Source organism: Sphingomonas sp. BE123, from assembly GCF_031456015.1.
In the GTDB taxonomy this organism is placed as follows: Bacteria; Pseudomonadota; Alphaproteobacteria; order Sphingomonadales; family Sphingomonadaceae; genus Sphingomonas.
Map to the genome: position 1 here is coordinate 728340 of NZ_JAVDTW010000001.1, position 53803 is coordinate 782142.

Here is a 53803-nt window from a genome sequence, read left to right on the forward strand (position 1 = left end):
GGCGCGGTGAGCGTTGCGGCGATCCTGATGTTCGTCGGCACCGGCAGCTCGGTACTGTCCAAGACGTTGCGCCATTACCTCGAAGGCGCCGCCCCGGCCGACCGGACGCTGGTGGTCGCACTGCTGCTCAATGTTGCGCTGATCCTGTTCGGCTGGCGCCGCCACCGTGGCCTGACCAACGAAGTGCGAATCCGCGCCGCCGCCGAGGAGCGCGCCCAGGTGCTGGCGAGCCGCGACCCGCTGACCGGCTTTCTCAATCGCCGCAGCCTTGCCGAAGAGGGCGCCGCGATGTTCGCGCGCGGCCACAAGCGCAACAAGGCGATGGCGATGCTGATCATCGACCTCGACCATTTCAAGACCGTCAACGACATGCATGGCCATGCCGTCGGCGACGCATTGCTGCGCGCCGCCGCCAGCGAGATTGCCGCCGCAATGCCGCCGATCGCACTCACCGCGCGACTGGGCGGCGACGAGTTTGCCTGCGCCTTCCTGTTCGATCCGGCCCAGCCGGACATGGTCGAGCGCATCGCGGAGAAGCTGGTCGCACAGATGGCGCAGCCGTTCGAGGCCGAGGGGCTGCGGCTGCATGTCAGCTGCTCGGTCGGCATCGCACGGTCGGACTTCGACTGCGTCTCGATCGACGCGCTGATGCGGTCGGCCGACATCGCGATGTATGTGGCGAAAAAGGGCGGACGCAATCGCTATGCCTGGTTCGACCATTCGATGGAACGCGAGCTGCAGACTCGCAACGAGCTGGAAAACGGGCTGCGCACTGCCATTCCGCGCGGCGAGATCATCCCCTATTTCGAACAGCAGATCGACCTGCAGACCGGCAATCTGATCGGGTTCGAGGTGCTGGCGCGCTGGGAACATCCGACACGCGGCCTGATCAGCCCGGAGCTGTTCATCCCGATTGCCGAGGAAACCGGCATGATCGCGGACATGTCGCTGGCGCTGATGCAACAGGCGTTCACCGCCGCGCGCGACTGGGACAGTTCGATCACCCTGTCGGTCAACATCTCTCCGTTCCAGCTGCGCGACGCATGGCTGGCACAGAAGATCATCAAGGTGCTGACCGAAACGCGCTTCCCGGCCAGCCGGCTCGAGATCGAGATCACCGAAAGCTCGCTGTTCGACAATCTCTCGCTGGCGCAGTCGATTGTCGGCAGCCTCAAGAACCAGGGCGTCCGCCTAGCGCTCGACGATTTCGGCACCGGCTATTCGTCGCTGGCACACCTGCGCGCGCTGCCGTTCGACCGGATCAAGATCGACAAGAGCTTTGTCATGTCGCTGAACGAGAGCACGGATTCGGCCGCGATCGTCAATGCGATCGTCTCGCTTGGCGAAAGCCTCAACCTGCCGATCACCGCCGAGGGGGTGGAGGATGCGGCAATTGCCGCCCGGCTCAAGGCGCTGGGGTGCGCCAAGGCGCAGGGCTGGCACTATGGCCGCCCGCTGTCGGTATCGGGCGCGCGCCGCCTGCTGGCCGAACGGCGTCTGCTGGTCCAGCCGCCGCCCGCCGCGACGTTCGACAGCGAGATGCCGACCGATCGCCCCGACCGCATGGCGGGGTAAGCGAAGCGCATATTACGCCGTCGCCCCCGCGAAAGCGGGGCCCCAGCTCGCGTAACGTCCGCTTACCGCACCGGCGCAATATGCCGAAATGTCCGGAGATGGGCCCCCGCTTTCGCGGGGGTGACGAGGACGGTGCGTCTATCCCGCAACGGTCTACCAACCCGCGTCGGGGCGCTCCAGATATTCCAGTTCCTCCGCCGTCGACTCCCGGCCCAGCGCGGCGTTGCGCGACGGGTAGCGGCCGAACTGCTCGATCACGACGGCATGCGCCATCGCGAACCGCAGATTGTCGGCGCGACCGAGCGCGGTGAATTTTTCAAGGCTCATCCGCTGCGCCTCGGCAGTTTCGGCGTGCATCAGCGGCATGTAGAGGAACGTCGCCCGTTCCGGCGCCATGTCGCGGTCCCAACCCTTGCCGATCGCCTCCAGCGTCAGCGCGAGTGCGAGCGGGTCTGCGGCGAACGCGTCAGGGGTCCCGCGATGGATATTGCGGCTGAACTGGTCGAGCAGGATCACCGCGGCCAGCAGCGAGTCCGGATCGTCGCGCCAGCCCGCCGCACCGCGCGCCAGTACGACATCGCGGGCATGGCCGAAGCGGCGCGCAATCTCGGCATCGACCGCATCGTCCTTGGCGAATTGCTGTTCCGGCTTCAGTTCATCGAACCAATAGTCCAGCACCGCCCTTGCGCACGCATGGACTTCGACCCCGTGCGTCTCTAGATCGCCTGCCATGTCGTCCTCCATTGTCGCACCTGAGGTAATCAGCCTTGGCTGTCGGCTCAACCTTGCCGAAAGCGAAACCATCCGCGCGCTGTTAGGGTCCAGCGACGTGGTGGTGGTCAACAGCTGCGCGGTGACCAACGAAGCGGTGCGGCAGACGCGGCAGGCGATCCGCCGCGCGCGCCGGGCGCGACCTTCGGCGCGGCTGGTGGTGACGGGCTGCGCGGCACAGATCGATCCGGCTGCGTTTGGCGCAATGCCGGAGGTAGACCGGGTGATCGGCAATGCCGAAAAGCTGATCCCGGCATCCTGGCAGCGCGACGACGCCGCGCTGGTGCAGGACATCATGGCGGTGCGCCAGACCGCGCCGCATCTGGCCGCCAGCTTTTCCGCGCATGTCCGCGCCTTTGTCGAGGTGCAGAATGGCTGCGACCATCGCTGCACCTTTTGCGCGATCCCGTTTGGGCGGGGCAACAGCCGTTCGGTGCCCGCGGGCGCGGTGATCGATCGGGTGCAGGCGCTGGTCGAAGCGGGACATCGCGAGATCGTGCTGACCGGGGTGGACCTGACCAGCTATGGTCCGGACCTGCCGGGGGCGCCGTCGCTGGGGCAGCTGGTCGAACGGGTGCTGGCGCATTCGGGCGTCGAGCGGCTGCGGCTGTCGTCGCTCGACGGGATCGAGATCGACGCGCGGCTGTTCGCGCTGCTGACGCAGGAGCGCCGGGTGCTGCCGCATGTGCATTTGTCGTTGCAGGCGGGCGACGACATGATCCTCAAGCGGATGAAGCGGCGGCATTCGCGTGACGACTCGGTGGCGCTGGTCGCGCGGCTCAAGGCGGCGCGGCCCGACATCGCCATCGGCGCGGACCTGATCGCCGGGTTTCCGACTGAGGATGAGGCGATGGCCGCGAACACGCTGGCGCTGATCGACGATTGCGACATCGTGCACGCGCACATCTTTCCCTATAGCCCACGCGAAGGCACGCCGGCGGCGCGGATGCCGCAGGTTGCACCGGGCGTGGCCAAGGCACGCGCGGCGGCACTGCGCGAGCGGGCGGCGGCGCGGCGGGCGGGCTGGCTGCGCGCGATGGTCGGGACCGAGCAGCGCGTGCTGGTCGAACGACCGGGCGACCGCGGCCATGCGGAGAATTTCGCGGAGGTCATGCTTCCGCAGAGTGAGATTGGATCGGTTCAACAGGTGAAGATCACGAACGTGCAGGACGGCAAATTGATCGGGGCGCCCCAATGAGCGGCCCCAGCTGGCGCGAGCGGCTGCTCGGCGGGTTCAAGAAGACATCGGACCGGCTGGTCGGCAATCTGGCGGGGCTTGGCACCGGGCGGCTGGATGACGCGACGCTCGACGAGATCGAGGAGGCGCTGATCGCGTCCGACCTTGGCCCGGCAACGGCGGCGCGGATTCGCGAGCGGCTCGCGAACGAGCAGGTCGAACGCGGGATGGAAGAGCTGGGCATCCGGCTGGTCGTCGCGGAAGAGATCGAGAAGGTGCTGAGCAAGGTCGCCCAGCCACTGATCACCGACAAGGCGCGGCCACAGGTGATGCTGGTGATCGGCGTCAATGGATCGGGCAAGACCACGACCATCGCCAAGCTCGCCGCGATCCTCAAGGATCAGGGGCTGAAGGTGATGGTCGCGGCCGGCGACACGTTCCGCGCGGCCGCGATCGGGCAGTTGCGCACCTGGGCCGACCGCATCGGCGTGCCGATCGTCGCGGGGGCCGAGGGCGGCGATGCGGCGGGCCTTGCGCATGAGGCGCTGCGCCGCGCGACCGCCGAGGGGATCGACCTGCTGATCGTCGACACCGCCGGGCGCCTGCAGAACAAGCGCGAGCTGATGGACGAGCTGGCCAAGATCCGCCGTGTCCTTGGCAAGCTTGATCCCGATGCGCCGCACGACGTGCTGCTGGTGCTCGATGCGACGACGGGGCAGAATGCGCTGAACCAGATCGAGGTATTCAAGGAAGTCGCCGGCGTCACCGGCATGGTGATGACCAAGCTGGACGGCACCGCGCGCGGCGGCGTGCTGGTGGCGGCGGCGGAGAAATACGGCCTGCCGATCCATGCGATCGGCGTCGGCGAAAAGGTCGACGACCTACGCGGTTTCGACCCGCGCGAAGTGTCGCGGATCATCGCCGGGGTGGAGGCGTTGACCAGGGGGTGAGCCCCTTCGCGCGCCGCTTTTCTTCGACAAGACCCACGCCTTTTGTAGAGTGATCGCATGACCGAATCTGCTTCGACCAAAGCTGCCCCCTCCCCCGGCCTGCGCATGCTGATCGATTTCGGCCCGCTGGCGGTATTCTTTGCCGTGAACAGCTTCATGGGCGGACCGCAGCTGACCCGGATGCTCGCGGCGACCGCGGCGTTCATGGTCGCGATCTTCCTCGCCATGGGGCTGTCGCTGTGGAAGACGCGGCATATCTCGCCGATGCTGTGGATTTCGGGCCTGTTGGTGCTGGTGTTCGGCGGCCTCACGCTGTGGTTCCACGACGAGACCTTCATCAAGGTCAAGCCGACGCTGGTCTATGCGATGTTCGCGATCGTGCTGACCTATGGCCTGCTGACCAACAAGCCGTTGCTCCAGATGCTGCTTGAAAGCGCCTATCCGGGCCTCACCGCGCGTGGATGGCGATTGCTGACGATCAACTGGGCGGTGTTTTTTGTCGTGATGGCGGGCCTGAACGAGATCGTGTGGCGCACACAGAGCTGGGATTTCTGGGTCGCGTTCAAGCTGTGGGGCGTGGTGCCGCTGACGCTGCTGTTCGCGATCGGCAACGTCCCGCTGCTGCTGCGCCATGGGCTGAAGACCGATGGCGAGATCGTCGACAAGGCGTTGCCGCCGGAGCAATGAGCCTCTCGTCGCCCCGGACTTGATCCGGGGCCGGCCTGCCTTGCTCCAATGCAGCAGAAGAAGAAGCCCTGTCCCGGGTCGAGCCCGGGACGACAATAATGGATATGCCGGAATCAAAACGGGCCGGAGTTTCCCCGGCCCGCTTCGGTCGTCGCTGATCGCGTGGATCAGCCGGCCTGATCGGCGCGGCTGACGCCTTCGCCGTCGAGATTGGCGGCGACGAAGTCCCAGTCGATGATCTTGGTGATCGCTTCCAGATAGCCCGGACGCGCGTTGCGGTAATCGATGTAATAGGCGTGTTCCCACACATCGATCGTCAGCAGCGGCTTGTAATCATAGACCACCGGCGTGTCGGCGTCGTGGAGCGAGGTCACCTTGATCTCGTCGCCATCGAGCACCAGCCAGCCCCAGCCGTTCGAAAAATGGCCGGTGGCTTCGGCGATGAGCTGCTTGACCAGCTCTTCCTTCGATCCGAACTTGGCTTCGATCATCTCGGCGAGCTTGCCGGTCGGCTCCTTGGCTTCGGGCGTCAGGCCGAACCAGTAGAAGCTGTGGTTCCAGATCTGTGCGCTGTTGTTGAACAGCCCCTTGTCGCCGGTTTCCTTGGCGTGGCGGATCACTTCGACCAGCGACTTGCCTTCAAGCCCCTTGTCCGCGACGAAGCCGTTGGTCTTGTCGACATAGGCCTTGTGATGCTTGCCATAGTGGAATTCGAGCGTTTCGGCCGAGATCGTCGGCGCAAGCGCGTCCTTGGCATAGGGGAGCGTGGGAAGTTCGAACGCCATGGGATGTCCCTCCGTTTTTTGGTTCGCGACCGCCTAACGCATCACCGGCCCGATTGCCGCACAAATTTTTCTGCAGATGGGATCGAGTGGGGCGATCAGCCGCCCGCGTTGAGCAGGTCGTGGCGCTTGAGCGCGTGGCGCAGCTGATCGTAACTGAGGCCCAGCGCCTCTGCGGTCGCGCGCTGATTGTAGCGGTTTTCGGCTAGCGCGCGGCTGAGCAATTCGCGTTCGAAGCGGTTGACGCGGCTCTTGAAGTCGCCGGACAGATCATCCTCGCGGCGCGGCAGCGGCCCCGGCTCTTCGGTCGTCAGCTGAACCGGCGCGGCATTGCCGGGAATGCCGTGCGGCATCGGTTTCGGGCGATAAGGCGAATCGAACGGGTCGATCTGGATCGCGTCGACCGGCCCCTCGCGGTCCCAGCGATACACCGCGCGCTCCACCACGTTGCGGAGCTCGCGGACATTGCCCGGCCAGTGATGCGCGGTCAGCGCGTCGAGCGCGGTCGGGCCGAAGCCCTGCCAGTCCAGCCCCAGCTCCGCCGCCATCCGTCGCCCGAAAAACTCGGCCAGGACCAGCACGTCCCCGGCACGCGCGCGCAGCGGCGGGAGGGTGACCACCTCAAAGCTCAGCCGGTCGAGCAGGTCGGCGCGAAACGTGCCCTGCTCCACCCGGGCGGGCAGATGTTCGTTGGTCGCCGCGACGATCCGGACGTCGACGCGCATCGGCCGCGACGCGCCGATCCGGGTAATCTCGCCATATTCGACCGCGCGCAGCAGCCGATCCTGCGCCGCCATGCTGAGCGTGCCGAGTTCGTCGAGGAACAGCGTGCCGCCATCGGCCTCCTCGAACCGGCCGGGACGCCCCTTGGTGGCGCCGGTAAAGGCCCCCGCCTCATGCCCGAACAATTCCGCTTCGATCAGTGTTTCGGGTAACGCCGCGCAGTTCATCACCACCAGCGGCTGGTCCCAGCGCGGGCTGAGGCGGTGAAGGCGTTCGGCGACCAGTTCCTTGCCGGTCCCGCGCTCGCCGATCACCAGTACCGGGCGGTCGAGCGCCGCGGCGCGCGATGCGAGTTCGAGCGCGTCGAGAAAGGCTCCCGACTGGCCGACGACATGGGTGGTCCGCTCCATGAGCGAACTCTTGGGATATTTTCCCAAGTTTTGGCAAGGGTGAAGTTTGTCACCACCGGGGCACGTTCAAAAACGCAAGGATTTCCGCCAAAAAATGGAATTGGCACGCCCCGTGCAAAGCTGTTGGCAAGTCGCAATTGGCGGCGAATGCAACGAAGATATCGAGGGACGGAACCAATGTACAAGGGCCACAACAGCTTTCGCACCACGCTGGCGGCGCTGCTCTGCACCCTGGTCGTGAGCACCACCAGCCTGGCAACCGTGGTCGGCCCCGCCGTCACGGCGACCGACGGCGCCACGGTTTCCGCCCCAGCCATCGCGTGAGCGATCCCGCCGGGCGGGTACCCCCTAGCCCGCCCGGCGGCACGAGTTTCAAGGAGCATGTTTCAGATGGGCATTTTCTCTCGCACCCGCGACATCATCGCCGCCAACTTCACCGACCTGCTCGACAAGGCGGAAGACCCGGCCAAGATGATCCGCATGATCATCCTCGAAATGGAGGAGACCCTGGTCGAAGTCCGCGCCAGCGCGGCGCGCACCATCGCCGACCAGAAGGAAATGCGGCGCCACATCGCCAAGCTGGAAAACCTGCAGCTGAGCTGGACCGAAAAGGCCGAGCTGGCGCTGAGCAAGGATCGCGAGGACCTGGCCAAGGCGGCACTGGTCGAGCGCCAGAAGGCGTATGACATGTGCGATCAGCTGAATGCGGAAATCGCGGTGCTCGACGACGCGCTGCGTGCGTCGGAAGAGGATATCGCCAAGCTGCAGACCAAGCTGCGCGATGCCCGGGCCCGCCAGAACGCCATTCAGACCCGGCTGGAAAGCGCCAACAACCGCGTCCGGCTGCGCGAGATGACCCATGGGTCGAAGGTCAATGACGCGTTCAGCCGCTTCGACCTGCTCGAGCGTCGCGTCGATTTCGCCGAGGGCCGCGCCGATGCGCTGGCACTGGGCGCGCCGAAGAAGACGCTGGAAGAGGAAATCGCCGAGCTCCAGTCGGCCGAAAAGGTCGATGCCGAGCTGGCCGCGCTCAAGGCGCGCCTGAACAAGGGGAATTAAGCCATGGAAGACATTCTGGTCCCGATCGGGGTCGTCGGAATGCTCTTTGTCGGGCTGCCCTGGCTGATCCTCCACTATGTCACCAAGTGGAAACAGGCCAAGACGCTGACCGGCGAGGACGAGAGCCTGCTGGACGAGCTGCACTATACCGCCCGCCGGCTTGAGGATCGCCTGCACACCATCGAGCGGATCATCGCCGCCGACAATCCCGAGTTCCGCCTGCGTGGCACCGATACGCCGCCAGCCCGCGAACTCCCCGACTATGAACGCGCACGGAGGAACTGAGATGTCTGTCAGCCGCACGCAACTGTACCGCGACAAGGTCAACGGCAAATGGCTCGGCGTCTGTGAAGGGCTGGGCGAATATACCGGGGTCGACCCGCTGTGGATCCGCCTGGGCTTCCTTGCCCTGCTGGTCGCGACCTTTCCGCTGATGTTCTTCGTTTATATCGGCCTTGCCATGGTCGTCTCGCAGAAGCCGATGGGCCTCTACCAGAGCCAGGAAGACGTGAAATTCTGGCAGGGCGTGCGGGCCAATCCGCGCCGCTCGACCCAGGAAGTCCGCTCCAAGCTGCGCGACATCGATCGCCGCATGGCCGACATCGAAACATTCTACACGAGCCGCAACACGCAGCTCGCCGACGAGATCGAGCGCCTCCGCTAAGCCGGGCGCTCAACAGGAGGGAATATCATGAGCTGGGGTGGACCGGGTTTCGTTCTTGCCATCATCGCAATGAGCATGGGCGCATGGGTCATCACCACCTGGCTGCGCGTCAAGCACGGCTATCCGGTGGAGAATGAATGGGGTGGCGTGGTGCAGCCGAAGAGCAGCCCCGACGAGGCGCGCAAGATCGAGCTGCTGACCAGCGAGAATGCACGGCTGACCGGGCAGATCAGCCGGCTGGAAGAGCGGATCGCGGTGCTGGAACGCATCGCCACCGACCCGGCCGAGCGGACCGCCCGCGCCATCGACGCGCTGCGCTGAGGCGCCGAAGCGAGGAACTGAGACATGGAAAAGGTACAGCTGCTGGGCGTGCTCGCCCCGACCATCGCGATCCTCGGCGTTGCCGGCATGATCGCCTGGATGTTCACCACCTGGCTGCGGATCAAGAACGGGTACCCGCTGGAATCGAGCTGGGGCAAGGCGATCTATCCGCAGAAGAATGAGGAACTGGTCGAGCGCATCAAGCTGATGAGCCAGGAAAACGCCCAGCTCCGTGCCGAGCTTGGCTCGGTCAAGGACCGGCTGGCGAATGTCGAGCGGATCGTGACCGACAGCAGCCACGCGCTGGATCGCGAGATCGAAGCGCTGCGGCTGAGCAAGAACTGAAGGATTGAACGATGGAAAAAGCACCGTTCGTCATCGCCTTCTTCTTCATCGTCGTGGGCATCCCGGTGATCCTCGGCGTCGGCGGCGAGATGTTCAAACGCTGGCTGAAGCACAAAGAAAAGATGGCCGAAGTGCTCACCGCCCAGACCGCCGAACGCGCTGCGCAATATGCGGCACATACCGAGCGGCTGGAGCAGCGGGTGCGGGTGCTGGAGCGGATCGTCACCGACAAGGGCCTGGACCTGTCGGACCAGATCGAACGGCTGCGCGACGAGCGGCCAATCAATTGAACCAACGCGTTTTGTGAGGGAGTATCTATCATGTTGATAGGAGTTTTCGCGGTACTGACCATCATCGGCGCGATCGGCGTCGCGATGGCCGAGATGCGCGACCGCCCCGCCCGCCGCGCCGCCCGCGCCGCGGCAGCCCAGCCCGCCGAATAAGCGCGGCCCGGCCAACCGGATCAGACGAACAGGAGGCAGGCAATGGATTGGGCATTCATGGTGGTGATGATCGTGGCGATCGTGACCATCGGCAATATCGTCCGCGCCCGGATGGGGATCCAGAAGGACGCACGCGGCAACGACTATGTCGCCCACGACCCGGCCGCGAGCGCCGAGGCCCGCCGCCTGCAGGACGAGGTGCGCGCGCTGAAAGACCGCATCGCGGTGCTGGAGCGGGTGATCACCGACAATCATTCGAGCGTGAGCCTCGAGCGCGAGATCGAGAAGCTGCGCGACGGCACGAGCGAACGCTGACGCAACTGGAGTCCGGCCCGAGCCGGAGGAGGATGTGATGACGGATCCCAATTATTACATGGTCATGGCGATGGCGACTCTGGCGGGGTTGGGCATGGTGACCGGCGCGGGCCTGGCCGGATGGCGCGGCTGGCTTGCACTCAAGCGGCAGGAACTGGCCATGCTGCAGCATGGCGACCACCCGCAGGCGGATTCCGGCAATGCCGGTGCGCGGATCGAGATCGCCGATCTCAAGGAACGGATCCGCAAGCTCGAGGCGATTGCCGCCGGCGTCGATCTGTGACCCCCTTGCGGTGGCGCGGCCGGTCGGCCGCCCACCCGCGGGGCGGCAGCTGCCCCGCATCGTGGCGGATGACGCGGCAAAGCGATCACGCTAAGGGCCGGGATCATGACCAGCCTGTCCGACCTGACCGACGAATATGAATTCCTCGACTCCGATGACCGCTACCGGTTGCTGATCGATCTGGGCAAGGCGCTGGAGCCGATGCCCGATCCGCTCAAGACCGATGCCACCCTGGTGCGCGGCTGTTCGGCGGCGGTGTGGGTTTATCCCACGGTACGCGACGACGGGACGCTGCACTTTCTGGCCGACAGCAATGCCGCGATCACCAAGGGGATCATCGCGCTGGTGCTGCTGACGGTCCAGGATCGCGCACCGGGCGACATATTGGCGACCGATATCGAAGGCGCGCTGGCCCCGTTCGACCTGCGCAACCAGCTCAGTTCCAACCGGACACAGGGCATCCCCAACATGATCGCACTGATCCGAGCGACGGCCGAGCGGTACGCTGCGTGAGGCAGGAGGCTGGTCGGCTGTACCGGACGATCTGGCGCTGGCATTTCTATGCCGGGCTGTTCGTCGTGCCGTTCATTCTGCTGCTGGCGCTGACCGGCGCGATCTATCTGTTCAAGCCGCAGCTCGACGCGTGGCAGGAGCGCGACTGGCGCGGCCTGCCGGTCGCGGGGGCGGTGACTCCCGACGCGCAGCTCAAGGCGGCGCTGGCGGCAGTGCCCGGAGCGACCTTCCACAATTTTCGCCTGCCAGCCGCCCCGGGCGACGCCGCCGTGATCCATGTCGGGCTGGCCGAGGGCGGGATGCGCGACATCGCCGTGTCGCCGCAGGGTAAGGTGATCGCGATTGACGATCCCGAAGCCCGGATCGCCGCCACCGTCTCACGCATTCACGGCTCGCTGCTGCTCGGTCGCTGGGGCGGGTTTCTGGTCGAAATCGCCGCGAGCTGGGCGATCCTGCTGATCCTGTCGGGCCTGTATCTGTGGTGGCCGCGCGGGCGCGGGCTGGCCGGCGTGCTGTGGCCGCGGCTGAACGCGCGCGGGCGCATCCTGTGGCGCGATCTGCATGCCGTGACCGGGTTCTGGGTGTCCGGCCTTGCGCTGGTGCTGCTCGTGTCCGGCCTGCCATGGACCGATGGCTGGGCGACGGCATTCCGCGCGGTGCGCGCCGAGCTGGGGCTGGTCCAGGGGCCGCAGCAGTGGAAGGGCGGTGTCGACCTGCATGCCGAACATGACCATGCGGCGATGCTGGGCGCCGCCGCCGCCGCGCCACCCGTCACCGGCCAGACGCTGACGCAAATGGTCGCCCGCGCCCAGGCCGAGGGCGTCCCGGCGCCCGCGATCCTGTCGCCGCCCGGCGCCCCGGCGCGGTTCGGACCGCCGAACGGCAATGTGTGGAAAGTGTCGAGCGAGACGCAGAACCGCCCGATTGCGCGCAGCGTCAGCTTTGACCCGGTCACGGGCGACGTCGTTTCGCGCAGCGGCTTTGCGGACAAGCACCCGATCGACCGCGCGATCGGCTATGGCATTGCCTGGCATGAAGGGCAGCTGTTCGGCTGGATCAACCAGCTGGTCGGCGTGGCGACTGCGGCCGCGCTGATCCTGCTGGGAGTCAGCGGGACCGTGATGTGGTGGCGCCGTCGTCCGGGCGGCTCGCTGGGTGCGCCGCCGCATCCGGGCGCGGCCAGGCTACGCGGCGTCGCTGCCATCACGCTCATTGCCGCTGCACTGCTGCCGATGCTGGCGCTGTCGCTGATCGCGGTGCTGCTGTTCGACCGGCTGATCCTGCGGCACTGGCCGCGTGCCACGCAATGGCTCAACCGTACCCGCCCGGCCTGAAACTCAACGCGGCCGGGCGGGCGGTTGTCCCGCCGGTGGTCAAAAGGGAGCAACACACCGGCGGGTGCAGCGCGGGAGCCGGGTAAATCCCGCGCCACGGGGGTTCGATCAGGGCAGCAGGACCGAGTCCACGACGTGGATCACGCCATTCTTCTGCCCGACATCGGCGATGGTGATGTTCGAGGTGCCACCCTTGGCATCGGTGACGATCCAGCCGCTACCGCGCTTCGAGAGGGTGATCTTCGCGCCCTGAACCGTGGTCAGCTCAAGCTTGCCGCCATTCGCCGCAGCCTTGGCGGCAATGTCGCCGGCCATCATCTTGCCGGGGACGACATGGTAGGTCAGCACTGCGGTCAGCGTGCCCTTGTTCTCGGGCTTCAGCAGCGTTTCGACGGTCCCGGCGGGAAGCTTGGCAAACGCGGCATTGGTCGGCGCGAAGACGGTGAACGGCCCGGGCGACTTGAGCGTGTCCACCAGCCCGGCGGCCTGGACCGCGGCGACCAATGTCGTGTGATCCTTCGAATTGACGGCGTTGTCGACGATATCCTTGCTGGGCAGCATCGCTGCACCACCCACCATCGGATACTGGCCGGCGATCGCGACCGACCCGGTGGCCAGCGCGGCACCGGCAAGCGCCAGCGCGAAATGCGGAGTCTTGAACTTCATACACATCCTCCTGCTTATCGTTGCGTTTCGCGGCCCGTCGGGACCGGATTGCGCAGGAGATACGGACGCGGATGCGCCGCGGATGTCAGATGCCGAAAATTTTTCCTGCCGCCACGCGCGGACCGGTCGGCGCGTCGTGCGGCGCGGTCGCGCGCGGCTCCATGGTGATCGCCAGTGTCGCGCCGTCGTGCAGCATCGCGCGATGCCCCTCGGCGACCTGCAGCTGTGTGTCGCCGGCCGCGGCGATCACGCCCAGCGACCGGGGGATCCCATCAGCGGGGATGATCCACAATTCCGGGACGCTCTCGCTCGCATCCATGTCCTGCGCCACCAGCCGCAGCTGCGCGGTCTGCGGGTCATAACGCGCTGCGACCAGCGGCCCCTCCCCCTCCCCGCGCAGCTGCGCGACGATGGCGGGTTGCGCCGCGACCGGGATCGGCGCCGGAGGAATGATCGATGGTTCGGGGCGCGGGGTCAGAACGACCAGCGCCAGTGCCGCCGCAACCATGCCGGTCGCAGCGGTTCCCGCCTGCCACCAGCGCAGCTGGCGCCGGGAGACGAGGTCGCCGGGCGCTGCCGGCGCGGTCTGCGCAATTGCTGCGTCGATGCGATCCCACATCTGCGCAGGCGGCACCGCATCCGGCGCATCGAGCGCAATGCCGGCCAATCGCTCACGCCACGCCTCCACCGCCTCGGCAAAGGCGGGATCGGCGAGGGTCCGGCGCATCGCGGCAGCGCGCGCATCCCCTTCAAGCACGCCAAGCGCCAGCTCGGCGGCAAGCAGGTCGCGATCCTCGGGCACGTCGTCCTGCTCAACCATCGCCGAGACACGTCCTCAGCTGAAGCAGTCCGCGGCGGATCCACGTCTTCATCGTACCCAGCGGAACGCGATCGCGCTCGGCCAGTTCGGCATAGGTCAGCCCGCCAAAGAATGCGGCGCGGATTGCCCCCGATGCGCGCGCCTCAAGCCCCTCAAGGCAGAGCCGCATGCGCACCCGCTGTTGCGATTCGTCGATCAGTGCGTCGGCGGTCGGCGCCGGGTCGGCCACCGCAGCCGCCGCCTCGATCGGCGCGGTCGCCCGTGCCGGGCGGGCGCGCAGCCGGTCGATGGCGCTGTTGCGTGCGATCGCCGCGAGCCAGGTGATCGGGCTGGCACGATCGGGATCGAAGCGTCCCGCCCGCTGCCACACCTTCACATATACCTCCTGCACCACGTCCTCAGCTTCCTCCCGGTCTCCACAGATACGCAAGCAGATGCCGAAAAGCTTCGCACTGGTCAGCGCGTAGACCTCGGCCAGTGCGGAACGGTCGCCACGCCCGGTCGCAATCAGCGCGTCGGTGAGCCGCTTGCGCGCGAGCGAGTCGGAGGGAAGTGCGGATGACACAGCGCCGACCCTAGCGCAGTTCGACGCAGGCGCAAGCGCGCTGCCGACGCGGCGTCATCGCGTCGCGTCCCCATCGGCCGGATCGCGCAGGTCGAGTGCGGCGACCAGTTCATCGAGATCGGCCCCGGCGGGCACCAGCAGCCATTCGCGGCTCGCCGCGCCGTTGACGACCGTCACCGCGCCGCGCGGGCAGACCCCGAGACATTTGACGTCAACGACCCCCGCCGCCGCCTTCCGCCCCTTTTTGAGGTCGAGATGCTTGCGCAGCGCCTTTCCCAGGGGCTGCCGCCCCTTTGGCCCGAACCCGCCATCCAGCTTTTTCGAGCATTTCGTGCAGACCAGAACCGCGTTCGACCAGTTGGAGCGGACCCGCGTCTTCAATCGGGCCGCCACTGGCGGCGCTCTTCAGCCGCGCGCAGCACTTCATAGGCAGTCTGGACCGCCTGGAACCGCTTGGCCGCCTCGGCATCGTTCGGGCGGATATCGGGATGATGCTCCTTCGCCAGGCGACGCCAGGCGGCACGCACCGCCTCGAAGGACGCATCCGGATCGAGCTCGAGCACCTCGAGCGCGCGCATCTCGTCGCGGGACCGGCTGCCATCTCCGGGACCGGCCCAGCCATTGTGCCGGCTTTCGGTATAGCCATTCGCGGTACGCCGCTCATCGGCTTCGCGCTTGGCGGCTTCCTCGGCCGTCAGCCCTTCAAAATAATTCCAGTTGCGATTATATTCTGCGGCGTGTTCCTCGCAGAAATACCAGCGTTCGGGGCTGTTGGGCGATTTGGGCGCAGGGCGGTCGCCGGGCCGGTCACAGCCCTCGCGATCGCACAGCCGCACCTTTACCGCCTCGCGCTCGGCGCCATAGGCTCGCCAGCGGGGAAAGCCCCAGTCCATCGATCGTGAAGAACGCGCCATTTCTGGCCAGATAGGGCGCGAATGTGACGAACGCCACCCCGCACAGTGTTTTCACCCCTGCGGGTTGACGCCCCGTCCGCCCGCCGATAAAGGCCCCGCTTCCGCGCACACGGCCCCTTCGTCTAGCGGTCTAGGACGTCGCCCTCTCACGGCGAAAACACGGGTTCGAGTCCCGTAGGGGTCACCATTCCCGCCACAGACGGCGGATTTCGCGGTCCTATTCATCAGAATGCGTTGAAGGGACGAAGCGCTGTTCGCGCGTGCTTTGTGCGCCGGGGTCGCAGCAACAGCCCCGTTCGCGCATCGGTGCACCCCTGCCGTGGTTGCAAGCGAACAACCACCTTGCAATCCGGACGGGCAGCGCTGAACTGACGCATCGCTTGCTCGGGATTGCATTGCCGTGACGGAACACACAGCGGATTCGCGCGTTTCGGCGGCGCTTGAACGGGGGCAGATCATCCTGTTCGACGCAGAATGCGTGCTGTGCTCCAAAAATGCGCAGATCGTGCTGACCCACGACAAAGCGCGGCGCTTCTACCTTGCGCCTATGCAGGGTGCGGTCGGCGCTGACCTGTCGCGCCGGCATGGGCTGGATCCCGAGAACCCGACCAGCATCGCGGTCGTCGGCAAGTCCAGCGTCCACACGGACAGCGACGCGATCATTGCCATCTATGCAGCACTAGGGTGGCCGTGGCGCCTCGTCGCGCTGTTACGGATCGTGCCGGCACCCGTGCGTGACCCGGTCTACCGGTTGATCGCACGGAACCGCTATCGGCTGTTCGGCAAGCGGGCCGAGTGCTGGCTGCCCACCGCAGAGCACCGCGCACGGATGCTGTAACGGCACCGCGCGGACCGGAATGCCGGGGCGATCTCGAACCAAGGCCTTCGCGGGATTTGCAAAAGGATCGCGGTCACCGTAGCGCTTGCGGCCAGTGCGAACACTGTGTCAGCCAGGTCTTGCCGAGCGCTGCGGGGCCAGCCGACACGGATTCCGTGGGAGACGCAATGGCTGTCGCCATCTCGATCACGCCTGAACGCGGCACCGCGCTCAACTCGCGGCAGGAATGCGATTTGCTGCGCGAAGCGGTGCGTCGCAATCCCGCGTCAGCGACCTTGCGGCCGCGCCTTGCCAAGCTGCTCAACCGTGTCGATGCGTTCGAGGAGTGTATCGCGCTGCTCACCGACAGTCCGGCCGGTCCGCTGGTCTTTTTCGAGCGCGCCTTGCTGTGCGAAGCACTGCTGGCGCGCAACGGACCCGGCGATAGCGCGCGCGCGGCGATCGAGGCCGACGCCGCGCTGGAACAGGCGATCAACGACCGGCAGCGTGCGGCGACACTGGTGCTGAAGGCGCGGTTGGCACGGCGCGAGCACGCCGACGCAGCGGCAAACGACTTGCTGAACGGCGCATTGGCGCTGCAGCCGGATCATCAGGGCGCGTACCGGATGCTGGCCCTGCACCATCTGCGCTGCGGGCAGCCCAAGGCGGTACTGGCGCTCGCGGACCGGATGGCGGCGCTGGGCGTGTCGCACAGCTGGCTGCATGCCTCGCGCACGCTGTCGCTGGTCGCGCTGGGAGAAGTGTCGGCGGCGCGTTCGGGCGAACTGGCGCACCGGCTGCGGGCCGAGATCATGATGGAACCGCCCCCGGGATGGGACGATATCGGGGCGTTCAATACCGCGCTGGCTGACGAAATCCTGCGCAACAGCGCGATCCGTCGCGATCGGTACGGAACAGCGTCGCAAGAGACCGAGATTCTCGATTCGCTCGCAAATGGCCATGCGCCGCTCGCGGCGGCGTTGGTGGAGCAGATTGCGCGCACGGCCGAACGTCACGCGGCAACGCTCGACGATGTGGATCACCCCTGGGTCGCCGCACGTCCGGCATCGGGCACGCTGACCAGCTGGGGTGCGATCACGCAGGAACGCGGGTTCGAACATTGGCATATCCATCCCGAAGGGTGGATGAGCGGCGTCTATTACGTCGCCGTACCGCGCGCGGTTCAGGACGGAGCGGACGAAGGCGGTTGCATTGCCTTTGGCATCAGCGACCTGCTCATGGGGGAAGCCGCGGCCCAGGCCTTTGGCCGGCATGTGCTGCGCCCCAAACCCGGCCTGCTTGCGCTGTTTCCGTCACAAACCTATCACCGCACCTATCCGCACGGCCAATCGGAGCGACGGATCTGCGTCGCCTTCGACATCTGGCCAAGCTAGCGACCCAGCCACGACAGCAGATATTCGGCGGCGACCGTGGTCAATTGGACGTCATTGCCCTGAGCGTAGCTGGCCAGCCCATCGGCCTCCACGTCCATCAGCGCACTTTCGAGCCAGTCGAGATCGATCCAGTCATCGATCCCCGCCTGACGAAATGCCGCGATCCGCGCGCGCGCAGCGGGGGCCTGCCAGCGCAACCGATCGAGATGGTCGGGCGAGGCGGGCAACCCGCTGGTGCGCAACCGAACGCTATCGGGCAGATGCCCCTGCAGCATATGGCGCGCGACGGAGCGGGTCATGCCGCCATGCGTCAGAAACGTCGCCGGAAACCCGGCGAACAGACGCAGCAAGCGCAGGTCGCGGTAGGGGAAATCCTCGCGCACCGCACCCGGATAGGGCTCGGTGGTGATGCGCAGCGATTTGGCGGCACCGGGCAGATAGCCGCACAGGCCATTTCTGGCCGGATAGTCCTCCACCGGCATCGGCGCGGCCAGCGCGTCGGTCACCGCGTCGGGCATCGCGGCCAGTCGGTGCCGCGCCAGCCGGATGTTGAATGCGCCGGTCGGGCTGGGGGCGGCGGTACGGCTGCGCAAGCCGCGCCGCACCGCCCCCGCGACCCGGCGCAGGCGGCGACGCAGCGTGTCGACCGGCATCTTGGCGGTGAGCGTCATCTCGCCATAATTGCCGTTGAACATCAGCGCGGCGCCATGCTCGGCGGCGAAGCGCTGAAAGGGCTCGGTCATGCCGTGGCGGGTCGTCATCGGCGGGCCGTTGGCGCCGTACAGGATGGCGTCGGCGGGGCGATAAAGGCTGACCGACATGTCCGGGAACAGGAGATTGGTGGACAGCCCGAGCGTCGATGCCACCACGCCCGCAATATGTCGCTCATCATCCCGGGGGCAGTCGGGCGGTGCCACGGACGTGATCAGCCACAAGGGCGCATCGGCGGGACGCTGTTCCGCCGCCAGCCACGCCAGCGTCGATGAATCGAGGCCGCCGCTCAGCATGGCGATGCAGGGCCCGGCACGGCGCATCCGCTCGCCAACGATGATGCGCAGCAGGCGCTCGGTTTCCGTCACCGCATCGGCAAAGTCGCCTTGCCAGCGCGGCACCACGGTCAGCGCATTCGCACGCGCGGTTCTGACCCCGCTCCCGTCGATCGTGACGCTCTCGCCTGCCTCGAGCCGGCGCACGCGGCGCAGCATCGTCCGCCCGTCGTTCCGGGCGCGCAGCTGTGCCCTGCCGACCGCGAACAGCAGGCCCGTCGCATCGATCTCACGCCCCACCCATGGCAAGCGGCTCAACGCCTCCAGATCGGGGGCGACGGCGATGGTCGGACCGTTGACGGCATAGAAGATGCGATCACGCAGCGCCGCCGACTGCATCAGGGTCACGCGGCCGGCGCGATCGACGTGCAGCAGCGACCATTCCCCAATCATGTGGATTGGCAGGTCGCCCGCATAGCGCGAAAGCGCAGCGCGCGCCAAGGCAACGGGCGGGGTCGCGGGCGACCGGGCAAGCCGGGCGGCCAGCACGGCACTGTCGTCGACATGGCCGACCAGCACGGTGCACGCGCCATCGGCGTCGAGGCGATGCAGCGCACCGGGCATGCGGTCATCGACCGGCAGCAGCTGAATCGCTGCGCCCTGCGGGTCCGGCAGCCCCAGCAGCGCGGCATCGCGAGAGTCCAGCGGGCCGCCGTCGCGCCGGATCATTCCGTAAATGCCGCTCATCCGGACCATAGCGCCCGATGCCATAACCGGCGCGACCGCGCCAGACCGGGGGGTTGCGCTGGTGTGCCAGCGGATTAGGGCTGGGGCGATGCCAAGCACCACGCCCGCCCTGCCCGACCTGTCCCAGTTGCGCGCGGCGCTGGCAATGCACCGTTACGCGCGCGATGCGGTGCACGTGGCCCATGCCGATCTGCGCGGTTACGACTGGCTGGTAGCGTCGTCAAAGGGGGTGTTCGCGGTCAATGACGATGGCTTCGCGACCGTGCTGTTCGGGTGGTATTTCGGCATTTGTCGGCACGGCGACTGGCTGTATCTGTTCGAGAATTGCGGACATCGGCTGCGCGAGCGCCCCCGCGGGCGGCTGGTGCGGCTGACGCTGCGCGACGGACGCTTGTCCGACCCGGTCGTCATCGCCCGCGGTCTCGACTGTCACTGTCATCAGATCGCCGTGATCGACGGGCTCCTGCACGTCGTCGACACCGCCAATCAGGCGATCCTGCGCTACGATCTGGATGGACGGCCAGTCGACGTGCTGCACCCGTTCGACGCCGCACCTTATCACCACATCAACGCGATCGCGCAGATCGATGGGCGGATCGGCGTAATGCTGCACAATGGTCGGCACGAACCGCCGATGACCAGCCAGATCGTCTGGTTCGACCCCGACTGGCGACCGATCGAACGACAGACGCTGCCGGATACCGGCTGCCACGACATCGTCGCCGACGACCATGGGCGGCTGTGGTACGCAGCATCGATGTCCGGCGAACTTGTCGCCAGCGACGGTCAGCGTATTCCGATCAGCAGCGAGCTGATGACGCGCGGCATCGCCTTCGGCCCGCAGCGAATCATTGTCGGACTATCGATCTTCGGACCGCGCGAACGGCGCGACGCACTGCGCGGCATGGTCGCGCTGTGCGACCGCCAGTTTCAACGCATCGCGAATATCGAATTGCCCGGCGCGCCTGCCGTGATCATCAGCCTGCGCTGAGCCCGCAGCCCGCGCAGGAATGACCGCGCGCGCGCGGTTCAGCTGCGCTGACTGTCGGCGGCAGGGTTACCGCGCGCATCGGCGCCCAGATTGGGGAATGCGGCAGTTTCGCTGATGTCCAGCGAATGGATTGCCGGCTCGACCCATGCCTTGCGTGCGGCGGCGTCAACGGCGCTGGACTTCACGTTTTCCATTTGATTCCCCGGGCGGTTATACTTGCGCCGGATAAGTACCACTTTTCACGGCATTGGCAAACATTGCCGATAGGCACCTGGCATCTTGCCCGAGACGCGCGGTAACGGCCGTCAGGTCACCGGAACGCTGATCGGACCGGGCGGCAGCCCTTCGCAGCGCCGGCAGTGCATGGCGCGATAGGCGGCTTCGAGATTGCGGGTATAGCGCGCGGTGTCGAACAGCGGCGCGGACAGCCGCCGCTCGCTCAGCCGGCGCCGGATCGCCGCCAGGGCGCCGGGATCGTGGGCAAGTTCGATTGCGCGTCGCTCATAGGCGGCGCCGTCGCTGGCGATCAGTTCGGGAAGGTCGAGTGCGCGCAGCACGCTTGCCGCCACCCGCCCCGGCCACGTCTGCCCGATTTCGGTCAGTACCGGCAGCCCGGCCCAGAGCGCATCAGTCGTGGTGGTATGCCCGTTATAGGGCAAGGTATCGAGCATGAGATCGGCACAGCGATGGCGGCTCAGATGATCCTCCGGAGCCATGCGCGGTGCGAACACCAGACGATCCGCGGCAATGCCATGCCGCTGGGCCTGAGCACGCAGATTGGCGGTAGCGAGGCGATTGGAGTCGAGCAGCCAGAGCACACTCCCCTCCACCCCATGCAGGATGCGCATCCAGCGCGCAAAGCTGTCGGGCAGCAGCTTGTGGCAATGGTTGAAGCAGGCAAAGACGAAGCGGTCTTCAGGCAGGCCGCATTCGGCGCGCGTGAAGTGTCGGGTGCCGATCGCCCGCTGGCGATCGGTGGGGTAATAGCTGTCGGGCAGATGGACGATCGCTTCGCTGTGCCATTGTCGGTCGGCGTCGGGAACGACGACGGCATCGGCGATGGCATAGTCGAAATGGTCGGCGCCGCTGGTTGCGGGGCAACCGAGATAGCTCACCTGCACCGGCGCCGGGCGCAAGCGCAGCGCATCGCTGCGGCTGTTCCCGAAATAGCCGTTGAGGTCGACCATGATGTCGATGCCGGCAGCACGGATCGCGGCCGCCAGCTCGGCATCGCCGAGCGCGCGGACGTCGATGACCCGATCGAAGGAGTCGACGATCCGCTGGCGCAGCGGCGACCCGTCGTCGATGCTGTTGTCGAAGGCGACGATCTCGAATGCCGCACGATCGTGATGGTCGAACACGCCGGCCATCACCAGCCCGTTGGGTGAAAGATTGAGCTCACCGGAAAGATAGCCGATGCGAATGCGTCCATCGGCGCGAAGCGGTTGCACCTCCGCGGCTGCCGGCAAGGCATCGGGCGCTCGCGGCGCGGCGGCGCGCTGCCAGTTGCGCGCAGCCTGCAACAGGCTTGCCGGCGAGGTCGCGAAGGCATGCCAGTAAAAGGGATGTACCGCATCCTCCCCCGATGCGAGCCGGGCGGCAACCGCTGCCGCCAGCGCGTCGAGATCGTCCCACGCACAGCACAGCATTTGCGCCTGCATCAGCAGGCCCGGCAGGCGGGGATGGTCGGGCGCGAGCCGCTGCGCGCGGCGCCAGGCCTTCAACGACAGGTCATATTGCCGCAGGCCGCTGAAGGTCGAGCCGAGCGCGATCCATGCCTCGGCCGAATCGGGATCGACCCGAGTCGCCGCCAACGCGCTGGCCAGCGCTTCGGACTTTCGGCCGAGCGCGAGCAGCGCGCGGGCACGGAAGCTGTGGTTGCTGGCACGATCGGGCTCTGCGGCGATTGCGCGGTCATAGGCGGTCACCGCCGCGGCAAAGCGTCGCGCCGCAAAATGAGCGTGACCGGCGTCGTGGTGCCGGGCGGACGACGGCATGGGTAGCACACTCCTAATCGGAGGCGGGTTATGGACCATCGCGCCCGCATCGCACAACGCGAATGCAAGGGGCTTTGCGACGTCCCGCACTTGCCATAAGTCATTCTGGCCAATCAGACGATCGGCATGAGCAGGGAGCGGACAGTGCCGCCGGTTGAAATCCCATCCGACGAGCGGCGCACCCTGTCCGCATTCGTCATCGACCGGTTCGACACGCAGGTCGATTGCGCGGTGAACGATGCCCGCGCCGTTTTCGAGCGCGACCGTGCGCTGCTGGTGCGATCGGGTTTGTCGGAAGCGATGCTGGACGCGCTCGACAGGATCGGGCGCCACTCGGTTTTTGTCGATCAGCCGGTTCCGCATATCGGGCATCGCCGCGTAGATTCGCGGGAGCTGGTCGCGACCGCGCTGAAGATCGCAATCTGTCGCCCCGCATTTCTACGCTGGGTCGAGGCGGTGACCGGCTGTGGACCGGTTCGGGATATGGCAGCATGGGTCGCCGAAACCCGGCCGGGCGGCGCGGAGCATCTTGGCTGGCATCGCGACACCGGCGCCGACTATGCGCTGGGCGTCACGGTTCACCTTGGACGCGAGCGATATGACGGCGGCGCCTTCGAGCTGCGCGAGACAGCGACCGGGACGGTGCGGTTTCGCCATGACCGGGCACAGCGCGGCGACGTGCTGTTGTTCGACATCGATCAGAAGCTTGAGCATCGCGTGACGCCCATCGCGTCCGGAGCCGCGCGGCGCGTGTTCACCGGCTGGCTGCTCAAGGCACCGTCGGATCGCGCCGCCCCGGTGTCAGACTAGGTCATGGCGTCAGACCAGGTCATGACGATGCAGGTCGATCCGGACGAACGTCGTCACGGTGGGTCACGCACATGACTTTGGGTGAACTTGCGGTCGCGCTTGCAGCTGCCTGGCTCGGCCTGACCATCGTGGTTCAGTTCCGACCGCTCAGCCGCAAATTGCCAATGCTTGACCGGCTCGGGTTGCTGCCGCGCTGGCTGTTCTTCACTCAGGGCGTCGGCGGTTATTCCTTTACGCTCGAAGTGCGCGTGCGCGACGGAAGCGATGGGATTGGCGCGTGGACGTCAGTGCCACTCGCGCCACCCTGGCGCTGGTGGCATGCATTCTTCTACCCCGGCCACGCACAGGTTGGAGCGCTATGGCTTGCAGTCCATGCGCTGGCCAGCCGTGCCGAACGGGGCGATAGCGACGCGACGCTTGCCGGGACCCTGGCCTTCGCCGCGCTGCGGACGCATGTGCGGCAAGCGATGCCGAGTGGCGACCTGCAATTGGCGCTGTTGCGCAGCGACGCTGCGGACGCGCAGCCGCGCCGCGTGTTCCTGTCGGAGTTTGGCAGCGCGTGACCGCCGATCTGCTCAGCACGGCGCAGCCCTATCTCGCCGCCGCGCGTGTCGCGCTGGCGCTGTGGCTGATGCTTGCCAGCGCGCACTGGATCGTCGGTGCGCGCGTTTTCGGGGCGGCGGGGCTGCTGCCGTTCGCGCGGATGGCGGGCAGAAGGCTGCACCACCGGCTCCGTCGGCGCCTGACGATGCGGCTGTTGCAGCTCTGGATGGCGGCGCAGGTCGCGATTGCGGTCTGGCTGCTCTTTGCCGCGTCGCCATGGCTTGCCGTCGCCGGCCTGATCGCAGCGCTCGTCAGCCATGGCAGCTTCATCTGGCTGAATGGGGAGTATGTCGCGACCGGCGCCGACAAGATGGGGCTGATCGTGCTGGCAGGCACGGCGATCGCAACATCGGCGATCGCCATCGGCGACACCGCTTTGTTGTTGGCGGGATGCCTGGTCAGCGGCGGACAGCTGCTGATCTGTTACATGGTCGCCGGTTGGTCGAAACTCCGCCAGCCCGCATGGCGCAGTGGCGCGGAGCTGGCGGGCGTGATGGCGCATGCTTTGTGGGGCGCGCCATGGGCCGCAAGACTCGTCCGGTGGCGCGGCGTGGCGCTTGGCGCCAGTTGGGCGCTGATGCTGGGCGAAGCGCTGTTTCCGCTCGCACTGTTCGGCGGGGAGCCATGGTTGATCGCCGCGTTGGCGGCCATGTTCGGCTTCCATATCGCAACGGCGATCGTCATGCGCCTGACCCAGTTCCCCTGGGCCTTTGTGGCCGCATACCCCTCCGTGCTGCTGCTGGGGCATTTGGTCAGGGGCGCGCTCAGCTGATAGGAGATTTGCGCCTTTCCGCGCAGACGGTGTTCGCGACACCGCGCTTGCCCGGTCAGGCGGACCATGTCACGCAGCATCCGCTATGTCCCGGTCCATGACGCTATCGCCGCAGGGCGAGCCTGTGCTGGGCTGGGGCTTGGGGATTGTCAGCGCGCTCCCCATCCCCGGCGCTGTCGCGTGGCCGGGCCCCGATGCGGCAACGGACATCACGGTCATCGACGGCGGAGTCTGTGCGCCGACGCCGTGGCCTGCGATTTATCGTCGGGCAGACCCATGGCTGGAGTTCGCGCCCGCCGGAGTTGGGCGATTCCGGATCCGACGCGACACGGTTGTGGTCGAGCGCCATCCCCAAGCTGCCCCCGGCCTGGTCAGCGAACTGCTGATCGCCACCGCAATCCCGGCCCTGTTATGGTCGCGCGGGCTGTTCATGCTGCACGCTGCCGGGCTCGCGCTGATGCGGCACGAACGCTGCATCGCCATTGCCGGCCCCTCGGGCGCAGGCAAATCGACGCTGGCGCACTGGTTTCTGCAGCACGGCGCCCAGCTGGTCGGGGACGATACGCTGGCAGTTGAGACCATCGCCGACACGGCGCTGTGTCGCGGGCTACCCGGGGGCGTGTTCCTGGGTTCGCACGACGCCCGGCGCTTCGAGCCGCTTGGCGATGACCAGATCGCGACGGCCCGGGCAACACCGCTCGCCGCCATCGTCGTGCTTGCGCCGGGCGCGTCGCTGGCCATGCGCCGCCTCGCCCGGATCGAAGCCTTTGCCGCCGTCATGCGCAATCGCCACAGGCCGCGAGTCCCGGAATTGCTGGGCCTGCAGCAAGCGATGTTGGACGCGGCGAGCGCATTATGCCGGACTGCGCCGGTCTATGAGTTGCAGTTTGACAGCAATAGCCACGCGCCCCAAGAAGTTGCCGCGTTGATCTGCAGCACTTTTGATCGAGAAATGGGACGCGATGACCCGATATCAGCGGAACGATAACTGGATTGGATCGGAAGTAGATGACAGCATCGTCATGCTGAATATCGATTCCGGTGATTATGTCGTGCTCAATGAAACGGCACAGGCAATCTGGAACAGTCTCGCCACGCCCCGGACCGGATCGGAAGTGGTCGAGGCTCTGCTTGAGGAATATGCGGTCGAACGAACGGCTTGCGAAGCAAGCGTGAGCCGCACGCTGGACGAAATGTCGCGGATGCGGCTTGTCGATCCTGCGTGATCGCGCCGGCGGAGCATGGCGGTCGATGCTTCGGCACCGATTGGCGCTCCGACCTTGATCTAACCCTGTTCGACCGCGCAACACCGGTTATCGACCGTGGCGCAATCCGCGTCCGGCTGACCCCGACCGTGCAGGATCGCACGCTCCAGCGAATCAGTCCGCGGGTGGAACGCGCTGCGGACGGCTTTCGCCTGCGCTGGCAGGACGAGGCCATATTTGACGCCTATGCCGATGGACGGATCGAGGTCGTGCCGGGCGAACAGTGGCGCGGCACATTGCCGATCGCGTTTTACAGCACCGTCGCAGCGTTGCTGCTTGCCTCGCAAGGGCTACTCCCGATGCATATGTCCAGCGTGGTCATCGACGGCCATGCCTGGCTGATCGGAGGCGCCGGCGGCGCCGGAAAGTCCAGCCTGGCTGCCGAACTCGTTGCCGGTGGCGCGCAGTTTCTGGCCGACGATCTCACCGTCCTGCATCCGCAGCCGGAGCAGTTGCTGGCAGCGCGGGGCAGGCCTGCGATGCGTCTTTATCCCGCCATGGCGGAGCGCATCGACCATGACCTGGATCCGGCGATCGCGGACGATGATCGCGGCAAACGACTGATCCGTCCGCGCCATCGCGCTGCCGACGACCGCTATCCGATCGGCGGTATCGTGATCCTGAACGATGACGCGCCGACGCCGTCCAGCGGACCGGATAAGCTGCGCCTGCTGTCACAGAATATATTCCGCCCCCGCATCGTCCGCCAGATGCCGGCAATCGCAACGATTCATCGGCACTTGCTCAGCCTTGCACAGGTCCAAAATGTTGCGGTTCTGCCCCAGCCCGCGGGGCAGGGTCTGACGGACGCCGCCGTTCGCATGCGGCAGCTGTTCGCGATTGGCGAAGGCTGAACCAAGCGCCACCGCTTGGCTTCCGCGCACCGTCACTTGCCAAGCCGCCGGTGGTGCCCGACAAGCCCGACGTCTTTATTGGAGCGTATAATGACCCTGACCGACATGCTTGTGCCCAGCTACACCCAGATGCTGCGCGCGCTGGACAACTGGCTGGCCAAGGCGGCGGAGCACGGCAGCGGGGACGCGGTGATGGCGGCACGGCTTGCCCCTGACATGTTCCCGCTTGCGACCCAGATCCGCTTTGCCTGTGTCCAGGTGCAGGAGGGACTGTACCGCCTGCGCGGGGAAGCGTTCCCGCCATCGGTTGCCGCACTGCTCGACGAAGGGCGCCTCGGCGGCGAGCGACCCGGCACGATCACCGATGCGCGCGCGCGGATTGCCGAATCGCTGGCGCTGGTCGAGCGGATCGGAAGCGACATGCCTGCGATCGAGGCCGATGCACCGATCGCCCATGCGCTCCCGCAAGGCCTGGTCTTCGACCTGAGCGCGCAGCAATTCGTTCGCGACTGGGCACTCCCGCAATTCTATTTTCACGTGATGACCGCCTACGCCATTCTGCGTGCACACGGGGTTGCGCTCGGCAAGGTCGATTATGTGGCGCACATGTTCGCCTATCTCCGCCCAGGCACCGCACCAGGGGCCTGAGCCCAATCCCCACGTGATATAAAGAAATCCTTATATCGGACTTGCGGACCAACCGATCCGCGCATAGAGGCGGTCCGAGGCACGGATCGTCCGTGCTTCATGATCGCGCCGGTGCCCCGGAAGGGGCTTAAAACGGGAATGCGGTGCGGGCGAGACAATCGCCCAACTCCGCGGCTGTCCCTGCAACTGTAAGCGGCGAGCGCGATGCACCGGCTCCTTTCGGGGGAGCAGCCACTGGACATTTGTCTGGGAAGGCCGTGCATCAAGCCCTGACCCGCGAGCCAGGAGACCTGCCGACGCGTGGTCGCTCTTGCCTTGGTCCAGGGAATGGCCACGGCACGGTCCTCCGTCTGAGCGACGAACCAAGCGGCGGGGGCCGCGTCGGTGTCGTGCGTCAGGCGTTCATGCGCCCGGCTGGCGCGCGGCTGCCGGCCGTTCGGACTGGACGGCAGGCCCCTGCCCTCGTTGCACGGCGCCGGGGGTCAGTTTTCCCATGTTGAAGCTATTGTCCGTTTCCACGCTCGCCATCGCCGCGGCATCGCCCGCGTTCGCGCGAGACTCCGTCGTCACCGAAGACGCCAGCGAGACGGTGGTGGTCACCACATCGCGCTCGGGCGAAGCGGTTCCGGTCGATCAGGTCGGCGCGTCCGTCACCGTGATCGATGCACAGGCGCTCGAGCAGCGTCAGACGCGCACGCTTTCGGACGTGCTGCGCGATGTGCCCGGTGTTGCCGTCAATCGTACGATTGGCGGCCTGACCCAGATCCGCATCCGCGGGACCGAGGGCAACCACGTCCTTACGCTGATCGACGGCATCGAAGTGTCCGACGCCTTTCAGGGCGAGTATGATTTCAGCGGCCTGCTCGCCGACAGCGCGGGGCGGGTCGAGGTGCTGCGCGGCCAGCAAAGCTCGCTCTATGGCTCTGACGCGATCGGCGGCGTGATCCATTACCTCACGCTTTCGGGCCGCGAGGCACCGGGCTTCAGCGCGCGGATCGAGGGCGGTTCGTTCGGCACCGTCAGTGCCGCAGCACGCGCGGCGGGCGTGTCGGGCGACTTCGATTATGCACTCTCGGCGACCGGCTACCTCACCGACGGCACCCCCACCGCACGCGGCGGCACCCGCAATGTCGGATCGGAAAGCGGTGCACTGAGCGGCAAGTTCAACTGGACCCCGTCCGACAGCCTGATGCTGACGGGCGTGCTGCGCTATAGCGTCAGCGACTCCGATGCGAACGCCAGCGACGGCAACCCGGCCAGCCCGACCTTTGGCTACACGGTCGACACGCCCGGCATGCATCAGCGCAATCGCGGCCTTTACGGCCTGCTCAGCGCGCAGTTCAGTGCGCTCGACGGTCGCTGGACCACCAGCCTGTCCGGCCAGTTCGCCGACAGCGAGCGGACGATGTACCGCAACGAAGACGCCGTCGATTTCGGTAATATCGGCACGCGCTACAAGGGCTCGCTGGTTTCCAGCCTGCGCTTTGGCAGCGACGCGGTTACCCACCGCGTGACCGGCGCGGTCGATGTCGAGCGGGAAGAGTTCCGCAACACGACGCCCAGCACCGGATCGCCGTTCGACGCCTTTACCGGCAAGCGCAGCACCGACAATCTCGGCCTTGTCGCGCAATATGAACTCACCGCAGACGGCTTCGCGGCGGGTGCATCGGTGCGGCATGACGACAATAACCGGTTCGATGACGTCACGACCTGGCGCGTGCAGGGCAGCTACCGCCTGCCCACCGGTACCCGCGTGCGCGGTGCCTATGGCACGGGGGTCAAGAACCCGGGTTATTATGAGCTCTATGGCTATTCGGACGGGCGCTATATCGGCAACCCGAATTTGAAACCGGAAGAGTCCGAAGGCTGGGAAGCCGGGATCGAACAGAGCTTCGCGGGCGAGTCCATCACGTTCGGCGCGACCTACTTCGACTCCACGCTGAAGGGCGAGATTTACACCAGCTACCCCGCCCCGACCTTTGTCGCGACGCCGGCGAACCGCACGACCCTGTCCAAGCAGCATGGCGTCGAGCTGTTCGCGAGCGCGCGTCCGATTCCGCAGCTGCGGTTCGATGCGAGCTACACGCATCTGAATGCCAAGGAGAATGGGGTCGAGGAAGTGCGGCGTCCGGGCGACATCGCCAGCTTCAACGCGACCTATATCTCCAGCGACGAGCGGCTTTCGACCACGCTGACGGTGCGGCATAACGGGCGGATGACCGACGTTGCCTTTACCGACCCCAGCTATGTCCCGGTGCGGGTGTCGCTGAAGCCGTACACGCTGGTGAACTTCAATATCGCGTTCGACGTGGTGGAGAAGGTGCAACTGTTCGGCCGCGTCGAGAATCTGTTCGACGTCGACTATGAAGAGGTGTTCAGCTTCGCGACGCCCGGCATCGGCGCGTTCGCCGGCGTGCGCGTCAAGCTGTGATGCGCCGCGCCGGCATCGCGCTGGCGATCGCGGCACTGGCGCTGCCGGTTTCGGCCGGCAGCGCTCCGCCGCCCGCGCCCGCAAAGCTGCCGATGCGGGTGATGTCGATCAACCAGTGCACCGACCAGCTGGTGCTGATGCTGCTCCCGCCCGAGCGGATCGCGTCGGTGACCTGGCTGTCGCGCGATCCGCTGCTGTCGCTGATGGCTGCGCGGGCGCGCGGCGTCGCGGTCAATCGCGGCGAGATCGAGGATGTGGTGCGGCAGCAGCCGGACCTGATCGTCGCCGACAGCTTTGGCTCGGCGGCGACCCGTGCGGCACTGCGCCGCTTCGGCTTTCCGATGATCGAGGTGGCACAGCCGCAGAGCTTTGACGAGATCCGCGCGACGGTGCGCACACTCGCCGCGCGGCTCGGCGCGGTCGAGCGGGGCGAGGCGCTGATCGCGGGAATGGACGCGCGGCTTGCCGAGCTGGCGCGCCGCCCTGCCCTCGATCTGCGCGTTGCGTCATGGAGTGGCGACGGGCTCTCGCGCGGCGAAGGCGCGCTGTATGATGCGGTGCTCGACGCGGCGGGCGCGCGCAATGCGGCGAAGGAAGGCGTGGCGGGGACCGATGTCGAGGCGCTGCTGGCGCTGAACCCCGATATCCTGGTCGCGCCCGTCGGCGGCGTCGTCGGCCAGAGCTTGCGCGATCGGGTTGCGCGGCATCCGCTGGTGCGCAAGCGCTGGGCCGGGCGGCAGGTCAGCGTCAGCCCGCGCGCCTATATCTGCGGCACGCCGCTGATCGCCGAGGCAGCGGCCGATCTGCGTGCCCAGCTTGAGGCGGCGCGATGAGCGAGCGGTGGCTGATTCCCGTCCTGGTGCTCCTCACGCTGGTGCTGGGGCTGATCTCGCTCGGCATCGGGACGCTGGGGCTCGATTACGCCGGATGGCTGGGCGGCGAGACCAGTGGCGCGGCGCGGTTGACCGGCGTGGTCATCACCGAAATCCGCCTGCCACGGATGCTGCTCGGCGTGCTGACCGGGGCGATCCTTGGCCTGTCGGGCGCGGTATTGCAGGGGTTGCTGCGCAATCCGCTGGCCGAGCCGGGGCTGCTCGGCATTTCGGGCGGAGCATCGCTGGGTGCGGTGATCGCGATCTATTACGGGCTGGCCGCAGTGGCCCCGCTCGCCGCGCCGCTGGCTGGGTTGGCCGGAGCGATCGCGGCAGGGTTTGCGGCACTGCTGCTCGCGCGCGGTGGCGGCACGCTGGCGCTGATCCTTGCTGGAGCGGCGATCTCCAGCCTGGCGGGCGCGGGCATCAGCCTCGCGCTCAATCTCGCGCCCAATCCCTATGCGGCCTATGAGATCATGACCTGGCTGATGGGCTCGCTCGCCAATCGTGGGTGGGAGGAAATCCTGCTCGCCGCGCCGCTGATCGTGGTCGGCGGGGTCGCGCTGCTCGCCACCGCGCGGTCGCTCGATGCGCTGGCGCTGGGCGAGGTGCAGGCGGAAAGCCTTGGCGTCGATGTGCGGCGCACGCGGCTGCTGGCGTTGGCGGGCACCGGGCTGGGCGTTGGCGCGGCGACGGCAGTGGTCGGGACGATCGGCTTTATCGGGCTGGTCGCGCCGCATCTGGTGCGGCCCTTTGTAGGGCATCGGCCTGCCGCGACGTTGGTGCCGGCAGCGCTGGCAGGCGCGACGCTGCTGACTGCGGCGGACATCGCGACGCGGCTGATCCGGCTCGACAGCCCGATCCATCTCGGCGTGTTCACCGCTCTGGTCGGCGCGCCCTTCTTCCTGTGGCTGGTGCTGCGGATGCGGAGTCGGACGCCATGACCGCACTTAGCCTTCAAACGATCACGTTGAAGCGCGGCAGGCGGCTGGTGCTCGATGGCGTCGATGTTGCGTTTGCGGCGGGGCGGCTGACTGCCGTGATCGGCCCCAATGGTGCGGGCAAGTCGAGCATGCTCGAGGTCGCGGCGGGGCTGCTCAAGCCCGAGAGCGGCGAGGTGCGGCTGGGCGACACCCCCCTCTCCGCGCTGCGGCGGCAAGAGCTGGCGCGCCGGCGCGCCTATCTGCCCCAGCGCGTCGGGGTCGATTGGCCGATCAGCGTCGAGCGGGTGGTTGCGCTGGGCCTGCTGCCCCAGCTTCCGGCGTTCGGCGGACTGCCCGCGGCGTTGCTTCCCGCGATCGACCGCGCGCTGGTCGAATGCGACCTGCTCGCACTGCGCGACCGGCCTGCCACTGATTTGTCGGGAGGCGAGCTGGCCCGCGTGCTGCTCGCGCGCGCCATCGTCGGTGATCCCGAATTGCTGATCGTCGACGAGCCGACCGCCGATCTCGACCCGCGCCATGCGATCGACGCGATGCGGCGGTTGCGTGCGCGGGCCGATGCCGGGCGGACGGTGGTGATGGCGATCCATGATATCGACCTAGCCTTTCGCTTTGCCGATGACGTGGTCGCGGTATGCGAGGGGCGCATTCTCGCCGCCGGTCCTGCGCCCGAGGTGATGCGCGAGCCGACGCTGTCCGCGCTGTACGATGTGCAGGTGCGGATCGTCCGCGACGAATATGGGCCGACGATCCGGTTTCTGGATTAGCCAGTTCAAATCCTCCCCCGCTAGGGGGAGGTGGCACGCGCAGCGTGACGGAGGGGGAGGAAGCGATGCGCAAGAGGGTTGAGGACACAGCCGTCCTCCCCCTCCGTCGCCTTCGGCGCCACCTCCCCCTTGCGGGGGAGGATTAAAGGCTCCGCGCTGGATTAACCCCGCAGCGTCTGGACCAGCACCCAGATGCCGATCGCGAGGAACAGCAGCGCGGCGACGATCCGGACGGTGCGCATCGGCACGCGCTTGACCAGTTCGTTGCCGAGATAGACCGCAGGGACGTTGGCCAGCATCATGCCGAGCGTGGTGCCCGCCGTGACCCAGCCGACCTCGGCAAAGCGTGCGCCGAGCGCAACGGTGGCGATCTGGGTCTTGTCGCCCATTTCGACCAGGAAGAAGGCGATGGTGGTGGTCAGGAACGGCCCGAAGCGCGCGGGCTTGTCGTCCAGATCGTCGATCTTGTCGGGGACCAGGGTCCATGCCGCCATCGCGATGAAGGATGCGGCGATCACATAGCGGAACCAGTCGCCCTGCAGCAGCGCCGCGGCCTGTTGTCCCACCAGCGCCGCGAGGAAATGGTTGGCGAGCGTGGCGACAAGGATGCCCGCGACGATCGGCAAGGGCCGCTTGAACCGCGTCGCCAGCAGGATTGCGAGCAACTGCGTCTTGTCGCCGATTTCGGCGAGCGCGACCACGGCGGTGGAGGTGAAAAAGGCTTCCAAATCAACGTCTCCGGGCCGGGCGGATGCGAATTCCAACGACACCACACCCCTCCGCCCAGCCCGGACGGAAAGCATGGCGCCATTGGTCTCGCCCGAACGCCGCGTGATGCGGCAGCTCCCTTCGCGCCATGGTCTCTCGACCAAGTATGTTGACGCGGAGGCCCGTCGCTAGACGGCTGGCTACTCCCCAGATGACTGAGGCGGCCTCTAGCCGCTTCGCGCGCGGCTGGCAAGTTGCCCTGCCCCCGCCGCTCATGGCATACATACCGCAAGCACGAAAAATGGAGAGGATCATGGCCACCGCCGCTGTCGCACCCCGCACGATGTCCGATGCCGAGTGGGAGGCGCGCCAGCAGCTTGCCGCCGCCTATCGCGTGTTCGACCATCTCGGCTGGTCCGAGATGATCTACAACCACATCACGCTGAAGGTGCCGGGCGAGGATCACGCGTTTCTGATCAACCCGTTCGGGCTGCATTTCAGCGAGGTGAAGGCGTCGAACCTGGTCAAGATCGACATTGACGGCAACAAGCTCGACGACAGCCCCTATCCGGTCAACCGCGCGGGGTTCGTCCAGCATGCGGTGTTCCACCGGCATCTGCCCGACGTGCATTGCATCATGCACACGCATACGACTGCGGGGATGGCGGTGAGCAGCCTGGAGGGCGGGTTGCAGCCGATCAATTTCTACGCATGCAACTTTGCCGGGCAGATCGCCTATCATGATTTCGAGGGCGTGACGGTACGCGACGAGGAAGGCGCGCGGCTGGTCGCGAACCTTGGCGACAAGCGGATGTTGCTGCTGCGCAACCATGGCATTGTCGCGATGGGGCGGACGCTGCCCGAGGCGTTCATCAAGCACTGGTCGCTGCAGCGCGCATGCGAGATCCAGCTGGCGACGCTGTCGATGGGCAAGCCGCTGACGGTGCCGCCGGAGGTGGTCGCAGTGCATCAGCGCGACCTGCACATGGCGCAGGTGCCGGGCGGGCCTGGCGCGGCGGATTTTGCGGCGATGGTGCGGTTGGTGGATCGGGTGGACCGGACTTGGCGGGAATGAGGGGTGGCTGTGTACATTCTTCATTTCCGGTTGGTTTGTGAGAATGCAGTTTAGCCAAATAGGTTCTTGCAGGAAATGGGGCGAGCTGTGGCCCGCGGTTTTCTGCGGGTGGCGATTGGGCGCGAGGTGTTCGGGTCGCTTGGTCAGCGCGGCGGGGTGAGGCGGCGCGGGGTGGCTGGATCTGCGATGCGAACATGTCGCGGATGAACGCGCCGTCGGTGTCGGGCGGGGTGTGGCGTTTGCCGGGGGGAATGTCCTGCACGTGAAATCGAGCAGTTGATCAATCCTCCCCGGAACGGGGAGGTGGCAGCGCGGAGCGCTGACGGAGGGGGCCCAAGGGAACGGAGTCCCTTGCCTCGGACCCCCTCTACCATGCTGCGCATGGTCCCCCTCCCCGTTCCGGGGAGGATTTTTTCAGGCCTTCACCACCTTCACCAGCAGCGCGTCGACCTGAACCTGCGCGCCCGGCGTGGCGGACAGGGTTTCCACCGTGCCGTCGAACGGGGCGAGCAGGGCTTGTTCCATCTTCATCGCTTCGAGCACCAGCAGCTTTTGCCCGGCGGTGACCGCCTGCCCCTCAGCGACCTCGACCGAGACGATGCGGCCGGGCATCGGGGCGAGGATGGCACCGTCGCCGGCCGCGCCCCCTGCCCCGCCCTCGGCGCGCCACGCGCGGAACCACGCAGCCTCGCCATCGGCGAAGATCGTCATCTGGCGCGGGTCGGCGGAGAAGATGTTGTTGTAGAAATAGCGCCAGGACGGGGCGGCATAGTCGAGCAGGTCGACCTCGAACCGCTGGCCATGCTCGTCCATCACCGCGCCGCGGGCACGGGGTGCGGCGTTGAGGCGGAAGGCGGGTGCGATGGTGCGGGCGTCGCGCATCCGGCTGACGATATCGCCGAACACCCCCGCCCCGGCGTCACGCGCCATGTCGGCGCGGATGTCGGGGCCGGTCAGCAGCGCGGCTTCGTTGCGGGCGATGAAGCCGGTGTCGAGCTGCGCGCTGACGAACTCGGGATGGTCGAGGCAGCGCATGAGGAAGCCGGCATTGGTGCGCGTCGGCGCGATCGTCACCCCGCCGCACAGGGTCGCGAGCGCCTCCGCCGCTTCCTCGCGTGTGTTGCGATGGACGATCAGCTTGGCGATCATCGGGTCGTAGAAGGGCGTGACCACGCTGGTGCGATCGACCCCGGTGTCGATGCGGACGTCATCGACGAGGTGGTCGGGGTTGAGATCGAAGGTGGTGAAGGCGCCGGTCGAGGGCAGGAAGCCCTTGGCCGGATCCTCGGCATAGAGCCGTGCTTCCATCGCCCAGCCATGGATCGACAGCTGATCCTGCGTTTTCGGCACCGGCTCACCCGATGCGACGCGCAGCTGCCATTCGACCAGATCGACGCCGGTAATCGCCTCGGTCACCGGGTGTTCGACCTGAAGCCGGGTGTTCATTTCCATGAACCAGATGCGGTCGGCGCGCAGGCCTTCGGAGGCGTCGGCGATGAATTCGATCGTGCCGGCGCCGACATAATCGACCGCGCGGGCGGCCTTGACTGCGGCGTCGCACACGGCGGCGCGGGTTTCGGGGTCCATGCCGGGCGCGGGGGCTTCCTCGATCACCTTTTGGTGGCGGCGCTGGAGCGAGCAGTCGCGTTCGAACAGGTGGACGATGTTGCCGTGGCTGTCGCCGAACACCTGCACCTCGATATGCCGGGGCGCGAGGATGTATTTTTCGAGCAGGACCTGATCGTTGCCGAACGAGGACGCGGCCTCACGCTGGCAGCTGGCGAGCGCGTCGGCGAAGTCGGCGGCGGCGTCGACGCGGCGCATCCCCTTGCCCCCGCCGCCCGCGACCGCCTTGATCAGCACGGGGTAGCCGATGCGGTCGGCTTCGGATTGCAGGCGCTCGGGCGACTGGTCTTCGCCGAGATAGCCGGGGGTGACGGGGACTCGGGCGTCCTGCATCAGCTTCTTCGCCGCGTCCTTGAGGCCCATGGCGCGGATGCTGGCGGGGTTGGGGCCGACCCAGATGAGGCCGGCGGCCTGCACGGCTTCGGCGAACTCGGCATTTTCGGAGAGGAAGCCGTAGCCGGGATGGATCGCTTCGGCGCCGGTTTGCTTGGCGGCGGCGATGATGCGCTCGCCGACCAGGTAGGACTCGCGCGCGGGGGAGGCGCCGATATGCACGGCGGTGTCGGCGGAGCGGACGTGGAGCGCGTGGGCGTCGGCGTCGGAATAGACCGCGACGGTGCGAATGCCGAGCCTGCGCGCGGTGCGGATGATGCGGCAGGCGATCTCGCCGCGATTGGCGATGAGGAGGGAGGTGATCATGGCTCTTTCTCAGTTCCTCCCCGAGCTTGTCTCGGGGAGGGGGACCATGCGAAGCATGGTGGAGGGGCGCGCGAAGCGCGAAAGGGCGGTCACATGCTGAAAGGCAACGGCAAGTCGTACCGCCGCGCGAAGCAGACGCGTCGGGAGCTGACGCTGCCTGAAGGCTTGTTGTGGCGCGAGTTGCGCGGGCGCGACGGCGACAAATGGCGCAAGCAACATCCGGCGGGGCCGTATATCCTCGACTTTTACTGCGACCGCGCGAAGCTGTGCGTCGAGGTGGACGGGGAGGCGCATGAATATGGTGACCGGCCTGAACGCGACGCGCGGCGGGATGCTTGGCTGGCGGCACAGGGGGTTGTGACGTTGCGGATTCCGGTGAGCGAAGTGCTGAATAATCTCAGCGGCGTGCTTACGCATATCCATCGCGTCACGGCTGAGCGGAGCAATTCCTCCCCCAACGGGGGAGGTGGCACGCCGAAGGCGTGACGGAGGGGCCGCCCCGAAGAGGGCGGTGTTACGACGCAGCGTTTCCGCCGTCTGCGCGGCGGCCCCTCCACCACCGCTTCGCGGCGGTCCCCCTCCCCCAGCAAGCTGGGGGAGGAATAGCTCCATCCCCCTCACATCCGGAACACGCCGAAGCGTGTCCCCTCCTCCACCGGCGCGTTGAGCGTTGCGGCGAATGCCAGCCCCAGCACGTCGCGGGTCTGTGCCGGGTCGATGATGCCGTCGTCCCATAGGCGGGCTGTCGCGTGCCAGGGGTTGCCCTGGGCTTCGTAATCGTCGCGGATCGGTTGTTTGAAGGCTTCGGCTTCCTCCGGCGTCCAGTTCGCCGCGTCGCGGTGGACGGTGGCCAGCACCGACGCCGCCTGTTCGCCGCCCATCACGCTGATGCGGCTGTTGGGCCAGCTGAACAGGAACCTCGGAGAATAAGCGCGACCGCACATGCCGTAGTTGCCGGCGCCGAATGACCCGCCGATCAGGACGGTGATCTTGGGGACGCTGGCGGTGGCGACGGCGGTGACCAGCTTGGCCCCGTGTTTGGCGATGCCCTCCGCCTCGTACTTTCCGCCGACCATGAAGCCGCTGATATTCTGGAGGAACAGCAGGGGGATGCGGCGTTGGCAGGCGAGTTCGATGAAGTGGGCGCCCTTGACCGCAGACTCGCTGAACAACACGCCGTTATTGGCGAGGATCGCGACGGGGATGCCCCAGATGTGGGCGAAGCCGCAGACGAGGGTGGTGCCGTAGAGCGATTTGAACTCGTGGAATTCGCTGCCATCGACCAGCCGCGCGATGACTTCATGGACGTCGTATGGCGCGCGGACGTCGGTGGGGACGATGCCGTAGAGGTCCTCGGCGTCGAACTTGGGCGGGCGCGGGTCGAGCAGCGCGATGTCGGGTTTGCGGTCGGCAGGGAGGTGGCTGACGATGTCGCGGACGATGGTCAGCGCGTGTTCGTCATTGTCGGCGACATGATCGACCACGCCCGATTTGCGCCCGTGCAGGTCGCCGCCGCCCAGATCCTCGGCGCTGATTTCCTCGCCCGTCGCGGCCTTTACCAGCGGCGGGCCGGCGAGGAAGATCGTGCCCTGTTCGCGCACGATCACGCTTTCGTCTGACATTGCGGGGACATAGGCGCCGCCCGCGGTGCAACTGCCCATGACGCAGGCGATCTGGGGGATGCCCTTGGCGGACATGTTCGCCTGGTTGAAGAAGATGCGGCCGAAATGGTCGCGGTCGGGGAAGACGTCGGCCTGATGCGGCAGGTTCGCGCCGCCGCTGTCGACGAGGTAGATGCACGGCAGGCGGTTGGCCTCGGCAATCTCCTGCGCGCGCAGATGCTTTTTGACCGTCATCGGGTAATAGGTGCCGCCCTTTACCGTCGCATCGTTGCACACGATCATGCAGGTGCGGCCCGAGACCTTGCCGATGCCGGCGATCATGCCGGCGCCAGGCACTTCGCCTTCGTACATGTCGCACGCGGCAAGCTGGCCGATTTCGAGGAAGGGCGCGCCGGGGTCGAGCAGGCGCTCGACGCGCTCGCGCGGGAGCAGCTTGCCGCGCGCGGTGTGGCGTTCGCGGCTCTTCGCGTTCCCGCCGAGTGCGGCGGTCGCGACATCGGCGCGGAGCTTTTCGACCAGCGCGCGGTTGTGCGCGGCGTTGGTGCGGAAGCCTTCGTCTTCGGGCGAGAGGATCGATTTGAGGACGGGACCGCTCAACGAAAATTCTCCTGATTCATGGTCTGCCCGGTGCCACGGCCAAGGATCGGGTCGGCGACCGCGATCACTGGCCGGAGCCGGGCTGCGCGTAGAACACCCCTGCCCCCGGTCCGAGCGGGAAGTCGAACGTCACCCAGGCGATGACCATCGAGATGCCGAGCGTCATGAAGGTGAGCGCATAGGGCAGCATCAGCGCGAGCAGCGAACCGACGCCGAACGACCCGTCCCAGCGCCGCGCAAAGGCGAGGATCAGCGGGAAATAGCTCATCAACGGGGTCATGATGTTGGTGTAGCTGTCGCCCATGCGATAGGCGGCAGTGGTCATCTCCGGGCTGATCCCGAGCAGCATGAACATCGGGACGACGACCGGCGCGAGCGCGCTCCACTTGGCGCTGGCCGAGCCGATGAACAGGTCGAGGAAGGATGACAGCAGCAGCACGCTGACCAGCAGGATCGGCGCGGGGAGCGCGAAGGTCTGAAGTGCTTCGGCCCCGTTGATTGCGATGATCGGGCCGACATTGGACCAGTTGAACATCGCCACGAAATGCGCGGCGAAGAATACGAACACGATGTACGGCGCGAGGCTGGCGATGCCTTCGCGCATCATCCGCGTGACGTCGTCGGCGGACTTGATCGACCCGGTCGCGCTGCCGAACGCGATGCCGCAGCTGACGAACATCAGGAAGAAGCCCGCGATCAGCGCGCCGTAAAAGGGCTGAAGCTGCGCCGTCCCTTCCGCCTTTTCATTGATCAGCGGGGTGTAGCCGGGGGCGAGCGTGAGGACGAGGTAGAGCGCGATCACCGCGAGCGCGGCGAGCCCGGCGCGGCGCAGGCCGCGGCGTTCTTCGGCGGTGACTTCGGAGCGGGCGAGTTCGGCGGTCACTTCCGCGTCGGCTTCACCGCCCCATTTGCCGAGGCGCGGTTCGACCACCTTGTCGGTGATGAACCAGATGGCGGGGGTAAAGACGATGACGATCGACAGGATGAACCACCAGTTGCCGACCGGGTTCATCGTCCAGCCCGGCTCGACGATCCGCGCGGCTTCCTGCGTGAAGCCGAACAGCAGTACGTCGATCTGGCCCGGGGTGATGTTGCCGGCATAGCCGCCGGATACCGCGGCAAAGGCGGCGGCGAGCCCTGCGACGGGGTGGCGTCCGGCGGCGGCATAGACGATCGCGGCGAGCGGGATGAACACGACATAGGCGGCGTCGGAAGCGTGGTGCGACACCATGCCGATGATCGCGACGATGGGCGTCAGGATCGCGCGCGGCGCGTTGGCGAGGCTGGCGCGGATCAGCGCGGAGAACATGCCCGACCGCTCCGCCACCGCCGCGCCGAGCATGATGACGAGGATCAGGCCGAGCGGCGCAAAGCCACTCATCGTGCGCGGCATGTCGACCAGCAGGCGGCCGATATTGGCTTCGGAAAACAGGCTGGACGCGGTGTAGGTGAGCACCCCGCCCTCCAGCGTCGCGCCGGTCGGCGCCTCGTCACCGGTATAGGGGAGCGATGCCGACCATCCGGCCCAGTCGCCGATCGCGCTGACCGCCATCAGCGCGATGATGAGATAGACGAAGATCATCGTCGGTTCGGGCAGCAAATTGCCCGCCCGCTCGACAAAGCCCAGGAACCCGCGCTGGCGGCGGCTTACCTCATCCGATGGTGCGGCGATTTCAGTCATACGGCTCCCACAAGCTCCCGTCCGATCAGCATGCGGCGAATTTCATTCGTCCCCGCGCCGATGTCCAGCAGCTTGGCGTCGCGCAGGAAGCGTTCGACCGGCCAGTCCTTGGTATAGCCCGCGCCGCCGAGCGCCTGCACCGCTTCGCCGGCGACCTTGAACGCGTTTTCGGAGGCGAGCAGGATCGCGCCGGCGGCGTCGAAGCGGGTGGTCTTGCCCGCGTCGCAGGCCTTGGCGACGGCGTAGACATAGGCGCGGGCAGAGTTGAGCGCGACATACATGTCGGCGACCTTGGCCTGCATCAGCTGGAAGCTGCCGATCGCCTGGCCGAACTGCTTGCGTTCGCGCAAATACGGCAGGACGACGTCGAGGCAGGCCTGCATGATGCCGAGCTGAATGCCGGCGAGAACCGTGCGTTCATAGTCGAGGCCGCTCATGAGGACGCCGACGCCGCCGTTGAGCGGACCCATGACGTTTTCTTCCGGCACTTCGCAATCGGTGAAGACGAGTTCGGCGGTGGGCGATCCGCGCATGCCCATCTTGTCGATCTTCTGCCCGATCTCGAACCCCTTCATGCCGCGCTCGATGATGAAGGTGGTGATGCCGCGGCTGCCCTCGCCGGTCTTGGCATAGACGACCAGGACATCGGCATAGGCGGCGTTGGTGATCCAGAATTTGGTGCCGTTGAGGATGTAGCGGTCGCCCTTGTGCTCGGCGCGCAGCTTCATGCTGACGACATCGCTGCCCGCGCCGGCTTCGGACATGGCAAGGCTGCCGACATGTTCGCCGCTGATCAGCTTGGGGAGGTACTTCGCCTTTTGCTCCGCGTTCGCCCAGCGGCCGATCTGGTTGACGCACAGGTTGGAGTGCGCGCCGTAGCTGAGGCCGATCGAGGCCGAGGCGCGCGACACTTCCTCACACGCGATGACATGTTCGAGATAGCCGAGGCCGAGGCCGCCATCCTCCTCCGCGATGGTGATGCCATGCAGGCCGAGCTCGCCCATCGGCGCCCAGAGTTGGTCGCGCGGGAACCAGTCGTCGGCGTCGATCTTGGCGGCTAGCGGCGCGATCTGTTCGCGGGCGAAGCGTTCGGTGGTTTCGCGGATCATGTCCGCGGTTTCGCCGAGGGCGAAATCCATCTGGGGCAGGCTCATGGCGCTCTCCTGAGATTATTTTGCCGCATCCTAGCGCGCCGCGCGCCTGCTGAGAAATTGAAAGGCGGCGCGGGACAGCATAGACGGTATCTATGATCGAACGCTATTTGCTGCGCTATTTCCTCGCCGTCATCGATAGCGGGACGTTCACCGCCGCCGCCGCGCAGATGGCGGTGTCGCAACCCACGCTGTCGGCGGGGATCGCCAAGCTGGAGCGCGAGGTCGGCGCGAAGCTGCTGCGCCGGTCGAGCCAGCGGATCGAGCTGACCGAGGCGGGGTCGCAATTCGCGGTCCATGCGCGGCGGATCGAGCGCGAGTTCAACCTGGCGGCGGCGGCGGTGGGCGGGATCGCGCAGCCCGCGACGCTGCGGCTGGGGGTGCTGACGACGATCGCGAGCGCGGAGCTGGCGGCGCTGGTTGCGCGGATTGCGGCGGATGCGCCGGGGCTGGCGGTCGAGCTGGTCGAGGGCAATGCGACGGTGCTGGCACAGCACATCGCGCGCGGGCGGGTCGATCTGGCGCTGACCGCAGTGCAGGGCGACGCGACGGGCGATGGCGAGGCGTTGCGCAGCGAACCCTATCTGCTGGCCCTGCCGGTCGGGCACCGGCTGGCCGGGGAAGCGGCGCTGCCGGGCGAGGCGCTGGCGGGCGAGACGATGATCGTGCGGCGCAGCTGCGAGGCGCTGCCGGAGACGAGCCGCTACTTCACCCGGCGCGGCATCCGGCCGAGCTTTGCGCTGCGCACACCGAACGACGACCGCGCGCTGGCGATGGTCGCGGCGGGGCTTGGCGCGACGGTGGTGCCGGCGTCGCATCGGCATGCGGGGGTCGCCAATCCGGCGCTGATCGGGTTCGATCTGGTGCGAACGCTGGTGCTGGTGCGGGGGGAGGATACGCGCGAGGGGATGGCGCAGGTGGTGGAAGCGGTGCGGGGGGTGTTTGGGTGAGGGCGGGGTTGAGGGGGTGTGAGCGCGGGGTGTCGGGGTGGTCGCTTGCTGTCTGTTATCGGCAGAAAGCGGTCATTGCCGATCCGCGAGAAACGTGCAGGATTATTGGATGCGCGATCTCGCCCTCTCATGCTCCGACATTGACTGTGCACCGCTGCTTAGGGAGTGGCGTTGGCTTGTCCCAGATACCGATCGCCCTTTGATGATCGGTGCATTTGGCGATTGGATCATGTGCGCTCCAGACGGCTCGTTCTGGTCGCTTGAACTCCTTGAGGGCACCTACACCCGGATCGCCGACAACGCTGAGGCCTTCAACCGAGCGAAAGAGGACCCGGAAAACCTCAATCTGTGGTTGATGGCTGAGTGGGTACAGATCGCCGAGCGGCACGGTCTTGTGCCCGAGGCCGACGAATGCCTCGGATGGAAGGTCCATCCGGTGCTTGGCGCCCCAATAGCCGCTCACAACATCCAGGTGTTCTCTCTGAGGGCCTATCAATCGCTAATGGGCCAGCTTTTCCGACAATTGAGAGCTTAAAGCGGTTGCCCCTCCACCACTCAGTGCTCGGGCGCTGGGCTAGGCGAGGCGGGAGGTGTTTTGGCAGCGTGTTGAGCGCTCTAAAACCTTCCCGGAACGGGGAGGCGGCAGCGCGTAGCGCTTACGGAGGGGGGCCCGCCGCGAACCGGATCGCTTGCCTCGGGCCCCCTCCACCAGCTTCGCTGGTCCCCCTCCCCGTTCCGGGGAGGATTGTTTTTGGGGGACTGACAAACCGGCCTTGCGCGTTAAGTGGTGCAGCAAAGGGAGACGGTGATGGCGGGACGCTATTTCGACGAGTGGCAGGTGGGCGACCGGATCGTGCATGATCTGCGCCGCACGGTGACCGAGACGGACAATCTGCTGATCTCTACCCTCACCCATAATCCGCAGCCGCTGCACCTCGATGCCGAGGCCGCCGGGGCGAGCGAGTTTGGGCGGATCCTGGTCAATGGCACCTTCACCTTTGCGCTGATGGTCGGGATTTCGGTGGGGGATACGACGCTGGGCACTTTGGTCGCCAATCTGGGCTATGACGAGGTGCGGATGCCGAGCCCGGTGTTTATCGGCGACACGCTGCGCGCCGAGACCGAGGTGGTGGCGCTGCGCCCGTCCAAGTCGCGGCCGGGACAGGGCGTCGTCACCTTTCGCCATGTGATGCTCAACCAGCGCGACGAGACGGTGTGCACCTGCCTGCGCAGCGCGCTGTTGCATGCTAAGCCGGCGGCATGACCAAGTTCACCGTCAATAACCAGCCGGTTTCCTACAAGCTCGATCCGGCAACGCCGCTGCTGTGGGCGCTGCGCGATGCGTCGAACCTGACCGGCACCAAATATGGTTGCGGCACCGGCGAGTGCGGGGCGTGCACGGTCGATATCGACGGGAATGCGGTGCGGTCGTGCCAGGTGACGATTGGCGGGGTCGAGGGGACGTTCGTCACGACGATCGAGGGGCTGAGCGCGGAGGGCAACCACCCGGTGCAGCAGGCGCTGCTTGCCGAGAATGTCGTCCAGTGCGGTTACTGTATCCCCGGCATCGTGATGAGCGCAGCGGCATTGCTGCGCAAGAACCGCAATCCGTCGGACGACGACATCCGGGCCGCGATCACCAACCTGTGCCGCTGTAGCATCTATCCCCGGCTGATCGAGGCGATTGCGCGCGCCGCGCGGGTGGCGCGCGGCGACGAGGAAATCGTGATCGATCGCGGCATCCCGGTGACCGGCGAGGGCGAATGAACGGACAGAAAGCTTTCGCGCGGATGACTGGCCAGTTCAGAGGCGCGTCAGCCGACTCGGCGTAGAGAGGAGCCAGTCTGAACGCCGGCGCACCGCCGGAGAGCGGAGGAAGTGATGAAGAAGATGATTCTGGCTGCGCTCATCGGCGCGACCATCCTGACCCCCGCTGCGGCGACGGCGCAGGACCGGGGCAACCGCGACAATCGCGGCGCCCAGACCCGCGAACAGCGCCAGCAGTGGCAGCAGCAGCGCCAGGAACAGCGCACCCAGCGCCGCGAGCGGCCGCAGGTCCAGCCGCGCCCGGCTGTCGCACCGGCCCCTGCCCCGCAGGTCAATCCGGAACGCCGCGACTTCCGCCAGGACCGCCGTGAGGACCGTCGCGATTTCCGCGAGGAACGCCGCGAGGATCGCCGGGACTTCCGCCAGGGCGGCACCACCCCGCGCGACTATCGCGACGATCGCCGCGACGACCGGCGCGACTATCGCGATGAACGTCGTGAGGACCGCCGCGACTATCGCGACGATCGGCGCGATGACCGCCGCGACTGGCGCCAGGACCAGCGCCGCTATGGCGACTGGCGCGATCAGCAGCAGTATCGGCGTGGCTGGGACGACAACCGCAACTGGGGCCGCAGCTGGCGCGGCGACCGGCGCTATGACTGGAGCGACTATCGCGCGCGCAACCGCCATGTCTATCGCCTGCCGCGTTATTACGCCCCGCGCGGGTACAGCTATGGCTATCGCCGCTTTTCGATCGGCCTGACGATCGGATCGATGCTGTTCGCGCCGAATTACTGGATCAACGACCCGTTCTACTACCGCCTGCCGCCGGCCTATGGGGCGTATCGCTGGGTGCGTTATTACAATGACGCGCTGCTCGTCGATATCCGCACCGGCTATGTCGTCGACGTGGTGCACGACATCTTCTGGTAAGCGCGGCTTGACGCGGTCACGCAGCGGAGGCCCGGCCGGCAACGGTCGGGCCTCTTGCGTTTCGCCGGTCGCGCGGCAAATTGGCGGGCATGAAGTTCTTTTCCCGTGCCAAGGGTCCGGCCCCCTCCGCCACACGCGCGCGCGCCGCCAGCGCGGTCACCGCCCGGATCGAAGCCAATCCCGCGATGCGCCGCGCCAAGATCGATGGCGCGCAAATCTATTACCACCCCGATTTCCTGAACGATGCCGAGTGCGACCGGCTGATCGCGCTGATCGATGCCAACCGGCGGCCGTCGACGCTGCTCGCCGCGTCGCAGGATCCCAATTTCCGCACCAGCGAAAGCTGCGACCTCGACCGCTGGGCGCCGGACGTGCAGCCGATCGACGAGCGCATGGCCGCGCTGCTCGGCATTGCACCCGAAAATGGCGAGACGATGCAGGGCCAGCGTTATGCCCCCGGACAGCAGTTCCGCGCCCATTATGACTGGTTCAACGAGGAGCAGGAGTATTGGCCGGCGATGAAGGCGTCGGGCGGGCAGCGGACCTGGACGACGATGATCTACCTCAACGATGTCGAGGAAGGCGGCGCGACCTGGTTCCCGCAGGTCGGCGTGCGCGTCGCGCCGCGCCGCGGGCTGTTGCTGGCGTGGAACAACATGAAGCCCGATGGCGCACCCAACACCGGGACGCTGCACGAGGGCACTCCGGTGGTGAAGGGCGTGAAATACGTCATCACCAAATGGTTTCGCGAAAATGCGTGGATCAACACGCCGGTGCGCACCTACTGATCAGCCGGGCGGAACCGGACGCGGCCCGCCCAGTCCGGTTCAGAGGATCATGTCGTCGCCGCTGCGCAGCGCGAGGACCCGGCCGATCGTGTCGAACAGCGCGTCCATCGCGACCGGCTTGAACAGCACCTCGTCCGCGCCGGCCGCAAGGCAGCGTTCGCGCAGGTCGACCGCGGTGTCGGCGGTGACCACGATGATCGGCAATTCGGCCTTGGCATCGCCGCGCGCGCGGATGCGCGAAATCGCCTCGATCCCGTCCATGCCCGGCATGCGCAGATCGACCAGCACGACGTCGAAATCCTCTTCGCCGATCTTGCGCAGCCCCTCTTCGGCCAGCGCAGCCTCCGTCATCGTGGCGCCGGCGACATTGAGCATGTCGCCCACCACGCGGCGGTTCATCGGATCGTCCTCGATGAAGAGGATATTCATTGCGCGGTCATCCTGAGAGCGCGACGGGTCCGAAGCGGAGCAAACATAGCTGTGCTATTGTCCTAAGCCGCCTGCGATACAAGCGTTGAGCGATGGTGCGCTGCACTATTTTCGTCGCGCCCGGCGAGCAGCGCGGCGACCAGTGCAGGTCCCTTGACCGGTTTGACGATCAGCGACGCGAGCCCGGTCGCACGAAGTTCCGCCTCCATCGCCGCATCGCCGGCCGGCCACAGCGCCGCGACCCGCGCTGCGGGTGGCGCATCGTCGACCAGACGCGCGAGCAGCGGCACCGGCTCGCCCTCCGCCGCCAGCGTCGCCTGATCGGCGAGGATGACCAGTGCCCCGCCCTGCCCGGCGGCGGCTGCGAGCGCTTCATCGACCGTCGCGGCGAAGTGGACGCCGGCAAAATGGGGCGCCAGCAGGGCGCGCAGCATGCCGCGCACGATCGGATTGCGGTCGAGCACGACGATCCGCTCCCCCTCGGCAGCGGCCTCGAGCGCGGCGTCGGGCGCCTCCGCCAGCCGCAGCGGGAGCGCGACGGTGAAGGTCGAGCCATGGCCGACCGTGCTGGCGACCGCGACATCGCCGTCGAGCGCGCGGGCAAGATTGCGGACGATGGCAAGGCCAAGGCCGGTTCCGCCGAACTGGCGGGTGGTGCCGGCATCGACCTGGCGGAAGGATTCGAACACTTCGTCGAGCTTGTCCGCAGGGATGCCGATGCCGCTGTCGGCGATGGCGAGGCGCAGCTGCGTGTCGTCGGCGGTGACCGTCACCGACAGGCCGCCGCGTTCGGTGAACTTCACGGCATTGGACAGCAGGTTGAACACGATCTGCCGCAGCCGGCCCGGATCGGTTTCGATCCAGCGCGGCGTACCGGCACAGGCCAGCGCGAAGTCCAGCCCCTTGGCGCGCGCCTGCTCCTCCCAGATCCGCGTCACCTCGCGCAGCGTCGCATGCAGGTCGGTCGGGACCAGTTCGACGGTGAGATTGCCGGTTTCCATCTTGGCGACATCGAGAATGTCATCGACCAGCGCGCGCATCGTCATGCCGGCGCCATGGACGATCCCGATCCGGTCGCGCATCGCATCGGACACCGCCGGATCGCGCAGCATGATCTGGGTCATGCCGAGAATGCCGTTGAGCGGCGTGCGGATTTCATGGCTGGTCGTGGCGAGGAATTCGGTCTTGGCCTGCAGCGCCTTTTCGAGCGCGGCATTGGTATCGGCGAGCACGGTGTTGGCGGCGCGCACCTGGTTGCGGCTGCGCCGGATCGTGAACAGACCGATGCTGAGCAGCGTCACGATGACCAGCGCCGCGCCACCCAGGCCGATGAACAGGGTACGCTGGAACTCGGCCTCGCGCCGTGCCTCCTGCGCCTTGTAATTGGCGATGCGCAGTTCCTGGTTCGCATAATCGAACCGCGCCGCCATCAGCGCGGTGCTGGTCGATGTGGCGAGTTCGGTTGCTTCATCCGAAAGCTTTCGCAAACGCTCGAGGTGCGCCAGTGCGTCGCGATGGCGCCCTTGCGCCCGATAAATCGAATAGGCTGTAAAATGCGCGTCGCGCATCGTGTAGCCCGTGCGCGTGAGTGACGCGTCGCCGAATGCGCGTTCGATCAACACCTGCGCGCGCGCCAGTTGTCCCTGAAGCCGAGCGGACTCGGCGGCCATCGCGAGAAAACGCACTTTGGCTGGGTGCGCGGACTCGCGTCCGATAATGGTTGCAGCTTCCGAAAGTGCTGCATCCGCCTCGCGAAACCGCTTCTGATCAAGCAGCGCGCGCGCGATATTCACCAGGATATTTGGGACGAGGCTGACGGATTGTTCCGAGCGCGCGAGCGCGAGTGCCTTTCGATATTCAGCCTCGGCCCGCGCGGGTTCCTTGAGCTGAATGAAGAGGGTTCCGCGGCTATTGAGACGGAACATCTGGAGGCGGGCATCGCCGGAAAATACCTCACCGGCCTGATTGAGGTATTTCTCAGCGCTGCGGAAATCCTTCGCCTTCGTATAGAGCGCAGCGATCAACTGAAGCGCCATCGACTGATTGCGCTTCACGCCCAGCTTGGCGAAGATGTTGTGCGCTTCCTGAAGCGATGACAGCGATTCAGCGTAGCGTTGCTGCAACTCCTGGACGCCGGAGCGCGCAAGCAGGAGGTCGCCGCGCAACTGCGAGGGGGCCGGCTCGTCGCTGATCAAACGCAGCGCTTTGGCGATCCGAGGCGCTGCCTTTCCTGGTTGAGTCCGGATCAACGCCTCACTCTGCAGCCAAAGCGCCGTCGCTTCAGCGACAGCACGCCTGTCATTCGCAGCGATTGCCCTGCTGCGTTGCTGTGCCTGTTCGGCGAGCGCGAGTGCGCGATTGGGATCGCTGACCATTGCGGCCTTGGCCTGTTCGATCAGCGCGTCAGCCGCCGCCTGCTGCGCCGTTGCCGGCACCGCCAGGGTCAGCAGCACCCCGCACAGCAGCAGGGCGAACCCACGCCAGATCATGCAGATTTTCGCCGGAAATTTTCGATCCGGCCAAAGCTGGGGCGCAGCGTGGCGACCGACTTGTAGCCCTCGTCATCGAGGTAGCGGATAAAGGCATCGAGCGCGATCGGGCGGCTGATCAGATAGCCCTGCACCATATCGCACCCCATCACGCTGAGCAGCGCCAGCGCCGCCGGCGTCTCGACCCCTTCGGCGGTGACCTCCATCTCGAGCGCGTGCGCGAGATCGATCGTCGAGCGGACGATCAGCGGATCGCGATTGCTGCTGGTCAGCTGCATCACGAACATCTTGTCGATCTTGAGCTCGCTCGCCGGCAATTGCTTGAGATAGGCGAGCGAGGACAGCCCAGCGCCATAATCGTCGATCGCCAGCGGGATCCCGATTTCGGCAAAGCTCTGCAGGTGGCGGATTGCGCTGTCCGGATCGCGGATCACCGCCGTTTCGGTGATCTCGAAGCCGATACGCGCGCCCGTCTCGCGCACGATGCGACACGCTTCGGTGACAAAGGCTTCGTCGGCGAGCAGGACGCCGGAGATATTGATGAAGACCGGCATGTCATGGCCATGCGCCGCCAGCACCTGCTGATCGGCGACCACCTGACGCAGCGTCCACAAGGTCAGCCCGACAATCTCCCCGCCATCTTCAGCGGCGTTGATGAACTCGCCCGGCAGGATCAGCCCGCGCACCGGATGGTGCCAGCGCACCAGCGCCTCGGCGCCGGTCACGCATTCCTTCCGCACATTCACCTTGGGCTGATATTGCAGGAACAGCTGTCCGGCGGCGATCGCGCGCGGAAGTTCGCGCACCAGAGCGGCGCCGTCGAACCCGGCATGCGCCTGCGACAGATCGAGCGAGACGATCCCCGAATCGCGTCGCGCCTGTTCGAGCGCGGATTCGGCGCCTTCGGTCAGCCGCACGTCATCGTCATGGCCATAGGGCGCGACGGCCATGCCCCAGACCAGCTGGAGCAAATGCCGCTCGCCATCGAGGTCGACCGAACGGGCGAAGATCTGGGCCAGCGCATCGATTACCGCACGCGCCTCGCCCGGACTTTCGGCGTCGAAGGTCAATTCGGCCGTGGCACGGCCCGCGGTGACGCTGCGCACGCGCGGCTCGAGCTCCGCCATGCGATCGGCCAGGTCGAGGATCAGCGTGTCTGCGCGCGGACGCCCGAGATGGCGCCGCAGCGACTGGAAATTGGCGATCTCGCACAAGGCGAGCGCGTGCCAGCGCGTTGCGGGCGTTGCCGCGCCCCCCGCCCCGCCGGACATGGTTTCGCTTGCGCCCCAGCCGCCGACCGCATCGCTCGCCGGATCGTCGCCGATCGCGATGGGCTCGAAACCGCAAGCGGGTCCGCGAAAGCCGGCGGGGTCGAAACGGTCAGACATGCCCACCGCAATAGCGGGGAGTGCTGAAGGAAGATTTAAGGCCCCGCGCAACGCCCGCCCGCGGCCCGGATCATCCATGTCGGGTGCTTAACGATTGATTCAGGGTGAATCTTAAGATAACCAAAATGGGTGCACTTCGTGTGCACAATGGGAGAAAAGTCATGTTTTCGTTCTTTTTCCGGGACACCGGTGGCGAGGATCTGCGCCCCTGGTAACCATATAACGGCCCGGGTGAGCGGCGGTGGGGATGGTCCCTGCCTCGTGACTTACCCGGGCTGACACTTCCGAAATGGCCGCCATCCCGTTGGGATTGCGGCTTTTTTATTGTCTGAACCAGTTCGGATGCGAAACTTTCGAATGATCGCGGCGCGCCCTGCCCCGCATCGCGTGGGCAAAGCGGGTAGGCCGAATTCAGACCATTCCCCAGCGCAACCCCGCGAATCGCCGCGACTCGTGGATTCACCGCGAGTCGCGCTTTGACCTGCGAGTCGGAACACGGTAAATGACCGGTTGCGCAAGGGGGTGGCATGACGGGCGATGTGTGGTTCTTGATCGCGATGAGCTTCAGCCTCGCCGCCTATGGCGTGTATCTGCTGGGCCTGCGCCGCGCCACCGTTCGCCCCAATCGCGCGTCCTGGCTGATCTGGAGCGCATCGGCCGCAGCCGAGGCGATCACCTATGCCGCGGTCAACCCGGACTCCCCGCAAAGCTGGGTGTTCATCCTGTCCGCCGGCTGCTGCCTCATCGTCACCGCGTCCTTGTGGCGCCAGTCGAGCTGGGCGCCGCCGACCACGGTCGAGGCGTTGTGCATGGCCGCATGCCTTACCGCCTTGCTCATCTGGGTCGCGTTTCGCGAGACATTCTGGGCGCATATGCTGGTGGTGGCCGCGGTGCCGGTCAGCTTCTGGCCGACCTGGGTCAGCGTGTGGAAGGATCGCAGCAGCGAACGCTCGCCCGCCTGGGGGCTGTGGACGGTCGGCGACCTCGCGACGCTGCTCGTGGCGGCGCGCGCGGGGGGCAGCGGCGTGGACGAGTTCGCCTATATCCTGGTCGAACTGGCATGCCATGCCAGCATCTGGTTCATGATCGGCCTCGCCACGATCAACCCGCTGCGCTCGTTCGGCTGGGCGCGTGGCGGGCTGGTGGTGCTCGACCGCTATCGCCACACCCGCAACCTGTTCACGGTGGGCGAGAACCATCTGGGCAAGGCGGTCTATGCCACCTGCCGCTTCGCCGAGGGCGCGGTGCTGATGCGGTTTACCGGGCGGCGTTTCCACGTCGATGACATCCCCAGCCTGATGCGCGGCAGCGACGATCGTTTCGTTCAGGTGACGCCCGACCATTATATGGGGCCATCGGGACAGCTCGACGATCTGGTCAATCATAGCTGCGATCCCAATGCCGGGCTGCGCTTCACCGACGATGGCGTGATCCTGGTCGCGTTGCGCGACATCGCGGCCGGCGACGAGGTGACGTGGGATTATTCGACGACGCTGGCGCAATCGAACTGGCACATGATCTGTCAGTGTCGCGCGCCCAGCTGCCGCCGCGTGATCGGCAATTTCGAAACGCTGAGCCCCGAGCGGCAGGAGTTTTTCCGCGCCCGCAACCTTGTCGCGCCCTATCTGCGGCGGCGCGACCCGGTGCCGCCGGTGCGGCGCGTCGGCTAGACTGAACCAGAGGAGCCATCATGAACGGAACTGCCGGTACCATCCTCAAGCTGTCGGCATCGCTCGCGATCCTGCTGCTTGTCATTGTCGGCGGCGGGCTCGGCTCATGTGCGGCGTATAATTCAGTCCGCGTGTGGAATGCCGAGACAGCGGGCGAGGCCGAACTCGCGCAGGCGACGCAGAACCGCAAGATCAAGGTGCTGGAAGCACAAGCGAAGATGGACTCTGCCGCGCTTGAGGCGAATGCCGAAATCGCGCGCGCCAAGGGGCTGGCCGAAGCCAAGCGGATCGTCGCCAACAGCCTGGGCGGGCCGGAGGGCTATCTGCGCTACCTCTACATCCAGAATCTGGAGCAGTCGCAGGGGCAGATCATCTATGTCCCGACCGAAGGCGGGCTACCGATCCTGGAGGCCGGGCGACTTCAGCCCAAGCCGGCACCGGCGGCGGACTGATCGCGGCGCGGTGGCGCCGGGCCGGGCGGTCCGGCCCGGTCTCGTCAGCGATCAGGCAGCAATGTCCTGTGCCAGTTCGGACGCGGCGAGTTCGAGCACCGCGCTTGCCCCCAGCCCCTGCCCTTCGCTGACCAGCGTCAGGCTGCCGCCCATCGCGACCATGGTGTTGGCGCACCAGTGCAGGCCCAATCCGCCGGACTTGTTGATGCGGGTCGAAAAGCCGCGCTGAAACAATTGCGGCGCCTTGTCGGGGTCGAACCCCTCGCCATCGTCGGTGATGCGGATTTCCATCCGTCCGCCGGCCTCGCGGATCGACACGGCGATGCTGCCGCCGTCGCGCCCGGTCGCGGCGATCGCTTCGGCCGCGTTGGAGAAGAGGTTGCCGATCACCTGGCTGAGCAGCACGCGGTTGGCGAGCACCCAGTGCGGCGTCGCCGGGAAGTGGAAGGCGATCGAGCTGGCGCCCGAATAGCGCGCGATCGTCGCGTTGCGCGCGACGATGTCGGTGACGTCGCACGGATCGAGCGGCGGGCGTTCATGCGCCTGTTCCTGCTGCCGCCCGATGATTTCGAGCACATTGTGCAGCGCCTCGCGCCCGATGCCGAGCTGTTCCTTGCGCGCGTCGCGGGCCTGCGCCTCGCTTTCCAGCGCGGCGGCGACAAAGGCGGCGAGCTTTTGCCGTCGCGCCAGCGGTATCGCATCGTCGGCCAGTTCGCGCAGCGCGCGGTCGAGCAGCGCGCGGTCGGTCGCCGGCGCTTCGCCCAGCCCCTGGCTGAGCACAGTGCTGATCGGGTTCAGCGCGTTGCGGACATTGTGCATCACCGCGACCGCGCTTTCGGACTGGCCGAGCTTGAACGACTGCGCCTCGACCTGTTCGCGCAGATCCTTGAGCTGGCTCAGCATCGCATTGAAGCTGACGACCAGGCTGCCGATTTCGTCGCGACGCGGCGTATCGGCGAGCGGGACCAGATTCCCGGATGTGCGTACCACCCCCATATGCTGTTCCACCCGGTGCAGCGGGCGCAGCACCAGCCGCCCGATCATCACGCTGAGCACCGCCATCACCAGCAGCATCAGCGCGGTCGTGCCGATCACGGCCAGCTTGAGCATGTTGCGGCCGAGCGCGGACAGGTCGCGCGCGATCCGGAAGGTTGCGCTGGCGACGCTGTCACCCCCCTCGCCCGGAACCGGCACCGCAACCGCGATGTCGCGCTCGCCCGGATCGATGCGCGGGGCGGATACCGGCGCGTCGAGCGCGATCCCGGCGCGCAGTTGCAGCAGGTTGCCGAGCCGTTCGGACGTGATCAGGCGCGCCATGACGACATGGCCGCGCGGATCGCCGGTACCATCGGTGCGCCGCACCTGTGCCACGCCGATCGCGGCAATGCGGTCGCCCAGACGGGCGTAGAAGCTCGCGCTGTTGTCGTTGGCCAGAACGCGCGTGAAATCGATCCGCGCGATCTCCGCAAGCAGCTGCGCGCGCATCGCCGGTACGTCGGTGCCCCGGTCGACATCGAGCCAGCGGGCAATCACCACCTCACCGCCCGGACGGACATAGGCCATGCC

The 53803-nt window shown here is 66.8% G+C and carries 60 protein-coding genes, 1 tRNA gene and 2 riboswitches (2 of these 63 only partly in view); of the genes, 41 read left to right on the forward strand and 20 right to left on the reverse strand.

Annotation, left to right across the window (positions count from 1 at the left end; genetic code table 11):
* Positions 1 to 1575, forward strand: partial view of an EAL domain-containing protein gene (locus tag J2Y54_RS03590; RefSeq protein WP_310036965.1) — the 3' portion only. The gene continues 60 nt to the left of window position 1, outside the view; the window shows 1575 of its 1635 coding nt (coding positions 61–1635); its start codon lies off the left edge, out of view; the stop codon is at positions 1573 to 1575.
* A gap of 153 nt (positions 1576 to 1728) precedes the next feature.
* Here the strand turns inward: J2Y54_RS03590 and J2Y54_RS03595 are convergent, their stop codons facing one another.
* Positions 1729 to 2307 (reverse strand): DUF924 family protein, encoded by a 579-nt coding sequence (locus J2Y54_RS03595; RefSeq protein WP_310036967.1) that lies wholly within the window; start codon positions 2305 to 2307, stop codon positions 1729 to 1731.
* On the opposite strand from J2Y54_RS03595, the gene mtaB reads away from it, so the two are divergent.
* The 3 genes from mtaB to J2Y54_RS03610 are packed head-to-tail and all read left to right on the forward strand — an operon-like array spanning position 2306 to position 5160.
* Complete coding sequence (gene mtaB, locus J2Y54_RS03600) at positions 2306 to 3544, forward strand: tRNA (N(6)-L-threonylcarbamoyladenosine(37)-C(2))-methylthiotransferase MtaB (protein WP_405052870.1); 1239 nt, start codon at positions 2306 to 2308, stop codon at positions 3542 to 3544. The two genes, J2Y54_RS03595 and mtaB, sit on opposite strands and share 2 nt — an antisense overlap.
* The gene (gene ftsY / locus J2Y54_RS03605; RefSeq protein ID WP_310036968.1) at positions 3541 to 4473 is read left to right on the forward strand and encodes a signal recognition particle-docking protein FtsY; all 933 of its coding nucleotides are present in this window, start codon (positions 3541 to 3543) and stop codon (positions 4471 to 4473) included. The genes mtaB and ftsY overlap by 4 nt, the downstream gene beginning before the upstream one ends.
* A gap of 57 nt (positions 4474 to 4530) precedes the next feature.
* A complete protein-coding gene (locus tag J2Y54_RS03610) occupies positions 4531 to 5160 on the forward strand; it encodes a septation protein A (RefSeq protein WP_310036969.1) in 630 nt (209 codons plus the stop codon).
* 167 nt (positions 5161 to 5327) lie between these two features.
* On the opposite strand, the gene J2Y54_RS03615 is transcribed toward J2Y54_RS03610, so the two are convergent.
* Both J2Y54_RS03615 and pspF read right to left on the reverse strand, forming a co-directional pair.
* Positions 5328 to 5945, reverse strand: a complete 618-nt coding sequence (locus J2Y54_RS03615; RefSeq protein WP_310036970.1) for a superoxide dismutase — start codon at positions 5943 to 5945, stop codon at positions 5328 to 5330.
* A 95-nt stretch (positions 5946 to 6040) separates the two neighbouring features.
* Positions 6041 to 7075, reverse strand: coding sequence for a phage shock protein operon transcriptional activator (pspF, locus tag J2Y54_RS03620; protein WP_310036971.1), 1035 nt, complete (start codon positions 7073 to 7075; stop codon positions 6041 to 6043).
* A gap of 177 nt (positions 7076 to 7252) precedes the next feature.
* Between pspF and J2Y54_RS03625 the strand changes: the two genes are divergently transcribed.
* From J2Y54_RS03625 to J2Y54_RS03680, 12 genes are all read left to right on the forward strand, one after another.
* The gene (locus J2Y54_RS03625) at positions 7253 to 7399 is read left to right on the forward strand and encodes a hypothetical protein (protein WP_310036974.1); all 147 of its coding nucleotides are present in this window, start codon (positions 7253 to 7255) and stop codon (positions 7397 to 7399) included.
* A 66-nt stretch (positions 7400 to 7465) separates the two neighbouring features.
* Positions 7466 to 8134 (forward strand): phage shock protein PspA, encoded by a 669-nt coding sequence (gene pspA / locus J2Y54_RS03630; protein WP_310036977.1) that lies wholly within the window; start codon positions 7466 to 7468, stop codon positions 8132 to 8134.
* Positions 8135 to 8137: 3 nt separating this feature from the next.
* Positions 8138 to 8419, forward strand: coding sequence for an envelope stress response membrane protein PspB (gene pspB / locus J2Y54_RS03635; RefSeq protein WP_310036979.1), 282 nt, complete (start codon positions 8138 to 8140; stop codon positions 8417 to 8419).
* A gap of 1 nt (position 8420) precedes the next feature.
* Positions 8421 to 8798 (forward strand): envelope stress response membrane protein PspC, encoded by a 378-nt coding sequence (gene pspC / locus J2Y54_RS03640; RefSeq protein ID WP_310036981.1) that lies wholly within the window; start codon positions 8421 to 8423, stop codon positions 8796 to 8798.
* A gap of 27 nt (positions 8799 to 8825) precedes the next feature.
* Positions 8826 to 9119, forward strand: a complete 294-nt coding sequence (locus J2Y54_RS03645) for a hypothetical protein (protein ID WP_310036983.1) — start codon at positions 8826 to 8828, stop codon at positions 9117 to 9119.
* Between the two features lie 87 nt (positions 9120 to 9206).
* Positions 9207 to 9464, forward strand: a complete 258-nt coding sequence (locus J2Y54_RS03650; protein WP_310038444.1) for a hypothetical protein — start codon at positions 9207 to 9209, stop codon at positions 9462 to 9464.
* Between the two features lie 89 nt (positions 9465 to 9553).
* The gene (locus J2Y54_RS03655) at positions 9554 to 9754 is read left to right on the forward strand and encodes a hypothetical protein (protein ID WP_405052894.1); all 201 of its coding nucleotides are present in this window, start codon (positions 9554 to 9556) and stop codon (positions 9752 to 9754) included.
* Positions 9755 to 9784: 30 nt separating this feature from the next.
* Positions 9785 to 9907 carry a hypothetical protein gene (locus J2Y54_RS03660; RefSeq protein WP_310036988.1) on the forward strand — a complete coding sequence of 41 codons (123 nt, stop codon included), beginning with the start codon at positions 9785 to 9787 and terminating at the stop codon, positions 9905 to 9907.
* A gap of 42 nt (positions 9908 to 9949) precedes the next feature.
* Positions 9950 to 10222 carry a hypothetical protein gene (locus J2Y54_RS03665; RefSeq protein WP_310036990.1) on the forward strand — a complete coding sequence of 91 codons (273 nt, stop codon included), beginning with the start codon at positions 9950 to 9952 and terminating at the stop codon, positions 10220 to 10222.
* Between the two features lie 37 nt (positions 10223 to 10259).
* Entirely contained in the window at positions 10260 to 10505 is a 246-nt protein-coding gene (locus J2Y54_RS03670; RefSeq protein WP_310036993.1) for a hypothetical protein, read from the forward strand.
* Between the two features lie 105 nt (positions 10506 to 10610).
* The gene (locus tag J2Y54_RS03675; RefSeq protein WP_310036995.1) at positions 10611 to 11018 is read left to right on the forward strand and encodes a SufE family protein; all 408 of its coding nucleotides are present in this window, start codon (positions 10611 to 10613) and stop codon (positions 11016 to 11018) included.
* Entirely contained in the window at positions 11015 to 12352 is a 1338-nt protein-coding gene (locus J2Y54_RS03680) for a PepSY domain-containing protein (RefSeq protein WP_310036998.1), read from the forward strand. Before J2Y54_RS03675 ends, J2Y54_RS03680 begins: the two co-directional genes overlap by 4 nt.
* Before the next feature lie 108 nt (positions 12353 to 12460).
* Here J2Y54_RS03680 and J2Y54_RS03685 read toward each other — a convergent pair whose 3' ends face one another.
* The 5 genes from J2Y54_RS03685 to J2Y54_RS03705 form a co-directional block, all read right to left on the reverse strand.
* Positions 12461 to 13018 carry a fasciclin domain-containing protein gene (locus J2Y54_RS03685; RefSeq protein WP_310037000.1) on the reverse strand — a complete coding sequence of 186 codons (558 nt, stop codon included), beginning with the start codon at positions 13016 to 13018 and terminating at the stop codon, positions 12461 to 12463.
* Positions 13019 to 13103: 85 nt separating this feature from the next.
* Positions 13104 to 13838, reverse strand: a complete 735-nt coding sequence (locus tag J2Y54_RS03690) for an anti-sigma factor domain-containing protein (RefSeq protein ID WP_310037002.1) — start codon at positions 13836 to 13838, stop codon at positions 13104 to 13106.
* Entirely contained in the window at positions 13831 to 14403 is a 573-nt protein-coding gene (locus J2Y54_RS03695) for a sigma-70 family RNA polymerase sigma factor (protein ID WP_310037005.1), read from the reverse strand. Before J2Y54_RS03695 ends, J2Y54_RS03690 begins: the two co-directional genes overlap by 8 nt.
* Before the next feature lie 54 nt (positions 14404 to 14457).
* The gene (locus J2Y54_RS03700) at positions 14458 to 14784 is read right to left on the reverse strand and encodes a (2Fe-2S) ferredoxin domain-containing protein (RefSeq protein ID WP_310037007.1); all 327 of its coding nucleotides are present in this window, start codon (positions 14782 to 14784) and stop codon (positions 14458 to 14460) included.
* Positions 14781 to 15317, reverse strand: a complete 537-nt coding sequence (locus tag J2Y54_RS03705; RefSeq protein ID WP_310037010.1) for a J domain-containing protein — start codon at positions 15315 to 15317, stop codon at positions 14781 to 14783. The genes J2Y54_RS03700 and J2Y54_RS03705 overlap by 4 nt, the downstream gene beginning before the upstream one ends.
* Positions 15318 to 15428: 111 nt before the next feature.
* Between J2Y54_RS03705 and J2Y54_RS03710 the strand changes: the two genes are divergently transcribed.
* The 3 genes from J2Y54_RS03710 to J2Y54_RS03720 all read left to right on the forward strand — a co-directional run bounded on the left by J2Y54_RS03710 (position 15429) and on the right by J2Y54_RS03720 (position 17528).
* A tRNA-Glu gene (locus J2Y54_RS03710) sits at positions 15429 to 15504 on the forward strand.
* Positions 15505 to 15717: 213 nt separating this feature from the next.
* Positions 15718 to 16155 (forward strand): DCC1-like thiol-disulfide oxidoreductase family protein, encoded by a 438-nt coding sequence (locus tag J2Y54_RS03715; protein ID WP_310037012.1) that lies wholly within the window; start codon positions 15718 to 15720, stop codon positions 16153 to 16155.
* 167 nt (positions 16156 to 16322) lie between these two features.
* The gene (locus J2Y54_RS03720; RefSeq protein WP_310037014.1) at positions 16323 to 17528 is read left to right on the forward strand and encodes a putative 2OG-Fe(II) oxygenase; all 1206 of its coding nucleotides are present in this window, start codon (positions 16323 to 16325) and stop codon (positions 17526 to 17528) included.
* Here J2Y54_RS03720 and J2Y54_RS03725 read toward each other — a convergent pair.
* Positions 17525 to 19261 carry an asparagine synthase-related protein gene (locus J2Y54_RS03725; RefSeq protein WP_310037017.1) on the reverse strand — a complete coding sequence of 579 codons (1737 nt, stop codon included), beginning with the start codon at positions 19259 to 19261 and terminating at the stop codon, positions 17525 to 17527. The two genes, J2Y54_RS03720 and J2Y54_RS03725, sit on opposite strands and share 4 nt — an antisense overlap.
* Before the next feature lie 88 nt (positions 19262 to 19349).
* On the opposite strand from J2Y54_RS03725, the gene J2Y54_RS03730 reads away from it, so the two are divergent.
* Complete coding sequence (locus J2Y54_RS03730; protein WP_310037018.1) at positions 19350 to 20252, forward strand: hypothetical protein; 903 nt, start codon at positions 19350 to 19352, stop codon at positions 20250 to 20252.
* Positions 20253 to 20290: 38 nt separating this feature from the next.
* On the opposite strand, the gene J2Y54_RS03735 is transcribed toward J2Y54_RS03730, so the two are convergent.
* Complete coding sequence (locus J2Y54_RS03735) at positions 20291 to 20446, reverse strand: hypothetical protein (protein ID WP_310037021.1); 156 nt, start codon at positions 20444 to 20446, stop codon at positions 20291 to 20293.
* A gap of 111 nt (positions 20447 to 20557) precedes the next feature.
* Positions 20558 to 22249: a tetratricopeptide repeat protein gene (locus J2Y54_RS03740; RefSeq protein ID WP_310037023.1), complete on the reverse strand. Its 1692-nt coding sequence runs from the start codon at positions 22247 to 22249 to the stop codon at positions 20558 to 20560.
* A gap of 126 nt (positions 22250 to 22375) precedes the next feature.
* Between J2Y54_RS03740 and J2Y54_RS03745 the strand changes: the two genes are divergently transcribed.
* The 11 genes from J2Y54_RS03745 to J2Y54_RS03795 all read left to right on the forward strand — a co-directional run bounded on the left by J2Y54_RS03745 (position 22376) and on the right by J2Y54_RS03795 (position 32212).
* Entirely contained in the window at positions 22376 to 23059 is a 684-nt protein-coding gene (locus tag J2Y54_RS03745) for a 2OG-Fe(II) oxygenase (RefSeq protein WP_310037026.1), read from the forward strand.
* A gap of 71 nt (positions 23060 to 23130) precedes the next feature.
* Positions 23131 to 23622 (forward strand): hypothetical protein, encoded by a 492-nt coding sequence (locus J2Y54_RS03750; RefSeq protein ID WP_310037027.1) that lies wholly within the window; start codon positions 23131 to 23133, stop codon positions 23620 to 23622.
* Positions 23619 to 24434 (forward strand): hypothetical protein, encoded by an 816-nt coding sequence (locus J2Y54_RS03755; RefSeq protein WP_310037029.1) that lies wholly within the window; start codon positions 23619 to 23621, stop codon positions 24432 to 24434. The genes J2Y54_RS03750 and J2Y54_RS03755 overlap by 4 nt, the downstream gene beginning before the upstream one ends.
* A gap of 85 nt (positions 24435 to 24519) precedes the next feature.
* Positions 24520 to 25422, forward strand: a complete 903-nt coding sequence (locus J2Y54_RS03760; RefSeq protein WP_310037031.1) for a hypothetical protein — start codon at positions 24520 to 24522, stop codon at positions 25420 to 25422.
* Positions 25397 to 25660: a PqqD family protein gene (locus tag J2Y54_RS03765; protein ID WP_310037032.1), complete on the forward strand. Its 264-nt coding sequence runs from the start codon at positions 25397 to 25399 to the stop codon at positions 25658 to 25660. The genes J2Y54_RS03760 and J2Y54_RS03765 overlap by 26 nt, the downstream gene beginning before the upstream one ends.
* Positions 25657 to 26553, forward strand: coding sequence for a hypothetical protein (locus tag J2Y54_RS03770; protein WP_310037034.1), 897 nt, complete (start codon positions 25657 to 25659; stop codon positions 26551 to 26553). Before J2Y54_RS03765 ends, J2Y54_RS03770 begins: the two co-directional genes overlap by 4 nt.
* A gap of 90 nt (positions 26554 to 26643) precedes the next feature.
* A complete protein-coding gene (locus J2Y54_RS03775; RefSeq protein WP_310037035.1) occupies positions 26644 to 27201 on the forward strand; it encodes a DUF1993 domain-containing protein in 558 nt (185 codons plus the stop codon).
* Between the two features lie 92 nt (positions 27202 to 27293).
* Positions 27294 to 27514: riboswitch (cobalamin riboswitch) on the forward strand.
* Positions 27515 to 27694: 180 nt separating this feature from the next.
* Entirely contained in the window at positions 27695 to 29632 is a 1938-nt protein-coding gene (locus J2Y54_RS03780) for a TonB-dependent receptor domain-containing protein (protein WP_310037036.1), read from the forward strand.
* Positions 29632 to 30465 carry an ABC transporter substrate-binding protein gene (locus tag J2Y54_RS03785; RefSeq protein WP_310037037.1) on the forward strand — a complete coding sequence of 278 codons (834 nt, stop codon included), beginning with the start codon at positions 29632 to 29634 and terminating at the stop codon, positions 30463 to 30465. Before J2Y54_RS03780 ends, J2Y54_RS03785 begins: the two co-directional genes overlap by 1 nt.
* Positions 30462 to 31448 (forward strand): iron ABC transporter permease, encoded by a 987-nt coding sequence (locus tag J2Y54_RS03790; RefSeq protein ID WP_310037038.1) that lies wholly within the window; start codon positions 30462 to 30464, stop codon positions 31446 to 31448. The genes J2Y54_RS03785 and J2Y54_RS03790 overlap by 4 nt, the downstream gene beginning before the upstream one ends.
* Positions 31445 to 32212 carry an ABC transporter ATP-binding protein gene (locus J2Y54_RS03795; RefSeq protein WP_310037040.1) on the forward strand — a complete coding sequence of 256 codons (768 nt, stop codon included), beginning with the start codon at positions 31445 to 31447 and terminating at the stop codon, positions 32210 to 32212. Before J2Y54_RS03790 ends, J2Y54_RS03795 begins: the two co-directional genes overlap by 4 nt.
* Before the next feature lie 161 nt (positions 32213 to 32373).
* On the opposite strand, the gene J2Y54_RS03800 is transcribed toward J2Y54_RS03795, so the two are convergent.
* Positions 32374 to 32940 carry a TMEM165/GDT1 family protein gene (locus tag J2Y54_RS03800; RefSeq protein WP_310037041.1) on the reverse strand — a complete coding sequence of 189 codons (567 nt, stop codon included), beginning with the start codon at positions 32938 to 32940 and terminating at the stop codon, positions 32374 to 32376.
* 12 nt (positions 32941 to 32952) lie between these two features.
* Positions 32953 to 33142, reverse strand: a riboswitch (yybP-ykoY riboswitch).
* Positions 33143 to 33233: 91 nt separating this feature from the next.
* On the opposite strand from J2Y54_RS03800, the gene J2Y54_RS03805 reads away from it, so the two are divergent.
* Positions 33234 to 33995 carry a class II aldolase/adducin family protein gene (locus J2Y54_RS03805; protein ID WP_310037043.1) on the forward strand — a complete coding sequence of 254 codons (762 nt, stop codon included), beginning with the start codon at positions 33234 to 33236 and terminating at the stop codon, positions 33993 to 33995.
* 414 nt (positions 33996 to 34409) lie between these two features.
* On the opposite strand, the gene J2Y54_RS03810 is transcribed toward J2Y54_RS03805, so the two are convergent.
* Entirely contained in the window at positions 34410 to 36320 is a 1911-nt protein-coding gene (locus J2Y54_RS03810; RefSeq protein ID WP_310037045.1) for an acetyl/propionyl/methylcrotonyl-CoA carboxylase subunit alpha, read from the reverse strand.
* A gap of 93 nt (positions 36321 to 36413) precedes the next feature.
* On the opposite strand from J2Y54_RS03810, the gene J2Y54_RS03815 reads away from it, so the two are divergent.
* Positions 36414 to 36806, forward strand: coding sequence for a DUF559 domain-containing protein (locus J2Y54_RS03815; RefSeq protein ID WP_310037047.1), 393 nt, complete (start codon positions 36414 to 36416; stop codon positions 36804 to 36806).
* Between the two features lie 131 nt (positions 36807 to 36937).
* Here the strand turns inward: J2Y54_RS03815 and J2Y54_RS03820 are convergent, their stop codons facing one another.
* The 3 genes from J2Y54_RS03820 to J2Y54_RS03830 all read right to left on the reverse strand — a co-directional run bounded on the left by J2Y54_RS03820 (position 36938) and on the right by J2Y54_RS03830 (position 41368).
* A complete protein-coding gene (locus J2Y54_RS03820; protein WP_310037049.1) occupies positions 36938 to 38539 on the reverse strand; it encodes a carboxyl transferase domain-containing protein in 1602 nt (533 codons plus the stop codon).
* Between the two features lie 64 nt (positions 38540 to 38603).
* On the reverse strand, positions 38604 to 40220 hold the full coding sequence (locus J2Y54_RS03825) for an AbgT family transporter (RefSeq protein ID WP_310037050.1): 1617 nt from the start codon (positions 40218 to 40220) through the stop codon (positions 38604 to 38606).
* The gene (locus J2Y54_RS03830; RefSeq protein ID WP_310038445.1) at positions 40217 to 41368 is read right to left on the reverse strand and encodes an isovaleryl-CoA dehydrogenase; all 1152 of its coding nucleotides are present in this window, start codon (positions 41366 to 41368) and stop codon (positions 40217 to 40219) included. Before J2Y54_RS03830 ends, J2Y54_RS03825 begins: the two co-directional genes overlap by 4 nt.
* Before the next feature lie 98 nt (positions 41369 to 41466).
* Here J2Y54_RS03830 and J2Y54_RS03835 point away from each other — a divergent pair, with 98 nt between their 5' ends.
* The 6 genes from J2Y54_RS03835 to J2Y54_RS03860 all read left to right on the forward strand — a co-directional run bounded on the left by J2Y54_RS03835 (position 41467) and on the right by J2Y54_RS03860 (position 45809).
* Positions 41467 to 42321: a LysR family transcriptional regulator gene (locus J2Y54_RS03835; protein ID WP_310037052.1), complete on the forward strand. Its 855-nt coding sequence runs from the start codon at positions 41467 to 41469 to the stop codon at positions 42319 to 42321.
* A gap of 109 nt (positions 42322 to 42430) precedes the next feature.
* The gene (locus tag J2Y54_RS03840) at positions 42431 to 42856 is read left to right on the forward strand and encodes a T6SS immunity protein Tdi1 domain-containing protein (RefSeq protein WP_310037055.1); all 426 of its coding nucleotides are present in this window, start codon (positions 42431 to 42433) and stop codon (positions 42854 to 42856) included.
* A gap of 252 nt (positions 42857 to 43108) precedes the next feature.
* Entirely contained in the window at positions 43109 to 43585 is a 477-nt protein-coding gene (locus J2Y54_RS03845) for a MaoC family dehydratase (protein WP_405052895.1), read from the forward strand.
* Positions 43582 to 44088, forward strand: a complete 507-nt coding sequence (locus tag J2Y54_RS03850) for a 2Fe-2S iron-sulfur cluster-binding protein (RefSeq protein ID WP_310037059.1) — start codon at positions 43582 to 43584, stop codon at positions 44086 to 44088. The genes J2Y54_RS03845 and J2Y54_RS03850 overlap by 4 nt, the downstream gene beginning before the upstream one ends.
* 114 nt (positions 44089 to 44202) lie before the next feature.
* Positions 44203 to 45021, forward strand: a complete 819-nt coding sequence (locus J2Y54_RS03855; protein WP_310037061.1) for an RcnB family protein — start codon at positions 44203 to 44205, stop codon at positions 45019 to 45021.
* 89 nt (positions 45022 to 45110) lie between these two features.
* The gene (locus J2Y54_RS03860; RefSeq protein ID WP_310037063.1) at positions 45111 to 45809 is read left to right on the forward strand and encodes a 2OG-Fe(II) oxygenase; all 699 of its coding nucleotides are present in this window, start codon (positions 45111 to 45113) and stop codon (positions 45807 to 45809) included.
* Between the two features lie 39 nt (positions 45810 to 45848).
* Here the strand turns inward: J2Y54_RS03860 and J2Y54_RS03865 are convergent, their stop codons facing one another.
* The 3 genes from J2Y54_RS03865 to J2Y54_RS03875 all read right to left on the reverse strand — a co-directional run bounded on the left by J2Y54_RS03865 (position 45849) and on the right by J2Y54_RS03875 (position 50115).
* The gene (locus tag J2Y54_RS03865; protein WP_310037065.1) at positions 45849 to 46238 is read right to left on the reverse strand and encodes a response regulator; all 390 of its coding nucleotides are present in this window, start codon (positions 46236 to 46238) and stop codon (positions 45849 to 45851) included.
* Positions 46239 to 46300: 62 nt separating this feature from the next.
* On the reverse strand, positions 46301 to 48727 hold the full coding sequence (locus J2Y54_RS03870; RefSeq protein WP_310037067.1) for an ATP-binding protein: 2427 nt from the start codon (positions 48725 to 48727) through the stop codon (positions 46301 to 46303).
* Positions 48724 to 50115 carry a GGDEF domain-containing phosphodiesterase gene (locus tag J2Y54_RS03875; protein WP_310037069.1) on the reverse strand — a complete coding sequence of 464 codons (1392 nt, stop codon included), beginning with the start codon at positions 50113 to 50115 and terminating at the stop codon, positions 48724 to 48726. The genes J2Y54_RS03870 and J2Y54_RS03875 overlap by 4 nt, the downstream gene beginning before the upstream one ends.
* Positions 50116 to 50642: 527 nt before the next feature.
* On the opposite strand from J2Y54_RS03875, the gene J2Y54_RS03880 reads away from it, so the two are divergent.
* Together J2Y54_RS03880 and J2Y54_RS03885 are read left to right on the forward strand one after the other, a co-directional pair.
* Entirely contained in the window at positions 50643 to 51785 is a 1143-nt protein-coding gene (locus tag J2Y54_RS03880) for an SET domain-containing protein (RefSeq protein WP_310037070.1), read from the forward strand.
* A 20-nt stretch (positions 51786 to 51805) separates the two neighbouring features.
* On the forward strand, positions 51806 to 52237 hold the full coding sequence (locus J2Y54_RS03885) for a membrane protease subunit (RefSeq protein ID WP_310037072.1): 432 nt from the start codon (positions 51806 to 51808) through the stop codon (positions 52235 to 52237).
* 51 nt (positions 52238 to 52288) lie between these two features.
* On the opposite strand, the gene J2Y54_RS03890 is transcribed toward J2Y54_RS03885, so the two are convergent.
* On the reverse strand, positions 52289 to 53803 hold the 3' portion of the coding sequence (locus J2Y54_RS03890) for a CHASE4 domain-containing protein (RefSeq protein WP_310037074.1). It continues 342 nt past the right edge of the window; the window shows 1515 of its 1857 coding nt (coding positions 343–1857); the start codon falls outside the window, past its right edge — the gene reads right to left on this strand; it ends in the stop codon at positions 52289 to 52291.

What these genes read in the sequence shown, in the direction of transcription:
- mtaB (WP_405052870.1), top strand. Translation starts at nt 2,306, where the DNA reads ATGTCGTCCTCCATTGTCGCACCTGAGGTAATCAGCCTTGGCTGTCGG.
- J2Y54_RS03595 (WP_310036967.1), bottom strand. Translation starts at nt 2,307, where the DNA reads ATGGCAGGCGATCTAGAGACGCACGGGGTCGAAGTCCATGCGTGCGCA.
- ftsY (WP_310036968.1), top strand. Translation starts at nt 3,541, where the DNA reads ATGAGCGGCCCCAGCTGGCGCGAGCGGCTGCTCGGCGGGTTCAAGAAG.
- J2Y54_RS03610 (WP_310036969.1), top strand. Translation starts at nt 4,531, where the DNA reads ATGACCGAATCTGCTTCGACCAAAGCTGCCCCCTCCCCCGGCCTGCGC.
- J2Y54_RS03615 (WP_310036970.1), bottom strand. Translation starts at nt 5,945, where the DNA reads ATGGCGTTCGAACTTCCCACGCTCCCCTATGCCAAGGACGCGCTTGCG.
- pspF (WP_310036971.1), bottom strand. Translation starts at nt 7,075, where the DNA reads ATGGAGCGGACCACCCATGTCGTCGGCCAGTCGGGAGCCTTTCTCGAC.
- J2Y54_RS03625 (WP_310036974.1), top strand. Translation starts at nt 7,253, where the DNA reads ATGTACAAGGGCCACAACAGCTTTCGCACCACGCTGGCGGCGCTGCTC.
- pspA (WP_310036977.1), top strand. Translation starts at nt 7,466, where the DNA reads ATGGGCATTTTCTCTCGCACCCGCGACATCATCGCCGCCAACTTCACC.
- pspB (WP_310036979.1), top strand. Translation starts at nt 8,138, where the DNA reads ATGGAAGACATTCTGGTCCCGATCGGGGTCGTCGGAATGCTCTTTGTC.
- pspC (WP_310036981.1), top strand. Translation starts at nt 8,421, where the DNA reads ATGTCTGTCAGCCGCACGCAACTGTACCGCGACAAGGTCAACGGCAAA.
- J2Y54_RS03645 (WP_310036983.1), top strand. Translation starts at nt 8,826, where the DNA reads ATGAGCTGGGGTGGACCGGGTTTCGTTCTTGCCATCATCGCAATGAGC.
- J2Y54_RS03650 (WP_310038444.1), top strand. Translation starts at nt 9,207, where the DNA reads ATGATCGCCTGGATGTTCACCACCTGGCTGCGGATCAAGAACGGGTAC.
- J2Y54_RS03655 (WP_405052894.1), top strand. Translation starts at nt 9,554, where the DNA reads ATGTTCAAACGCTGGCTGAAGCACAAAGAAAAGATGGCCGAAGTGCTC.
- J2Y54_RS03660 (WP_310036988.1), top strand. Translation starts at nt 9,785, where the DNA reads ATGTTGATAGGAGTTTTCGCGGTACTGACCATCATCGGCGCGATCGGC.
- J2Y54_RS03665 (WP_310036990.1), top strand. Translation starts at nt 9,950, where the DNA reads ATGGATTGGGCATTCATGGTGGTGATGATCGTGGCGATCGTGACCATC.
- J2Y54_RS03670 (WP_310036993.1), top strand. Translation starts at nt 10,260, where the DNA reads ATGACGGATCCCAATTATTACATGGTCATGGCGATGGCGACTCTGGCG.
- J2Y54_RS03675 (WP_310036995.1), top strand. Translation starts at nt 10,611, where the DNA reads ATGACCAGCCTGTCCGACCTGACCGACGAATATGAATTCCTCGACTCC.
- J2Y54_RS03685 (WP_310037000.1), bottom strand. Translation starts at nt 13,018, where the DNA reads ATGAAGTTCAAGACTCCGCATTTCGCGCTGGCGCTTGCCGGTGCCGCG.
- J2Y54_RS03690 (WP_310037002.1), bottom strand. Translation starts at nt 13,838, where the DNA reads ATGGTTGAGCAGGACGACGTGCCCGAGGATCGCGACCTGCTTGCCGCC.
- J2Y54_RS03705 (WP_310037010.1), bottom strand. Translation starts at nt 15,317, where the DNA reads ATGGCGCGTTCTTCACGATCGATGGACTGGGGCTTTCCCCGCTGGCGA.
- J2Y54_RS03720 (WP_310037014.1), top strand. Translation starts at nt 16,323, where the DNA reads ATGGCTGTCGCCATCTCGATCACGCCTGAACGCGGCACCGCGCTCAAC.
- J2Y54_RS03725 (WP_310037017.1), bottom strand. Translation starts at nt 19,261, where the DNA reads ATGAGCGGCATTTACGGAATGATCCGGCGCGACGGCGGCCCGCTGGAC.
- J2Y54_RS03730 (WP_310037018.1), top strand. Translation starts at nt 19,350, where the DNA reads ATGCCAAGCACCACGCCCGCCCTGCCCGACCTGTCCCAGTTGCGCGCG.
- J2Y54_RS03735 (WP_310037021.1), bottom strand. Translation starts at nt 20,446, where the DNA reads ATGGAAAACGTGAAGTCCAGCGCCGTTGACGCCGCCGCACGCAAGGCA.
- J2Y54_RS03740 (WP_310037023.1), bottom strand. Translation starts at nt 22,249, where the DNA reads ATGCCGTCGTCCGCCCGGCACCACGACGCCGGTCACGCTCATTTTGCG.
- J2Y54_RS03745 (WP_310037026.1), top strand. Translation starts at nt 22,376, where the DNA reads ATGAGCAGGGAGCGGACAGTGCCGCCGGTTGAAATCCCATCCGACGAG.
- J2Y54_RS03750 (WP_310037027.1), top strand. Translation starts at nt 23,131, where the DNA reads ATGACTTTGGGTGAACTTGCGGTCGCGCTTGCAGCTGCCTGGCTCGGC.
- J2Y54_RS03760 (WP_310037031.1), top strand. Translation starts at nt 24,520, where the DNA reads ATGTCCCGGTCCATGACGCTATCGCCGCAGGGCGAGCCTGTGCTGGGC.
- J2Y54_RS03765 (WP_310037032.1), top strand. Translation starts at nt 25,397, where the DNA reads ATGACCCGATATCAGCGGAACGATAACTGGATTGGATCGGAAGTAGAT.
- J2Y54_RS03775 (WP_310037035.1), top strand. Translation starts at nt 26,644, where the DNA reads ATGACCCTGACCGACATGCTTGTGCCCAGCTACACCCAGATGCTGCGC.
- J2Y54_RS03780 (WP_310037036.1), top strand. Translation starts at nt 27,695, where the DNA reads ATGTTGAAGCTATTGTCCGTTTCCACGCTCGCCATCGCCGCGGCATCG.
- J2Y54_RS03785 (WP_310037037.1), top strand. Translation starts at nt 29,632, where the DNA reads ATGCGCCGCGCCGGCATCGCGCTGGCGATCGCGGCACTGGCGCTGCCG.
- J2Y54_RS03790 (WP_310037038.1), top strand. Translation starts at nt 30,462, where the DNA reads ATGAGCGAGCGGTGGCTGATTCCCGTCCTGGTGCTCCTCACGCTGGTG.
- J2Y54_RS03795 (WP_310037040.1), top strand. Translation starts at nt 31,445, where the DNA reads ATGACCGCACTTAGCCTTCAAACGATCACGTTGAAGCGCGGCAGGCGG.
- J2Y54_RS03805 (WP_310037043.1), top strand. Translation starts at nt 33,234, where the DNA reads ATGGCCACCGCCGCTGTCGCACCCCGCACGATGTCCGATGCCGAGTGG.
- J2Y54_RS03810 (WP_310037045.1), bottom strand. Translation starts at nt 36,320, where the DNA reads ATGATCACCTCCCTCCTCATCGCCAATCGCGGCGAGATCGCCTGCCGC.
- J2Y54_RS03815 (WP_310037047.1), top strand. Translation starts at nt 36,414, where the DNA reads ATGCTGAAAGGCAACGGCAAGTCGTACCGCCGCGCGAAGCAGACGCGT.
- J2Y54_RS03825 (WP_310037050.1), bottom strand. Translation starts at nt 40,220, where the DNA reads ATGACTGAAATCGCCGCACCATCGGATGAGGTAAGCCGCCGCCAGCGC.
- J2Y54_RS03835 (WP_310037052.1), top strand. Translation starts at nt 41,467, where the DNA reads ATGATCGAACGCTATTTGCTGCGCTATTTCCTCGCCGTCATCGATAGC.
- J2Y54_RS03840 (WP_310037055.1), top strand. Translation starts at nt 42,431, where the DNA reads ATGCGCGATCTCGCCCTCTCATGCTCCGACATTGACTGTGCACCGCTG.
- J2Y54_RS03850 (WP_310037059.1), top strand. Translation starts at nt 43,582, where the DNA reads ATGACCAAGTTCACCGTCAATAACCAGCCGGTTTCCTACAAGCTCGAT.
- J2Y54_RS03855 (WP_310037061.1), top strand. Translation starts at nt 44,203, where the DNA reads ATGAAGAAGATGATTCTGGCTGCGCTCATCGGCGCGACCATCCTGACC.
- J2Y54_RS03860 (WP_310037063.1), top strand. Translation starts at nt 45,111, where the DNA reads ATGAAGTTCTTTTCCCGTGCCAAGGGTCCGGCCCCCTCCGCCACACGC.
- J2Y54_RS03865 (WP_310037065.1), bottom strand. Translation starts at nt 46,238, where the DNA reads ATGAATATCCTCTTCATCGAGGACGATCCGATGAACCGCCGCGTGGTG.
- J2Y54_RS03870 (WP_310037067.1), bottom strand. Translation starts at nt 48,727, where the DNA reads ATGATCTGGCGTGGGTTCGCCCTGCTGCTGTGCGGGGTGCTGCTGACC.
- J2Y54_RS03875 (WP_310037069.1), bottom strand. Translation starts at nt 50,115, where the DNA reads ATGTCTGACCGTTTCGACCCCGCCGGCTTTCGCGGACCCGCTTGCGGT.
- J2Y54_RS03880 (WP_310037070.1), top strand. Translation starts at nt 50,643, where the DNA reads ATGACGGGCGATGTGTGGTTCTTGATCGCGATGAGCTTCAGCCTCGCC.
- J2Y54_RS03885 (WP_310037072.1), top strand. Translation starts at nt 51,806, where the DNA reads ATGAACGGAACTGCCGGTACCATCCTCAAGCTGTCGGCATCGCTCGCG.